We start from the raw sequence: 57,671 nt of genomic DNA on the forward strand, positions 1-57,671 counted from the left end.
CTTTCAATGACACTCTCGGCTCGACTGCTGCGGGTGGCCAGTTGCTTGCTGGCGGCGCCGGCAATGACACCTACGTCGTCACGACCCAGAACGTGACCATCTCCGAAGCGGCCGGCGCGGGCGACGATGAGATCCGCACCAACGCAAATACCTATTCGATGGCATCCTTCGCCAACGTCGAGCGACTGACCTTTACCGGCACAGGTGCTGCGGGTCTGACCGGCAATGCCAACGACAACATCATCACCGCTGGAGCGAGCGACGACTTCCTCACCGGCGGTGCGGGGGCCGACCAGCTGATTGGCGGCGCCGGCAACGACACCGCAGTCTACACCGGCCAAGTCACACTCAACCTGAAGACCGGTGTCCACACCGGCGAGGCGGCCGGCGACACCTTCAACTCGATCGAGATCTTCTCGGGCTCCAACCTCAACGACATCTTCGTTGGCAATGGCACAGCCGTTACCTTCAACGGCGGCAGTGGCTTCGACACGGTCGACTACTCAGCGTCGTCCGCGGCGGTGAACGTGACCCTCGGCGCCGGTGGGGTCACGACCGTCGCGTCCGGCGGCGATGCCCAGGGAAACAGCCTGGTCAATATCGAGCAGGTGATCGGGTCGGCCTTCAATGACACGCTGTCGACGACAGCTCTGATCAGCCAGGCGCTTGCTGGCGGTGCCGGCAACGACACGTATATAGTCGGCTCGACGCTTACCACCATCACTGAGGCAGCCGGCGGCGGTGATGACGAGATTCGCACCAGCGCGACCTCGTACTCAATGGCAGGCTTCGCCAACGTCGAACGACTGACCTTCACCGGCACGGGTGCTGCTAGTCTGACCGGCAATGCCGGCGACAATATCATCACTGCAGGAGCAAGCGACGACTTCCTCACGGGCGGTGCAGGCGCCGACGAGCTGATTGGAGGTAGCGGTAACGATACTGCGGTCTATGCCGGCCAGGTCACTCTTAACCTCAAGACCGGCGCCCATACCGGCGAGGCGGCCGGCGACACCTTCAACTCGATCGAGATCTTCTCGGGCTCCAATCTCAATGATACCTTCGTCGGAAACGGCACGGCCGTCACCTTCAACGGTGGCGGTGGAACGGACACCGTCGATTACTCCGCCTCGGCGTCGGCAGTCACCGTTACCCTCGGCGCAGCCGGCGTCACCACGGTTGGATCGGGCGGCGATGCCCAGGGCAACAGCCTCCTCAACATCGAACAAGTCATTGGCTCAGCCTTAAACGACACCCTTGGATCGTCCGCCACTACCAGCCAGACGCTGCAAGGTGGGGCTGGCAATGACACCTATCTCGTCACGAGCCAGAACATCACTATTTCCGAAGCGGCTGGAAACGGCGACGACGAGATCCGTACCACCGCGAATTCGTACTCGATGGCAGCCTTCGCCAACGTCGAGCGTCTGACGTTCACCGGAACGGGTGCCGTCACTCTCACCGGCAATGCCGGTGACAACATCATAACCGCAGGCAGCGGCAATGACGTCCTTATTGGCGGCGGCGGTGCGGACCAGCTGATCGGCGGCAGCGGCACGGACACGGCAAGCTATGTAACAGCAACTTCAGGCGTGACCGTCAACCTTACCACCGGTGTTCATACCAGCGAAGCTGCGGGCGATACTTTCGACAGCATTGAGGTGTTCGTTGGATCGAACTTTAACGATACCTTCTTTGCTTCTGTCGGTATCGACAACCTGAACGGAGGGGGTGGCACGCTCGACACGATCGACTATTCGCTCTCGAATGCCGCAGTGAACGTCAATCTGACGACCAATGCGGTCAGTGGTGGCGACGCGGCAGGCGACGTCCTCAGCAATTTCGAGAGAGTTGTGGGCACATCGTTTGCCGATACGCTTGCTTCTTCGACCGCTGGCCATTCCCTGGCCGGAGGTGTCGGCGATGACATCTATATTGTTGGAAACCAGGGGGTCGTCGTCACAGAAGCGGCAGGCGAAGGTGCGGATGAAATCCGCACAACTCTGAACGCGTACTCGATGGCGGGCTATGCCAATGTCGAAAAGCTGACATTTACAGGAACCGGCAATACATCGCTGACCGGTAACGCCGGCGACAACATTCTCACCGGCGGATCCGGCAATGATGTCCTCGTCGGTGGAGCGGGAAGCGATCAGCTGATTGGCGGTGCCGGAACCGATACCGCAAGCTACATATCTGCCGCGGCGGCGATCACGCTGAACCTGAAAACAGGCATCCATACCGGCGACGCAGCTGGTGATACATTTGACGGCGTTGAAGGCTTTGCAGGCTCCAATTTTAATGACACCTTCTTCAGCTCGACGGGAGCGGACATTCTCAACGGAGGTGCCGGAACACTCGACACGATCGACTACTCGCTGTCGAGTGGTGCGGTGGACGTCAATCTGACGACGAACGTGGTCAGCGGTGGCGACGCGGCAGGCGACGTCCTCAGTAATTTCGAACGAGTCTTGGGCACATCGTTCGCTGATACTCTTGGGTCTTCCACCTCGGGTCACGTCCTGGCCGGTGGAGCCGGCGACGACGTCTACGTTGCCGGCAACCAGAGTGTCACGATTGCAGAGGCTTCAGGCGAAGGTACCGATGAGATCCGAACCGCGCTCGCAACCTATTCGATGGCAGGCTACGCCAACGTCGAAAATCTCACCTACATCGGTACTGGCAACTCGTCGTTGACGGGTAATGCGGGCGACAACGTCATCACCGGCGGGATTGGTAACGACACACTCAACGGAGGTGACGGAAACGACCAGCTCAACGGGGGCGACGGAATAGATACTTTGAGCGGCGGTAATGGGAATGACAAGCTCTATGGGGGCAATGGGAACGACATTCTCTCCGGGGGTGCAGGCGCCGATCAGTTCTTCGGTGGAGACGGCGACGACACCGCAAGCTACGTTGACAGCTCAACCGCGATGACCTTCAACCTCGCAACCGGCGTTATCTCCGGGATCGGAGCTGGCGATACCTTCGATAGCATTGAGGTGATTGCGGGTTCGAATTACGGAGATACCTTTATTGCCAGTGCTGGCGCTGATCGCGTCAATGGCGGTGCCGGCGTAGACCTTATCAGTTATGCCGCAGGTAGTTCGGCGATAAGCGTCAATCTCCTCACCGGCAGTCACACAGGTCTCGCAACTGGGGATATTTTTACCAATGTTGAGGTTGTTGAAGGAACAAGTTTTGATGATTCGTTTATTGGAGACAACGGCTCTAACATCTTTATCGGTGGAGCCGGTGCAGATTCGTTCGATGGCGGGCTTGGTGTTGACAGCATTTGGTATCTCACAAGTGCCTCTGCCGTGAACTTAGATCTGGCGAACGGTGTGCTGAGCGGGGGCGACGCAGCCGGCGATACGTACTCCAACATTGAGCGTTTCATTGGTTCGAACTTCAATGACACGCTGACCGCCGGCGCGAACGGCACTCGGCTCGAAGGCGCCGGTGGGAGCGACACAATAAATGGCGGGGCTGGCGCGGATGTCATATTCGGTGGGACGGGTTCGGATATCGGTGCGGCAGGTCCCGTCTCAGGCGGCCCGCAAGCCGACACGATTGCTGGTGGCGACGGTAATGATGAGATCTATAGTGCGGGAAATAACCAAGGTGAATCGTTCAACTATAGTGACGGAATTGATACCGGGACAATAATTAATGGGGATGATGGAAACGACACCATCGTAGTAAGTAATGGCACTGCTTACGGCGGTTTCGGCGGCGACACTATTACAGTGTGGGGTGCAGGTACGGCCGATGGTGGATTTGGAAACGATACGCTCAACGGAAGATACATCGGATTTAAGCTCTTAGGCGGCGAGGGTTCTGACGTCCTGAACATGAAACTTGGAAGAGGGTTTGCCGACGGAGGAAATGGAGGCGATATTTACCATACCGACACAGTCTTGCAGTCGACGATCCGCGATACAGGGTCGGGCGGTAGTGACACCGTCTATTTGGATCGCGTCGCGAATTTGAGCGATCTCTTCGCTGTGCGGAGTGGGAATGACTTAATGTTGGTTTCGCAGGAGGATCGGAATGGCGGCCCAACCTATGAGAATAGTCTAGTGATTTTGCAAGATTGGTACAACGGCGGCAATACGATTGAATATTTCGTGCTTGCCGATGGCACGAGCATTGCTGGAGGTAGTTTCTCATAAGAAAGCTCTGCACAAGGTGTCTTCCCTATATGGGAAGACACCCCTTTATTTTTGCCAGAAAGCTTCGGAGGCGATGCCAGATGTCAAGTCCAATTGGTCCTGCAGATTTGATGAAGTTTCATTCGGGTCCAAAAATCTCAGACTTTCAGAACTGGAGGCCCGTACCAGCTTCTGCCGTGGTTCAGCTGAGCCCTCAAATGAAAGCCGAGTTGGCTGCGCGCGAGGCCGAATCCGCGCAACTCGTGGTCGAGGCCAAGGCGCGACGAGAGGCCAATCCCGGTCTGTATTCAAACAACGTCGAAAATAACAACATGTACGAAACCAACGTGGCGACGCTGGACGAAGCTGCGGTCATATCGAGGATCAGCTACATCACAGACTTGATCCAAAGTGGAGAGGCCGAAAAATATTCGTTTCGTGCCGGAAATGGCGATCAAACCACAACCTCCATCCATCAATTTCTGTACTGGTTGCAGCTGCGAGCCAAAGATCTCAGCGACGACGGCACTTACTCTCCTGAGATGTTCAAGTAGCAGGCATTCGCCGTGTCAAACGGTAGTCATTTTGGCCCGACGCCGCCTTGTTTTCCAGTGGATAAGACCAAGAGCGGATTCGAGATTTATGCTCATCTGGCCCTGATAGAAAATCGGCGGGCAACGAACGTAAAAATAGATACGTTTTGCCGGGTAAAGGTGAGCCGTTTTTGAGAAGGGTCGACGGACGATGTTGGCTAATGGCTCGCAATCAATGTCCGTGGCCTGACGGATGAGTGCGTGCACTCAGGCCCAGCCTGAGCCGGTATCAAAGTAAGCTCGTACCGGCCCGCAAATTGGCGAGGTCGGAAACAGAATGCAAGTCGAAGCGCCAGGATGCAAAATCTTCGACGGATCGGCGTGAGATATGACGAGGCCGTCGCAAGGCGCATGGACTGAGGTGCGGCCAACGCTGCCGGTCGGCACAGGAATGAGAATTTCCCCGATTAACTGTCCCTGCTTGACCTCTTGTCGAATTGTGACCCTCGGAAGGAAAACGCCGCCGACCTCAGCGACGACTGCATGCGTGGAGCTGTAGGGAGCAAGAATGCCCGCCCAGACGGCGATAGCTTCGCCGGGCCACCTGAGGGCACCTGTATCGTGCAGATAGGCCTTCAACCCGAGAGCATCCAAATGAGCCATGCGGTCGTCCACATCCCTGTTGCTGCGCAGTTCAAGAGTGGCAACCATGCTGGGATGGGATGCTTCTCCGCGGCCGCGTGTTCCCTTGATCTGGGTGATCACATCGGTGAAGGTTCCGCTGCTTGAGGCAGGCGACGTAAACACCGCATCAAGGTTCAAGGCAGCAGCAAGAGTACGTACATTGTCGGCGCGTTGGTCGTCCACGAATGCGAAGCTAACAGCCGGCTCCATGCAGCAGTGGATGTCGAGGACGATATCCGCATCATGGGCCATGCGCAGGATCTCAAGTCTGATCTGCCCGAGTGCGGTGAGCGCGGTGGCGTTGCGTAGCTGCTGTGTAGCGGACATCTCGCTGGGGGCGGGCAGCGAAGGCCAGGAGAGGTTGAAATTCATCCCGGATGCCAATTCAAGTCGCCCTATGGGATTTCCGGAGATCGCCTGGGTCAGACCGATCGGATTGGCGAAGGGGACGAGAATGACCTCCCCCTGCCAGGCATCGGCGTCAACCCCGCCCAAAATCTGCTCGAGATGATGCAAGACGAGAGGCCCCGGCAATTCCTCGGTGTGGGTTCCTGCCTGGATGTACACCTTCGGGCGTCCACCAGGGATGCCGAAGCGAACAGTGCGCAGGGCCAAATGCCCGCCGAATCCGTTTTCGGCGGTAAGGATCTTTGTCTGAACGTTCACTGAAACTCTCGATCGCTATCGTGTTGAACTGACGCGTCAGCCCGCTGCACGCGGATGCCGCATTTAAGGCATGCGGACCTGCTCATGCCGGGTTTGCTCTGCGGCCAAGCCTCAACGATGCAGGGATGGAAATGCAGATCATCAGGGTCGCGATCACCATGGCGAACGTGAATCCCCTTGCCGGCGGCAAAAGTTCCATCATCGTGGCCGCAAACTGTCCGCCGAGTGCGGCACCAGCGATCTTGAGCACCAGAATGAAGCCGCTGACGCTTGCTACGCGGTCCGCATCGATCCAGACTGCCAAAAGGTCGAACGTCTGAGTTAGCAGAAGCCCAAGGCCCACTGAGCCAAGCACCGTCGCCGCGATGATGGACGGGATGGAGTGGGTGATGATCAGAAGGGCCGTGCCGATGGCAATCAGCGCGCTGCCCGTGACGACCACCCCACCCGCTCCTATTTTACCGCGGAGCGGTAGAGTTGCCATTGGGGCGACAAACAACACAATGCTGGACGGAATGAACACATAGGAGGAAATCGCTTCGCTCATGCCGAGACCGCCATCCGCTATGCCGGTCGTGACGATCATCGGAATTGCGACCATAACCGCTGTCGCGTTGAAGCCGGTCGCCAACTGGATAAGCGAGAACCTTGCCACGGTCGGGTCAAGCAGCTGGCGCGGATCGATCAGAGGAGACGCTGTTTGTAGCGCGCTGCGCCACCAGAAAACGGCGAGCCCAAACGAGGTAGCAAGGGGAAGGCCGACCGACACGCTCATCAGTCCGTGCCGGCCAATAAGGCTCGTGCTGTAAAGCAGCAGCGCCAACGCACCGCCGAGCAGAATGCCTCCCGCAACGTCGAGCTTGGCATCGGTCGTTCGCCGCAATTGGACCTTGCGTGAGATAACCACGGTGGCAACGGCAATGACCAGCAAGACCAGATTCAATGCAAAGACCATCCAAAACAGGGATTGGTATGGATAGTGATCGAGAAGATAGCCCCCGATCACCAATCCCGCGAGAGCGCTGACACCGGAAGAAACAAAGACCATCGCAGTGGATTTTTCTCCATCCCCGCTGTTTGCCGTGATCACGACGCCAAGGGGAAGCAGGATCGCCCCGGCGCCAAGCAGCGCCTGTCCCAAGGCCGCTGCAGCAAATGAGGTTGCCAGGGCGGCGCAAGCGGAACCCAGCAGGCTGAGGGCCAAAATGCCGATCAGAACGAGCCGCTTGTCCCAGATATCGGCAATCCTGCCCCCCAAAGGAAGAGCGATCGCAGAGCTCAGCAAGCCGCAAGTGAAGACAAAGCCAAGCTGGGAATCTGATATCCCAAGCGTGGTTCCCATGGCCGGTAAGGCCGGTGCTATCATTGTATCAAGCAGAAAGTTGGCGAAGATCGCGCCGATGCACAGCCAGGCCCAGAAACGGCTTTGGCGTGTGGAGAAAGATGTCGTTTCCACTTCGTGTCCCCTCGTGGCTATTGGCAGCCAATTCTTGATTTTGAAGGCGTTCTGGGTCCGCGCCGTTGGTTCGGGCGGGTTCACGGCGCTCCCAACGCCGTGCTGCAGGATGATGCATCCTGAACGAAATAAATGGCTTTGCAACAGTTATTATGCAGATGCATAATAATCGTGCCGGTGCGCAAGACGACGCGCAGGTTCGGCTTCCAGTGCCAATGTGCGTGCAGGTTGGACGACAGTCGATTTGACGCCGGCCGCGTCGACGTGCGTCTGGTTGGTGAGAGTGCTCGTTTGGAAGGTCAGGCGCAACTAGCCCTTGACACGCTGGGCAGATGGACGGGATCGCCGCGAGCTTGGGCCGACACTCGGCCGATCACTGTGTGGTTCAGGCGGTGCTATCGTCAGCCAAGCGGATTGCGAGAATTTTTGCCACCGCATCGAGACCAAGCTGTGCCAAGCCTCTGGTTTTGCTTCGCTCGGTCTCGAGGCACACTGCGATCCAGAAACCATCAAGCAGGGCATGCACCTCGATCGTCGCGCGCGCCACGTCAGATGCGGTAAATCGCCGGTCCTCGGCTTTGAAGACTTCCGCGATCAACTGTTCGGTAGCCTGGCGCAGTATGTCGTAGTTCTCATCGCGAACAGCCGCGATCATTGGATCGACCGGACTTTGACTGATGAAGGTCGCCCAAAGCGCGAGCAATCGATAGTCGGTTTCCTCATTGCCGAGCGTTACCCTGACGAGGCTCGCCAGCCTTTGATGAGGACTGCCCTCGCTGGAGGTGAGAACCGCCATGGCAGGGGCCATCATCATTTCGGTTGCCCTGCGATAGGCAGCGACAATCAAATTGGCCTTATTGACAAAGTGGTGCCGAATTAGTCCGTTGGTAACGCCCGCTTTGGCTGCGACGGCGCGCAGGCTCGTCGCCTGTATTCCAAGCTCGGCTATACAGTCGAGTGTCGCCTCAACCAACTCTCGGCGGCGTTCACTTTCGGGAGCGCGTTTAAACGGTTTCGGCATGCGGGCAACATTCTCCAATATGCCGTGCTTGTCGCATGATCCGGACGAAAGGCAAAGTGGCGGTCCGTCAGCGCTGGGCGGGGTACTTTCACGGGACCATCCGCGACAAAATCAGCAATGCAGCCCGTGCCGTCACGGCTGGTGGGCGGTATGGCCCCGCATTAGAGTTGAGACCGATATCGAATGGTCGGAGAGGTTACAGGCATTTCCTGACTTTGTAAGGAACACTCCTTACATATCCGCCGGATGATTGGGGGCGCTGGCAGCAAGACAAAATAGGCAACATACGCAAATTCTCTAAAATGCTGCAGACCACAATGGTGAGGGGTTCTGCCGCGCGGTATTGGCCCCTCGGTTGGTACTATCTTTCCTTCATCGCGCTCGAGGACACCTCGGCCAGCGGCGAGAACAGGTATTCGAGGATCCGACGTTGCCCGGTCTTGACCTCGATGGTAACGGCCATGCCCGGTGACAACGGGACCGCCCGGCCGTCGACGAGGATGTCGGTCTCGATCGGCTCGATGACGACGGGGTAGACGAGGTTCTGCATGCGTTGCGCATTGCTGAATGGGACCGAGGTCTGCAAGCTGGCGGAGGAGGATTCTTCCGTCTGCCTGGCATCAGGCTCCGGGATCGCGTCGGTGGCGACACGGGTGACCTTGCCGTGCAGGATGCCGTAGCGGGTGAACGGGAAAGCCTCGACCTTGATCACCGCCTCCTGGCCAGCTTCGACGAAGCCGACGTCGCGGTTCGGCAGATAGGCTTCGATCTCCAGCTTTTGGCTCGTCGGAACAATGCGCATCAGTTCCGTGCCCGGTGATAACACCTGCCCGACCGTGGTGATTGCCGATGCCTGGATGACGCCGGTCTCCGGGCTTTTGATTGTCATCGCCGAGAGCTTGCGGCTCGCCTTGGCAAGCTCCTGGGCTGCCTGATCGACTTCGCGATGTGCCTCGGTCAAGCGCTGGGTGTTGTCGGCGAGAAACAGGCCGAGCTGGCTTGCCGCTTCGCTTTTGACGACGTCAAGAGCAGTCTCCGCCTCCTTGTGCTCACCCTTTTGCGAGGCAAGGTCGCGTTCGGCTTCCTGCAGGGTTTCCTGTGCGTCGATCATTGATGCCTTCGTGCCGGCCTCGACATCGACGAGCTTGCTGCGCATCGATACCCGCTGGGCCAGCGTTGCCACGAACACCTTCTGGGCGGCGATCGTTCCGCTCAACCGCTCGATCTGTGCCTGGCCCTTGGTGAACTGCGCGTGCAGGTTGGCGATCGTTCCGGAGAGCTTTGCGACTTCGGCAGCGTAGACCTGTTGTTCTCGCTCCTTGAGCGCTCCGCTGATCTCTTCGGGAAACGCGATCGCGCGGCCGGGCGGGCCATCGGCCTTTGTCCAGATGTCGCTCGATGCCCAGGCGCTGACGACCTCGTTCAGCGCCTGTCGTCTGGCGATCTCCGCCCGGAGCGCGTGGAGACGAAGGGAGAGCGCTTGTTCCTCAGCCTTCGCAGTGGTCGGATCGAGTTCGACCAGGATGGCGCCTTTCTCGACCCGCGCGCCGTTGACCGCGTTGGCAACGATGACGCGTCCCGGTTCCTCGGACTGGACGATCTTGACGCGCCCGATCGGCTGGATCTTGCCCTGTGCCGTCGCGACGATGTCGAACTTGCCGAAATAGGCCCACAGCAGGCTTAGAGCCGCCAGCAGGCAGATCAGCCAGATCATCGCGGCGCGTATCGGCGAGGCCGGCGTCTCCAAGATTTCGATCGCGGCCGGCAGGAACTCCTGGTCGGCGCGGCTGGCCGGCTTCTTGGGGCGTGGCTGATGGACGTTCATGCCATTGTCTCCGCTATCACATCGGCCATGCCGTTCTGCAGGCGCCAGAGGTGAGCGTAAAGGCCATCCGTGCGGGCCAGAAGTTGGTCATGCGTGCCGACCTCTACGATCCGCCCCTCAGACATGCCGATGATGCGGTTGCAGGCGCGAACCGTCGCCAGCCGGTGCGCGATGATGATGACGGTGCGGCCGCGCACGATCTGGCGCATGTTGGCAAGCACGATGCGCTCGCTGTCATAGTCGAGTGCGCTGGTTGCCTCGTCGAGAATGAGGATCGGCGGGTTGGTCGAAAGCGCTCGGGCAATGGCGATCCGCTGCCTTTGACCGCCGGAGAGATTGGCGCCACGTTCCTCGATCATCGTGTCGTAGCCATTCGGCAGCTTGGCGATGAACTCGTCGGCGCCGGAAAGGCGCGCAAGCGCAATCACCGCTTCCCGCGACATCGCCGGATTGGAGAGCGCGATGTTGTCGTGGATCGGGCGGTTGAACAGCAAGTTCTCCTGCAGCACGACGCCGACATGCGAGCGCAGCCAGGCAGGATCGACCTGGGCGATATCCTGACCGTCGACGAACACCTGGCCGGAGTTGGGAATATAGAAGCGCTGCATCAGCTTGGTCAGCGTCGACTTGCCCGACCCGGATGGGCCGACAATGCCAATCACCTCACCGGGCTGGATCTCGAGGTTGATGGTCTTCAGGACCTCGGGTCCGTTCGGTGAGTAGCGGAAGATGACATTCTTGAAGCCCATGGCGCCGCGCGGCTTGGGCAGCGCCACCGGCTGCAACGGCCGCGGCTCGGCTGGCGCGTTCAAAATGTCGGCAAGGCGGGTCACCGAGATCTGCACCTGCTGGAAATCCTGCCAGAGCTGCGACAGCCGCAGGATCGGCTGCGACACCTGCCCGGCGATCATGTTGAAGGCGACCAGCGCGCCGACGCTTAAGGCTCCGTCGATCACCGCTTGGGCGCCGAGCATCAGCAGGGCGGCACTCGTCAGCTTGTTGACGTATTGGATCGCGTTCTGGCCCTTGGCCGCAAGCATTGCCGCCAGGAACGACGAACGGACATAGGCCGCCAGCCGCTCTTCCCATTGCGAGGCGACGACGGGTTCGATCGCCGACGCCTTAAGCGTCTGCATGCCGACGACGGACTCGACCAGCAACTGCTGGCTATAGGCGCCGCGGTCGAATTTCTCGTCGATGCGCTCGCGCAGGAACGGACGGATCAGGAAGCCGATCGCGACATAGAACGGGATCGAGGCGACGACCACCCAGGCAAGTGTCGTCGAATAGGCAAACAGCACCGCGATGAAGACGAAGGTGAAGATGAAATCGAGTCCACTGAAGAGCCCCTGCCCCGTCAGGAACTCGCGGATCGTCTCGAGCTCGCGCATGCGCGCGACCGTCTGGCCGGCGGCGCGTGTCTCGAAATAGCTGAGCGGCAGGTTCAGCAGATGCCGGAAGAGGCGACGTCCCAACTCGACATCAATGCGGCTCGTCGTGTGGGTGAGCGCATAGGTGCGCAGATATTGCAGGACGACATCGAAGAGGCCGATCGTCACGAGGCCGACGACGAGCACCGTCAGCGTTGAATAGCTGCGGTGCGCCAGAACCTTGTCGACCACCACCTGGAAAAACATCGGCGTCACCAGCGCGAACAGCTGGATGAACAGGCTGGCGATCAGCACATGGCCGAGCGAGCGGCGATAACGCCAGATCGACGGCAGGAACCAGCGGAACCCGAAGACCGTCGCGGACGCGCCGGCGCCAAGGAATTTGCGCTGCAGCAGGATGAAGCAACCACCCGTCAGCCGCAGCAGTTCCGCAGCATCGACCTCGCGCGTTTCCATCGTCGCGGGATCGACGAGCCGCAATTCCCCTGGCGATGTTGCTCCGGCAAAGATCGCAAAGCCACCGTCGGCAAGGCACGCAATCGCCGGTGTCGGCAGGGCCGAGAGCCGCGCCGAGGACACGGCAGAGACATGCCGCGCCTTCAGGCCGACGAGCTTGGCCGCCCGCAACAGATCGTCGGACGCAGCCGGCCCCCCAAGCGCCAGCTGCTTGGCGATGACTTCGGGTTGAGCGGCAATGCGATAGAAGCCGGCGACAAGGCAAAGGGCTTTAAGGCCCAAGTCGATGCCAGGCGTCTCGGACCCCGAAGCGACAGGATGGTGGGGGCCAGTAGGCGCGTTATCCATGATGGGCTGGCTTTTACCGAAGGTTGTTGAGTACGAAGTCGCCCGCCGATCCATAGTGTCTCGGCGGGCGGCGCGTTGAGAACCAGATATCGCGTCAGGCGGTACCCAGCTCGAAGCCGGATGGGCGAGTTGCAACTTTCACATCGCCGACGAGAGCCGTCATACCGTTGCCCTTCGTATAGCTACTCGTGCCCGTGATTGCTGAACCGTCGGCGAAGTCGCGCGCGCCGCCGGACGACGGCACAAGTCCGATCAGGCTGATGTCCGCTTCTGCAAGCGTTCGCAGCTCTCCGGCGTCAGTGGCACCGTTCTGGTTGACGTCTCGCCAAACGCGGAACTCGCTCCACCGGGCGTCACCCGCATCGAGCTGGTTGTTGCCGTTGGTGTCGAAAACCAGACGAAGCGCTTCGAGATCGGTGATGTCGGCTTGCTCTTCAGCAAGCTCGCCGTCGGTCTTCCACAGGGTGAATGCCAGCTCTTTCGCCTGGTTAATAACACCGTCAGGCCCCGCACTGCCATCGGCCGCAAGATCGATCGTCAGCCAGCCGTCGTTCGGGCCGACCCAAGCCGTGCCATCGGCAATCCCGTCTTTATCCCAATCGAAGCGCGGGCCGTTGCCAGCGTCGAACTCGGCGGGCGAAAACATCCGGAGATCGATTTGGTTGTCACCATCAAGGTCGAGGATGACGGGCGTATTCCCCATGCCAAAGCGATTGGCGACATATTGAGGATACATACCGAGAACCGTGCGGTCGTCGTACTTCCAGCCAACATTGTAGAGCGTCGCTTTCACTCCAGCCGGAGGTTTTGGTCGTGAACGGTCATTGTCTTGGTTCAGCAGATTATAAGTGCTCCTGGCGTAGGAACGCATGGCTCCAATTCGGTCGCCCTGAATCGTCGCAAACAGCGGTTCATTGAGATTGGCCAAATCCGACTGCGCCCGCCCATCGAAACGCTGATATCCGGCATGCGGCGCGCGTCCTTCGGCATAGCCATTTGCGCGCCAGTGCTCGAACGGATTGAGGCCGGCGTTTTTGACGTCTGCGTTCTGCTGCAGATAGTAGTTGCCATCGAACCAGGCGTTCGGCCTGCGCCCTTCCTTCCAACCGAACTGGTTGTAATGCTCGATTGCCGGCGCATGCCAGCCGTTGGCGATATCCGGGTTCATCGCGAGATAATAGTTCGCGTCGAAAGTCGCGATTTGCCGCGCGGTGCCTTGGCCGTTGTAGCGCGTCTCCTCGACGAAACCATCGTCTCGCTTCAAATATTGCGCGGTGAGCTGACCTGCACCGTTTACATACTGCTCAATGTAGGACCACGGCTGGCCATTGTTCTGATCCCAGAACTTCACGAACTTCGACCCGTCAGTCTGAAGCGCAGCCTCGGACGTCAACGCGCCGCCAGCATTCTTCGTCTGAACAAAACGCGCCCAGGGTCTGTTGTTCTGGACATTGAAGGTCGTCGTTTCGCTCGTCCCGTTGTCGAATTCGTTCGCCTGCCATTCAAGCGCACCGGCGGCGTTGTAGACCTGCGTGATCTTTGTCCAGGTCTGCGTATTCGCCGGGTCAAAGCTGTAGGCATGCCTGCTGCCGTCGTCGTTGTAGTTGACCTGGCTTATAACGCGGCCGCTGTTGTCGATGTACTGTTCGTACCGCGCCCACCCTTGATTGTTGGCGACATCGTAGTGGATGGTGTTGTGGCTGCCGTCGTCGTTGGTCTGATCGACCGAAAAGAGCTGACCGGCCGCGTTATAGTTTTGCTGATGCAGCGACCACGGCTGCACATTCGTCGGATCAAAGGAATAGGTAGAACGGCTACCGTCGTCGTTGAAGTTCGATTGGTTCAACACGCGATCCGCACTGTCTCTCAATTGTTCATAACGCGACCAACCCTGACTGTTCGCGACGTCATAGTTCACCGTGTTGCGTGTGCCATTGTCGTTGCGTTGATCGACGAAATAGAGCTGCCCGGCGACGTTGTGATATGAAGTGCTAGTGGACCAGCTTTGTGCGTTGGCCGCATCAAAGCTTTCGGTTCTCCTTGATCCATCATCGTTGAACGTGACCGATTGGGTGATACGCCCCTGCGTATCGATTAGATGCTCCCGCCGGCTCCAAACTTGATTAGCGAGCGCATCATATTCCGTCTTGCTCGCCAAAAATCCTGCCGCGGAGAACACTTGTGCCTCATATAACTGACCGCCAGGCGAGCGGTAATAGAGGTCCGTTCGCGTCCCGTTGTCCTGGAACTGCTTCTCCAAGGTTTTAACACCCGCCGTATCGAATGTCTGTTCGACACGCGACCAAGCATTCTGATTGGAAGGATCGTAGACGACCGCGCTCGTCTTCTTGCCGGTCGTATCGAAGAAAGTCTTCGATAGCAGGCTGCCGCTGGCCGTGTAGTTTTGGACCTCGTAGACAACCCCGCTTGGCGACCGGTAGAAGAATTCGGCGCGAGTTCCATCATCCCCGAACTGCTTCTCGATTGTCTTTACCTGACCTGCATCGAATGTCTGTTCAACGCGTGACCAACTTGCCTGGTTGCGAGGATCATAGACGACCGCACTGGTTCTCAAACCCGTGGTGTCATAGAAGGTCTTCGAATCGAGATTGCCATCGGCGCCAAAGTTCTGGGACTCGTATGGTTTGCCGCCTGGGGACCGATAAAATACGTCCACGCGCGTGCCATTGTCGTTGAACTGCTTTTCGAGGGTCTTAACGTCCGCAGCATCATATGTCTGTTCGATGCGTGACCAGCCGTTCTGGTTGAGGGGATCGTAAGCGATCGCACTTGTTCGCTTGCCAGCCGCATCGAAGAAAGTCTTCGACAACAGGCTGCCATTCACAGCGAAGTTGTGGGACTCAGAGACGGCGCCGCTTGGTGACCGGTAGAAGAACTCCGTACGTGTACCGTCGTCATTGAATTGCTTTTCAAGCGTCTTAACATTGGCGCCATCAAAGGTCTGCTCGACGCGCGACCAGGTGTTCTGGTTCAGCGGATCGTAAAGAACTGCGCTGGTCGCCTTGCCCTGCGCGTCAAAGAGCGTCTTCGACGTTAGTGCCCCATTGGCAGCAAAGGTCTGCACATCCGCGAGTTTGCCCGTCGCTGGATCGAAGCGATGCTCCTGTGTCGTCCCATTGTCGTTGAACTGTTTCTCTAAAGTCTTTGCGCCAGCCGCATCGAAGAATTGTTCGACGCGCGACCAGGTGTTCTGGTTCAACGGATCAAAAAGCACACCGCCGGTTTGAACGCCGTTCGTGCCGAACTCCGCTTTCCACAGGATGTTGCCGGTCGCGCCATCGAACCCAGTTCTTGTCGAGGATCCATCGGGCCTGAAGATATGCTCTAAGATCTTGCGCGACTGAGCATCGGCGGCAAGAATGAGCGTCGGGCTTCCAAGTGCATTGATCTCCGTGCGCGTCGTCTGCTTCACCGTGCCGTCGGCATTATACTCGATGCTCGTGTTGGTGAGGGAACCGTCGATGCGGCGAACACTGGTTTCAAACCGGTCGTCCTTGCCGTCATTGTTGGCATCCTTTTTCAAAGTTGTAATCATGCCGTCCGCGGTTACGGTCGAGACCCCCTTCGCAACGACAGTGCCACCGGCATTGCGCTCCTCGATTCTGGTTACAATCGATCCGTCAATCTGCGTTTGTGACGTCGCTGCATGCTCGAACGTGCCGTCAGCATCGTAGTCGGATCGCATGGTGCGGGACAAACCATCGCGTGCAATCGTTAGCTCGGTTTTTGCCGCGATTGCTTCGGTCCAGTAAACGTCCCCCGCACGTAGGTACTTAGAGCTCCGGGCTTCCGCATTGTTGGTTGTCGTGACGATTGTCGCGCCACTGACGTCAGAGACGGAGAATTCGTTGACATCGGTGGCGCCATCGCCATTGAGATCGCGGGTGACGGAACGGATGCGCCCATCAGCACTTGATTTGGTGTTGGTGCGGGCGGCAACCGTATTGCCGGCAACCTTGGTGTCGACCGCAATGCCTTCGTAGCTGCCGTCGGCGTTGAAGCTTTCCGTCAACACGCGGCGGCGATCGACGCTACCGTTGCCGTCCTGATCCCATTCCGTGGTCGTTGTGCGACCATCGGCACCAACCAAAATGGTTGTGGTACCAGCTTTGCTGCCGTTCGCACTGAAGTCAGTGATGATGGTTGTGCTCGCGCCATCAACAGCTTTTGAGCGGGTTTCGACCTGGTCAATGTCACCATCGCCATCGGCGTCGCGTTCGATCTTCGTCTCGCGACCGTTGCCGAACGTTGTGGTTGTTTGCCGTTCCGTCAGGCGGCTAGAAGCATCGAGGACGCTTCGGGTTTCAATAGTCGTTCCATCGGCAAGTGCATTGACAGTCGATGTGATCGTCCGAACGCCGAAGCCTTCGCGCGTGTCTTTGATCGAGACCGTTCGTCCGTCGGCACTCGTTGTCGTTCGCTGAGAGGAGAACAATACGTCATCGCGCCGGTTCTCGATTATCCTTAGTGACGTGCCGTCCTGATCGTTGAGATAGTCGAAGTCGGTTGCAGCTTGTTCATAAGCGCCGTTGCCGTCCAGGTCCCACTTTCGGGTTTTACTCAGTCCGTTGGCATTCGACGACTCCTGGTAACGCTTCTCAAGCGTTGATCCGAGCAAGGTGCTGACCGTTCGCGTCTTTGCGCCGTCGAAACTAAGCGTTGTGACGTCGTTTTCGGATCTCTCAAACGTACCGTCGGAGTTGAGATCCCATCTTCGTGTAATTGAGAAATCCCCTGCCGACGTATCGATAACAGCACGCTCGGCAGCAGTGCCATCGGCTCCGAAGCGGGTTACCGTTTCTGACTTGGTGCCATTGGCTTGCAGGGTCTTGACCATCTCGAACTTGCTATCGACTGTGCCGTCACCATTGCCGTCATATGTTGTGGTGGTCACAAGGCCGTTGGCGCTCTTCGTGATCGTCCTTGCGGCTATGGTCTGGATCCCGTCGGCGCCAAGATCTTTTGAGGTCGTTACCGATGAGCCGTTCGAAAGTACGGTCGATTGAACGCTCTGGTCGACGATGCCATCGCCGTCGATGTCGCGCGACGTCGTTGCCGTTCGTTTGTCCGCGCTTAAAGACAGCGTCACCTTGTTTTCGAGCGCGCCGTTGCCCTTGAACGTGGAGGCTGTATCAAGAATGCTGCCATCAGCATTCAGCACGCGCGTTTCCGTCGCCTTGCGGCTCAGATTGACGCCATCGGCAATCCACTGCGTGGTTTTGACGAGACCATTGGCGCTAACGTCCTTGATGATGTATGCCGTGCGGGACCCTGCCCCGTTCAGCTCGGCGAACGTCTCCGAAACAGAACCATCTGTGCGTAGCGTTTTGGCAGTCTCGGTCATCTTGTCGACCGTTCCGTTGCCGTCGATGTCCAGCGTCTGGCGCGTTGCCAGGCCATTGGCCGAGACCGTCGTCACGGTACGGGAGTTCAATACCGCCTGACCGCCCGTCGTAGCGTAGGTAGTCGCCGTGGTGGTTGTCACTCCCTTAGCATCGATCGACGCGGACTGAACGATATCGTTGATCCCATCCCCATCAAGGTCCGTCAACTTTGTGGTGGAGTTTCGGTCAGCGGATGTCGCGGATGTCGTCTTTGCCAGTAGCTTACCCGTAGGGCTTGTGACCGAGATGGTGGCTGTCACCGTGCCATCGGCATGCAGCTCCGTGTTTTCCCTACTCGTCCGCTCGAATTGGCTATTACTGTTGGCGTCGACCGCAAAGGACTTGGTAAGACCATTGGCGCTCACTGTCGTCTTGCTGGCGCTACCGCCGGGGACGGAGACGCTCCGCGTCCTCGATCCGTCCTGATTAAGAACCGTTGAGTCTGTTCCGTAGTGGTCGGGCGTACCGTCGCCGTTTCGGTCCAACCTCGTTTCACTCGTCAAGCCGTTGCCGCTCGTCTTGACCGTAGACGTCGCGATCAGCGTGTTATCCGCGGAGCGCTCGGTAATCGTGCGCGTGCGACTGCCGTCCGCATTGATAACAGTCGTGTCCGTGGTTTTGGAATCGACCGTGCCATTGCCGTCCGCGTCGATTTCAATCGTCGTGGTCAGTCCATCTGCGCTGACAGTGGTCGTCTTGCCCCCGATCGTGGAACCGTCGGCAGCGAGCGAAAAGATTGTCTCCGTCCGGCTGCCGTCGGCGGCCAGAACGGCAGAGACACGACGGTCCGTCATGCCGTCACCATCAGTGTCCTCCGTCACCACAAGCGTCTTGCGGTCGGCGCTGATGGTCGTTTCTGACGAACTGAGTAAAGTGCCATTGCCCGAACGGGCGGACACGGTCTGTACTCGACGGCCATCCGCGCCAAGAGCAGAAACGTCGGTCACTGTAAGGTCGATCGAACCGTTGGCGTCGATGTCGGTTTCTGTGGTCCTGGTCAGACTGTCGGCCGAGACAGACTTGATCACCTTGCCGAGCACCGCTCCAGAGGCGCTGGTCCTGGCAACCGTCTGTATGCGGCTGCCGTCGGCGATGGTAACCGTGGTGTCGGTCGTCACCTCATCAAAAACGCCGTCGCCGTCGATGTCGCGCTTTACAGTCTGCGTCAGACCGTCTGCCGAAACCGAGCCTAAGGTCGTTGTGATTGCTGTCCCGTCGCGGTTGAGCGTCTTGATGGTGTTTATCGTCGAACGATCGGGGCCGGCGACAATGGTTGCGACCTCATCGGCGTAGCCGTCGCCATTTTTGTCGTTTTCAATCGTCATAGTTGAGCGGTATGCGTTCTTGGCGCTGACGCGTCGGGCGAGCAAGCTACCACCGCCGCTTCGCCGTTCCGTCGTCTCTGTAAAGGTCCCGTCGCCGCCGATGGTGGTCTTGCTTGAGGTGACCTCATCAAAGAGGCCATCGCCTGTGAGGTCCGAGGACAAAGTCGTGTCGCGACCGTTCGCACTCGTGACCGCGACCGTTTTTTCCCGTAGTGAACCGTCGGCATTGCTAACGATGCTGGTCGTCGAAACAGCACCGCCGGCAGCAACCTCGATGGTCACAGAGCGCCGTTGATCGAACTGGCCAGAACCGCCATTGTCGAGATCGATGCTCTGAACCTTACCGTTGGCAGAGATCGACTCCACGGTCCTCGACAACGGCGCACCGTTGGCGCTCGTTTCGGTGATCGTTTTCGTGCGGCTACCATCGGCGCCAATCGTGGTCATTTCCATCCGAACGACATCAAACACGCCGCGGCCGGTTGGATCCGTCCTTATTGTCTTGGTCAAGCCATCCGCAGTGGACTCGATGACGACGCGTTTCAGGATCGCACCGCTGGCGCTCAATGCTTCAACCGTTGTTGAGGTCGAACCGCCTGCATTGAAGACAACCACCTGGCGTTCGTCGACAATCCCGTCGCCGTTAGCATCCACCAACGTCGTCACGTTCGACTTGTTTGCACTCGTAGTCGTCGTCGTGCGATCGGTGAGCGCCCCGTCGACCGCGAAGTTCGACACGATCTTTGTTCTCGATCCATCCGCTCCGACCGACAGCGCTACGGTCTGCCGTCTATCATAGGTCCCATTGCCGTCGTCATCAAAGCGCGTGGTTGTTGTAGTCTTGTCGAGACTGACCGTCACCAGTTCGCGAAACGCCAACGTCCCGGCCTTGTTAAACCCGGAGATCTCGGTTGTCGTTGACCCATCTGCATTCGATTTGGTTGTGCGCTTTATCGCGTAGCCGGTCGCATCCATCGCGAGCACCGCGTCCCCGACAGCGCCTTTAGAGCCGTCAGTCCGAGTGAAGGTGGTCGTTCCAGTGATTGCCGACCCGTCGCTGAAAACGCGGCCTGCACCTGTCGGGTTCAGGTCAATAGACTCTATTCCAAGCGAGCCAAGCGACACCAAATTGTCGCCGACCATTACTTTGAATTCGCCCCAACGCGCATCACCAGGATCGAGCTTGCCATTACCATTGGTGTCGAACGCACTTTTTAGGGCCGCTAGGTCTCCGCTCGCGCCAGGATCCCACTCAGCAAAGGCAAATTCCTTGTTGCTTGTGATCTTCCCGTCACCGCCAAGGTCGATCACCAACACGCCGTTGCCGTCACCGGCCCAGGCCGTTCGTCGCCCGTAGCCGTCGCCGTTGGTTTCAACGAACCTCGAGGATGAGCTCAATTCATTGATGTCGAGCCCATTTCCTGAGAGGTCGAGCAGCACCGGAAATCCGAACCCTGCCCTACCCTTGCCGGGTTCGCCCCGAGTTATGTCCGCGAGGTCCCGCGCGCGCGCCCGGGTTCCTGCCTTTGCAGTACCGCTTCCGGAAGCCGAAAAGCCGCCACTGCCGCCGCCGCCGGTGGGGCTGCGGCCTGGTCCATTCCCACTATACGAAGCGCCGCCGCCGTAACCGTTGCCCTTGGCGGTGTCCCCAGGGCTATTTCCGCGATCGGGTCTGGCACTGGGCGTCGGACCTTCCGAAGGGGTTCGGGCATATCCACCCGAAGGCGAACGCCCACTGCCTGATGATGAGCTTCCGCCGCTTGATGATGCCCCCGCGTTTCCACTGCCGCGCGAGTTACTTTCGCCCGAAGTGCCTCGGTCATAGTTTCCCGCGCCATAGCCGTTACTCGCACGGTCATTACGATCCTCTCCCCGCGAGCCACCACCGCCTAATCCGCCGCTTCCGCCGGTCAGGGGGCTCCCCGTTGTATTATCCGGTCGCACTCCCCCGGGTCGAGGCTGCGGCATTTCGGGCGTATTTACGGGGCTGATGTTCGAGGGTGCCACCGAAAGGGGTGTAGATATCCGTTCAATGGTACTTGGAGAAACCACCCCTGAAAATGTCGAAACTGGCGCTATGTACGCAGGGGAGCTTGCATCAGTCCAGGCCGACGGAGCCGAAACTTCAGGAATGGAATCCATAGGCGAACTGGTGCCAGGAAGGCTCCCGATCTCTTGAGGCGTGGACACATTTGGCAGTGAAGGTGCCGAGGTCGACCCGTGGTTCCCAACACCCGAGTAAGTCGCTGGCTGATTGCCGAGCGCGGGATTTCGAGAAAAGCCGGGCCACGTCAGTCGCTCTGTCGCGCTGATCGGCGTCAGGTCCATTCTACCGGGCATGTCGAAAGATTGGTTTTGCGTTGGCCTGCCGGATCGCGGCTCCCCTGGCAATTCGGCGCCTTGATTTCGCTCGGCCAGGCCTTTTATCGCAGCGTCAAACAGCGCCGAGAGGCCTGAGGCGGTAGAACCTAACCACGAGTCCGCAAGATTCCCGATGGGGCTGCTTCTCGCACCCAAATCGGTATGGGAGATGTTGTCAAGGGCAAGGTTTCCGTCAGCTGAAGACGATTGCCAGGATTGGTCCGAGATCTTGTCGAGGCGAGTTTGATAGCGTTGGTTGAGCTCTTGTATCTTGGCCGGGTCGGTCAAGTCGAATTCTCCGGCGGTGTTGCGGCCTCGCCAGCCGACAACTTGCTCGGCATCGTTAAACACTGGGCTATAACCGTCGATCAGGTTAGGATCGCCAGCAAACCCTTTCGTGCGAGCCTCGTCCATCCGGCCTAGTACGTCGCTCAGCGCCTTGTTCGGAAGCTGGGCCTTCAGCGCGAGCTCCGCCTGCTCTAAACTCATACCGAATTTCTGCATGACATCGACGGTCGCCAGCGCTGCCACCGCCAGAAACTTCTCGTATTCCGCTGGATTTTCCAAAATACGATTGCCTACTGTATCCCCGGGTTTCGGTGAAAGCTGAACGTTCCAGTAGTTGAACGCTCCGCCCCATCCCGCCATTGTCTGCCCGCCGTCCCCGATCGCGGCCAATGCGTCCTGCGCAATGATCTGATCAACCAAGGGCAATTTGCCATTGTCAATGACATCTTTGAGAACGGTTCTTCCGATTAGGTCTGACGTTTCCTGAATCCTGGCCGGGCCGGCGGCCTTCTGGTCCCACAGGAGGCCCGCACGCGTAATCGCTCGGATGAAGACGTTGGCCTCACTCGTCAGGTCATTACGGTTGATCTCCGCAGCTTTCCCGAGCCAAAAACGTTGCTCTTGGTAGGTTTCTGCGTCGGGGTGCGCTTCAATCAGCGACCGTAGATAGTCGTAACCATCAGCAAAGTTCCGCGTACCACGATCAGTCATCCTGTTCAGTTGGTCTCTCTGCTCTTGCGTAAGGCTGAATTCAGCGGCCATGCAAGTTTTCCCTTTGTCGGTTGGTTGCGGATGACGGAGGCGTGCTACTTCACCAGCCAGCGCTCAATAAGCGTTCGAATGCCCGCCTTAACGGAACGCCATTGCGAGAGGCCATTTTCCTCTGGCATCGACCCTTCAACGACGAGCGATAGGTCACGAAACATCAGTTTGTATTTGCAAGCTGGCTCAGCAAGGGTCGTGGTGTGACATCTGATCATCACTTCCTCCTGGCCCTCTTCCAGGTTGAAGTAAGTGGATTCTGAATCGTCTGGATAACTGAGTCGGATTAGCCCGTCATACGCGAGGGAGAGCCTATACTCGCCATGGGCAATCCCTATGAGATTTTCCAACATCTTAGATGGAGGCACGGTTGCGGACGTGACTTCCTTAACGAATGGCGCCTTCACAAGGTACTCATTCTCACTAAACCTTGAGCGACCGGGCTCCTGCGGACGCCAGTCCGGCTTGCCCCAAGAGTCCTCCTTCGGTGCACGCAAATCCGGCATCCAGAAAGCGAACTCGAAGCGATCCCGAACAGGCGCACAATTGAGGCGTTCCGGTGTTTGCCTCCCGGTCTCATAAGCATAAGGAACGGCGAATTGCCGCTGCCCCATTTGGAATTTCACAAGGTAGTTCGGATCGATCGTCAGCTTGCGATAATACGCACCAAGGTTGTCCGCAGGTTGCGGCTTGCAAGGATAGTCTTGTGCCGCTGCAGTGCCGGCGCACAACATCAATACTGCGATCAGCAAGCCCGGACCGACGTAACGCCAAGCGAACATTCGCCTGCATCTTTCCCCAGATTTGTCCAAGCTCACATGCCCCGAAAATCGAGTGCCGAACGGCAACTGCTGACCTATCTTCTACAGTTGTGGAGCTAGCAGCTGCGCGCAACTATGGCAAGAGATTCAGCCGCGTTTCAACTCATTTCTGGCTTGTTCAGATTAGAGGGGCAGAAGCAAGGAACCACACAGCTTCCAGTCGATACATTATGCGATGATTTTGGCCCAGGAGGTGGACAACCTGGCAAACGTGGCCGCCTATCACCCTTCGCAATAGCCCTCGGCTCGATGCCCGATAAGCTTCGTTTTTCCAAACTCAGCGACAGGTCGCTTTGCGAACCACCAGTCATTCTTTACCCCCTCCAATGTCCCGCTCCAGATGCCATAGCTAGAACCACATGGACCGGATGAAACCCTCAAGTCACACGCGGCTCTTCAAGTGGAAACATAAGGGGACCACACGCGCTGTTTTTATCTATGTGCGACTACGGCAACCATTGCGTGGATGTTACAGTCGAGTTGCTTTTTTTCGCCGTTCCATTTGCCAAGGCACGAGCCAAAAGCAGCGAAAAGTTCCAGACTCCGAATCTGGAGTGCCGGGAGCTGCAGTCGCGCGCTGTGCGCGCCCGGCTGAGGCCTTGTCGGGTTGCCTTCTTCGCCACTCGTCGCCTGCGCAGTTCGTGCTCGCTGGGGCAGGTCTCTTCTGGCGGTTCACGATAAGACCTTTCCTCGAGCAGAGAATATATGACGAAGATGGGTAACGCTGGGTGCGAGCGCAGTTCCGCGGATCAAATTGCCGTCTGGCAGGTCGATATCGACCAGCACCAACGCAAATGGCTGATTTGAGAGCTGATCGCGCGCTTCCAGAAAACTGCCGGCAAATGCACGGCAGTTGCAGTGTAGCCAAGACCGACAAGTATGGTGTGCAAGCGTTCGTGCATCACAGGTTCGTCTTCTACGACAAGCAAGGGGCTCGGTAAAAGCGGGGCCTAGCTTGTCGAAAGATAGATCTGGCGTCATCGTCCTACCAGTCATACGAGAATGTTGAGAGACGATAGTTCCAAAAATTGCACAGGACTGCACCTGAGATCAGATAGGTGGACGCTAGATATACTCATTGTGGATGAGGCGCATTTCTTCTCACGTTTCCTGTCTAGCGCATGTGAGCATAAGGTGGCGCCTGGCAATGATCGTCCACCACACCAAGAACCAGCGTCGGTCGGCTGCCGGCAAGTTCCGGCGCAACAGAATTCCAAGACGCGACGGGTTTCGCCTTGACGGATGCCAATTGTCCGATAACTCTAAAAATATGGAAATTGATAGGTGAACTGCAATGAACGTCCCGTCGCCGTCTGATACGTCCTGCTACATCTACCGATGCGAAAACCCTGGTCGAAATTCAGCGCAGTGCCGTATTGAATAGTTTTCCCGGATACTATGATCAAAAAATTATTGCAGCGTTCCTGTCGCTCATAAATACCTCGCGCTTTGCCATTGCGCCGGACCAACCGGACCGCCTCGTGGCAGAGTGGAATGGCCTTGCTATTGGGGATGGATCAGTGCGGCCAACCGGGAAGATTGGGGGCATTTATGTTTCCGCACGGCACCAAAGGCTCGGCATCGGCCGAAAACTATTGCAGGCCATTGAGGCCAAGTCTCGGGAAGACAGACTTGCCAGTTTAAGCCTTGAAGCGACCTTGCCGGCCGTCGAGTTCTATGTTTCGCTGGGCTTCAAGCGCCGCAAAATGGTCGAGCACTTGCTCACGATCACTCCGCTGGTGTCCATGTGTGTCGTTGAAATGGTGAAGCAACTATAGGCGATGGCCCGGACGGATTTCCTTCCGTGTGCGAGAGCCGCCGCAACCGTCGCAATAGCAATGATTGAGCAATCTGAGCAGGCCGCTACCGTCATTTGAAATGAGTGGTCACTGGACCTCCGCCTTGACGTCCAGCGTGACCTTGTGCGCCCTTCAAGGTTCGATAGGAGCCTCAGTACTTCTCGACGAGCGAGGTGCCGTGCAGCGCGTCTGCCATGGCACAGCCGGGATAAAAGCAATCGGCCGGCCATAGGCGTATCGACAGCTCACACTCGATCGTGTCTGATCCGACACGAAACCGTTCCATGAACAATACTCCCGGCTCGACTGTATATTGCAGTTCTGCTTTCTAGTGGTTCAGTGGATCAATCGATCGGTGGGAGCGGCGAAAGCTCCTATGAAGGAGTTCAATGCGTCGCCTAATCGCTTTAGCCGTCACCGCGGCTGTACTTTTCCCGCGGGCGGGCTTGCCCGCTGTCTCCGCATCCAAAGGGCCAGATACGGAGGTCGCTCAGAGTGTCGCTGACCTGACTCCAAACTCGGCTTTTCGGCTGGGGATGCCAATTGAAGACCTTGAAGCAGTCTTCGCCCAACACTTCTCAGACTGGGATCGCGCCAACAGAATGGCCAAACTCAATAGACGCAATGACCTGCGGCTGCCCGGACCCGCGAATGCGAAGTATCTCCATAGAATTGAGATTTCTAAGTTTGACGAAGAGCGCGGCATTCTCCGCTCATACTCGCTTCTGTTGACTTCGCCCCTCAGCGGCAGCCGCCTTTATCAAGTTGGATACGCGGTTAAAGCGTTTCGTCCCACATCCGATACCCTCGGGTCATTTAAGATGGTGTCGGCTGATCTCTTCAGAATGTGGGGCGCGCATCATGATCTCCTGAGCACAACGCAACGGCCGAGCTTGATTTTCTATTTCGACCGCGCCGGCAAAGTGATTGACGATGGGGCCACCCGGTGCAGGATGAGCTTCTTTGATCAAATCAATCTTGATCTGAAGTCACCGGCGGCGGTTACGAATGTACTGGCCACGCTCGAGGGAACCGGTTGCGTGGGGTCTAAAACGCTAAACTTCCGCTTGGCAGGCGATGGCAACACGATCGTCGAATCGGGATTCTACAACATCGATTTCGAAGGCAACGCTCGGGATATGCTCAAAAGAGTGGGCTTCGGGCAACCTTAGTCTCGCTCCTATCTCGAAATCTGTCCCCATTCCTCAGGTACGTGCCGATCGTCGCCACGTACTCGAGGCCGGTATTGTCAAACTGCTGAACAACATCGGCGATAGACGGCCCAGGAGGCCACCCGCCCTAGCAGCCGCGTCAACGCAGATCGGTGTGCGCTCACAACCATGGGCTGGGACGTAAGGGTTCATCCCGCTCTGGTAAGGCGATGTCGCGATGTCGAGGAGCGGATCGGGTCGAATATTCCTGCGACTGGGTGTCGGAGAACAAAGGTATGGGGCGCTAAGGTCTTGAAACCGAGTCGCCGTGGTCGTTGCGAATGGCTAGTTACTCATTCCTGCACGAGAGAGTTCGGACGCGGATCTGCGGATTCGACACACCAAGCGCCCTGCGGTTGTGTTAGGTCCCTCTCACTATTGTCGTATCGGAGCGTGTGTCGCCCTGACGCGCAAGGGTTCGACCTGCCGTCCCTGCTAGCATTGCGTGAAGTCGACGTTGATCGGTTCGCCTTCCTGGGATCGAAGCCGAAACATGGCCTGCGGCGGAGACTGTCCCATGCGATCTGCGCCTTGACCTCGCCCGGTAATGTAGGTGAACCCGACGCCCCACACTTCGTTGTCGTGAGAACTTCCAGTGTAGTCTCCATGGAGAAACTCCTTTCGTTCGTCCGTGGAAACCTGATCACGGATTGGGTCGGCGAGAGCAATGTAAGGAGGAACATCAATTGCATTGCTCGTCCCAGTCTCTATCTCTACTTCTTGAAACGAACCCCTACGCCGCCACCATTTTCAGTGATGAATTCGATCCCGGCGGTCTCAAGAGCATTTTGGATTAGCTTCAGATTGGCTGCAGTCGCTTTCGGCGGGCCATCATCTGCTTCGGCGCGCCTTACTGTTGAAAGGCCTACGCTAGCTGCTTTTGAAAGCTCTTCAGCACTCCAACGAACTAGCGCCCTTGCCGCGCGAATCTGAGCTCCTGTAATTACACGCATAAATTTCAGTTTCTCGGTTGAACTTTTTCAGTTCATGTGGCACTTAATGGTTCACTCGGCTGTGATCGGTGCTCGCAACACCAATCACAGCCTGACCACGCCAAGCTGTAGGGAGCTCGGATCATGGCTGATTCCGACAATAGCAGAACTTTGTCTACCGTCACGCGAGGAGATTTTCATTCTCCCGTGGCGACGACCTTACCCACATATCCAGAGGTTGCGCCCCTTCAGAATCCAGGGTTTTGCGGCCGCAATTCCGATCTCGCGCTAGCGGCTTGGCATCAGTGGAGTTCCGCTTGGCAGCGCCTGGGCGAATCGACGGCACACCAGCAGCGGCTCGAAACGACCCTTTTCTCTGGCAATCTGCCCGGTTCAGGCGAGCAAGTCGGTTCAGGCGGCTACAATGAGGCGCTTGAGGAAGAGGACCGTGCAGAGCACGCGGAGGAACTCGCCGCGAAAGCCCTGTGGCAGGTCCGAGCGACGTCTGTTGCGGGCGCTTGGGCCAAGCTGGACGTGATTGTCCACCGCTCTCAGCCATCTCCCACCAGTCCCGATGAGCCGTGGCCGCAACTGCGGGCGGTGATGGACGATCTCCGCAGGATTGAGGCGGTGGTTGATCAGTCGCGTGGTCTTGCTGTCCGCGAACGCGAACCTGCGTTGCAGGGCGGCTAATCGCGCCGACCGTTCTGGTTCAAGCAATCGGTTGATTTTGTCGCGTCGGAGTTCCTCCGGCGCGAGCCTCTGACTCTGTTCAAAAAACAAGAAGGAACAACATATGAAACTGGGAGAATTTGTTCGCCGGCGCCTGCTGTCGGCGCTTCTGGTCTCGCTTTTGGTACCGGCAACTTCGTGGGAGGTTCATGCCCAGGAACAGGGAGAGCTGCGCATCGCCACCTCCTACAAGCTGATGACGCTCGATCCGCAATACGCCAACCTCAATGAGAACACCTCGTTGCTCTCCCATATCTACGAGCGGCTCGTCTATCAGGACGAAAGCCTCGATCTGAAACCTGGCCTTTCTGTTTCCTGGCGAGCCGTTTCCGAGACGAAATGGGAGTTCAAGCTCCGCGATGGTGTTCGCTTCCATGACGGTTCGGTGTTTGATGCCGACGACGTTGTCTATTCGATCGAACGGATCCGTGATTTCCTCAAACCACCGAGTGGCGGCTATCGCTCCTATGTGAGCGCCATCAAATCAGTCTCTTCGCCTGATCCCCTCACCGTCGTCATCGAGACCGACGGCCCAGTCCCCAATCTGCCGCTCACCTTCTCGTCGATTTTCATGATGAACAAGCCGTTCGGAGGCTTCGAGACGACTGAAGCACTCAATTCTGGTAATTCTGGCTCGCCGCCTGTCGGGACCGGACCTTACCGTTTTGAGAGCTGGCGGTCCGGCGAGAGCCTGAGCCTGACCCGCAACGACGCCTATTGGGGCGGAAAGCCGGCCTGGCTCAAGGTCGCCTTCCGGGTGATCGAGAACCCGGCCGCGCGCGTGGCGGCGCTCAGCACGGGTGAGGTCGATGTCGCCGACGCCATTCCGGCGCGCGATGTCGACGGCTTGAAGCAGCGTGGAGCGCGGATCGCCAGCGTCGGTGCGGCCCGCATCAACTTCGTGCAGTTCGATGTTGACCGGGAGACGCTTCCAGGTGTGACCGGCAAGTCGGGCGAGCCTATTGCAAATCCGTTCATGAGCCCACTGGTTCGTCGCGCCCTCGCACTCGCCACCGACCGTGGCATCCTTGTCGAGAAGATCCTTGCCGGCTACGGCACGTCCGCATCGCAGGTGTTTCCGACTGGCCTGCCGGGCACGTCTGCGAAACTGTTGCCTGAGGCGCCTGACTACGAACAGGCAAAGGCACTGCTTGCAAAGGCTGGATACCCTGACGGGTTCAACCTGGTGCTTGCCGGGCCGGCCGGTCGCTATCCGGGTGACGCAGAAAGCCTGCAGGCGATCGCTCAGAGTTGGGCCCGGATCGGTATCAACGCCCAGCCATCGGCGGCTCCCTTCTCGGTGTTCAACACCAAGCGGGCGGCCGGCGACTATGCGATCTGGTATGGCGGCACCTCAGGAGAGGCCGTCGACATCATCCTTCGCGCCCTGCTCGCTTCGCCGAACAAGGAACGCGGAACCGGTGCGTTGAACTTCGGCAAGTATCGGAATGCTGCCTTCGATGCGAAGCTGGCTAAGGCCGAAAGCATTCCAGTGGGCCCGGAGCGCAATGAAGCATTGGCTTCGGCGACGGAGCTTGTGATGGCCGATCAACCGATCATTCCGCTTTACCATTTTCACCACGTCGTTGGTTACGGCCCACGCATCGGCGCCTACGTCATGCATCCGCGTGGCTGGACCACGGCGATGCAGACGCTGGCCGCGACGGAGTAACGCTCATGGGCATGATCTCGGTCGCATTCGGCAGGCTGTCGCAGGCCTTCCTTCTCCTCATCGCCATGTCGCTGATCGGCTTTATCGGCATTCACAGCGTCGGCAATCCTGTCTTTAACGTCGTCAACATCGAAACCGCCACGCCTGAGGATATCCGGCTAGCGACCATTGCGCTTGGTCTCGATCAGCCGCTCTGGCGTCAGTACCTCGTCTTCATCGGCAATGTCGTCAGCGGCAACTTCGGCACTTCCTACATCTATCACCGGCCGGCCTTCGAACTGGTGATGAGCAAACTGCCGGCGACGCTGGAACTCGCCTCGATCGCCATGCTGATCGCAGCGCCGCTCGGGATCGGTTTTGGTCTCCTCGCCGGCCGCCGCAGCGGTACGCTGTTTGACCGAACCCTGTTGAAGGCCAGCGTCTCGGCGCTCAGCATCCCCTCCTTCTGGCTTGCGATGATGCTGATCCTGGTTGGCGCCATTCTCACCGGTTGGTTTCCATCCGGCGGGCGGGGTGCGACTTTGCATGTGCTCGGGGCGGAGTGGAGCTTCCTCACCGGCAACGGGCTCTGGCACCTGGTGCTACCGGCCCTGGCGTTGGCGATCCCCAACATCGCGCTGATCGCACGGCTGTCGCGCTCCGGCACGATCGAGGTCGAGAGCCAGGATTTCACCCGGTTCTGCCGTGCCAAGGGGCTTTCGTCGCGGCGGATCCTCTTGCGCCATACGCTGCCGAACATCAGCGTGCCGATCGTCACGATCATCGGCCTGCAGTTTGGCGGCATGCTCGCCTTTGCCGTGGTGGTGGAGTCGATTTTCTCGTGGCCCGGCATCGGCAAGCTTCTGATCGACTCGATCCAGCTGCTCGACCGGCCGGTGGTGATGGCGACACTCACCTTCATCGCCGTCGCCTTTGTCGCCCTCAACGCCATCGTCGATCTCTTCTACGCCGTGCTCGATCCGCGCGTGCGCCTGTCTTCCTAAAGGTGAACGTCATGAAAGCCCAAATCCTGAGCGTGCTTAAGAAACCTCGACACGGACCGGTCATGACCGCGTCCAAAGTCCTGCTCGCCAGCTACATTCTGGTTGCCATTGCTGCCCCCTTGATCGCACCGCAAAACCCTTACGACCCCCTCCAGATCTTCGGCTGGGAGGCATCCTCTCCACCCGGGACGATGGGCAGCGGTGGTTATCTCTACTTGCTTGGAACCGATGGGCTTGGCCGCGATATCGTCAGCACCATCCTCTATGGCCTGCGCATCAGCCTCGTGGTGGCGATCGTCAGCTCCGCGATCGCCGCGCTGATCGGTCTGACCGCCGGTGTCAGTGCCGCCTACTTCGGCAAATGGGTTGACGCCACGATCATGCGGTTGGTCGACCTGCAGCTCAGCCTGCCGACCATCCTGATTGCACTGATTGCCATCGTCACGCTCGGACCCGGCATCGACCGGATCATCCTGGCGCTGGTCATCGTGCAATGGGCGACCTATGCCCGGATCGCCCGTGGTGTCGCACTCAGTGAGGTGAAAAAGCCCTACATGGATGCGGCACGGCTCATGCGGCTGCCGACATCGCGGGTCATCTTCCGTCACCTGCTGCCGAACAGCATCGCGCCGGCAATCACCCTGATCCCGATCGAAGTCGGCCATGCGGTGGCGCTGGAGGCAACGCTTTCCTTCCTGGGCTTGGGCGTCCCGATCGACAAGCCGTCGCTCGGGTCCGCCGTTGCCAACGGCTTCCAGTATCTGATGACCGGCCAATACTGGATCAGTCTTTTCCCCGGCCTCGCTCTCTTCGGTCTCATCGCCTGCATCAATCTCGTCGGCGAGGACGTCCGCCGCAACCTCGATCCAAGGAGCCAGACGCGATGACAATGGAACGCGCGAACACCGCAAAGCGGCTACCATTCTTCCCTTACCCTGCGCAGTCCCCATTGCTGCGGGTCGACAAGCTTAGCCTTCGATATGTTTCGAGGACCGGTCCGACGGCGATCCTGAGCGACGTCAGCTTTGAACTCGGACGCGGCGAGATCCTTGGGGTCATCGGTGAGTCCGGCGCTGGCAAGTCGACCGTCGGCAATGCGATCCTTGGCCTGCTTGCGCCTGAGTTCGAGCAGACATCAGGAACGATCGCTTTCGACGGGAAGGTCTTGGATTCAATGAGCGTTGGCGAGTGCGAGGCGCTTCGCGGAAAACGGATCTCAGCGATCTTCCAGGATCATACGGCTTCGCTCGATCCGTTGATGAGCATCGGGGCACAAGTTGAAGAAACCTGCCTTGTGCTCGACCCATCGCTTTCGAGAGGTGCCGCACGGGCCCGGGCGATCGATCTTTTGGCGAGGGTCGGCATCCCGGAGCCTGAGCGGCGATATCGCAGTTACCCGCACCAGTTTTCCGGTGGTCAGCGCCAGCGCATCGTCATTGCCATCGCACTTGCAGGCTCCCCGGACATCATCATCGCCGACGAGCCGACCTCGGCGCTCGACGCCACGGTTCAAAAACAGGTGCTTGAGCTGTTGCGGAAACTCGTGGATGAAACCGGTGTTTCCGTAATACTCGTCACCCACGACATGGGTGTGGTCTCCGAGATCACCGACCGGGTATTGGTGATGCGAAAGGGCCACGTCGTCGAGGCGGACGATACGGCGGCCATCCTCGATCACCCACGCCACGACTACACAAAGTCGCTACTTGCCGCAGTTCCGAGGCTTCGCATTCCGGCGAAAGGGGAAAGTGGTGAAGGCGTCGCTCCAAGCAGCGGTGAAACCGCCACCGTCGAGCGCCCGCTCCTCGTTGCCGAAGCCATTTCCAAGGAGTTCATGCCACAAGGATTTGGCTTGGGATCAGTCTTGGGCATTGGGCAGAAAAGGCCAGGTTTCGGGCTACGTGATGTCGGCATCCGGCTGCCGCGCGGCACGATCACCGGCATCGTCGGCGAAAGCGGCAGTGGCAAGACCACCTTCGGCCGCATTCTTGCTGGTCTCGACACGGCGCATGAAGGCCGGATTGTCATCGGTGGTCATTCTTTCGAGGCAGCAACAAGCGGCAGGCGCAGCGGCCTTCTCGGCCGGGTGCAGATGATCTTCCAGGACCCGTCCGTGTCGCTCAACCCGCGTCTGACCATCGCCGAGACGCTTGAAGAGAGCATCCGCTTTGGCGCAAGGGTGGGTTCCGGGGATAGATCGGCAACTGAAGCGGCGGGCGCAATGATGGATCGGCTTGGGCTTGCTCGCAGCCTGCTTGCCCGCCATCCGCACCAGCTCTCCGGCGGCCAGAAGCAACGCGTCTGCATTGCCCGGGCGCTTCTCGCAAACCCCGAGATCATCGTCGCGGACGAGCCGACTTCGGCACTTGACGTTTCGGTTCAGGCCGAGATCGTCAGGCTGCTGAAGGAGACGATCAGTGAAAAGGGTATGACCATGGTGTTCATATCCCATGATCTCGCCATCGTTCAGGCGATGTGCAGCGCCGTCTACATCTTCAAGAACGGTCGGGTCGAGGATTTTGGTCCATCCGACTTCATCTTCTCGCGCTCCGACAATCCCTACACCCGCACGCTGATAGCCGCCCGACCGGAGCGCTTCACCTGCTGATTTGTCAGCCGTCTCAACGCGGCGTTCCAGCTTGCAACTTTTTTGTCGAAAAGGGTGGCGCCTATTGCCCCCAGAAAGTCCCTCCATGAAAGAACGCTTCACTCTTGCCCTGACCGGCCAATCGCTGATCAAGCACGACATCCGCAATGTCGCCGCTCCGGCGTTCAGGAGAGTTCAGTCCATGCTTCGCGAGGCCGATCTCGCCTTCACCAACTTCGAAGGTACGATCCTTGGACGTCACGGGGGCTGGCCACTCAAAGGCTCGTTCTTCGGCTGCAGCGATCCGATCGTACTCGATTGCCTTCAGGGCATCGGTTTCCAGGCACTGTCGCTGTCTAACAATCATGCTTTCGACCTTGGTCCCTCCGGCGTGCTCTCGACGCTCGAAGAAGTCGAGAAGCGCGGCTTCCTGCATGCGGGGCTGGGTCAAGATCAAGGGGAAGCCTCACGGGCGAGCCGTGCTACGATTTCCGGGCGGCCCGTTGCCATCGTCGCAATGGACGGCGGCCCAGGTCCCGACTTCATGTATGCCGCTAATGCGGATGAAGGCCGGCCGGCGCGGCCCGGCGTCAATCGCCTGGGGATCACCCAGAGGATCGAGTTGGACAGCGCTGCCTTTGGTCAGCTTAAGGCGATCCGCGATGCGGTCGGCTACACCGCAATCGATCTCGCCAACGACAGCCAGCCGGACGATCGCCCGCAGCTTAACCCGGAAACCGAGATTGCCCTTGCTCGGGCGGTGTTCCGGCGGTCTGACCGGTGCGGACGCAGCGTCAACATCAATGAGGCGGATCTTGAAAGGAACCTTGCCGCGATCGCCACTGAGGCGAAGGGCGGATCGCTGGTCGTTGCCTACCTGCATCATCACCATTGGGCGGCCGACTGGTATCAGATTCCCGATTGGGTGAGCGGTGTTGCCAAAGCCTGCATCGACGCCGGCGCTTCTATGTTCGTCAGTCATGGTGCGCCGGTTTTGCAGCCGATCGAGATATACCGGGGCCGCCCGATCTTCTACAGCCTCGGCAACTTCATCTTCCATGTCCGCTCCGAGAAGTCGACCTGGACGGCGCCGGAGGTCTGGGAGAGCGTTGTGGCTAACCCTACCTTCGATGCCGACAACCGTCTCGTCGAGATCATGCTCTATCCGGTCGTCATTGGCGGCGATGCGGCATTGCAGGACGGCGTCCTTGAGCAACGCCTGGCACCGCAACTCGCGACGGGTACAAGTGCCCAACGGATCCTGGCGAGGCTCGCGGAGCAATCGACCAGACTCGGCACCGAGATCCAGGTCTCCGATGGCGTCGGCATCATCCGCGTCTAGGCAGCGTTGTCTCGACCGATCGCCACAACAAGACGGGCCGATATGGCCCGCATCTTCTACGTGAGGAATACAATGGACATCCGCCAGGAACTCATCAGCCGCTTCTTCCGCTATGCCGCGATCGAGAGCCAAAGCAATGCTCGGGCGTTATGCCTGCCCTCGTCGCCGGGGCAGGCGACACTCGCCGCGCTTCTTGCCGACGAGATGCGGGCGCTTGGCGTGGAGAATGTTCTCGTTGACGAGCATGCCATCGTCACCGGCGTCAAACGCGGCAACCGGTATGACACTCCTCCAATCGGCTTCATCGCTCATCTCGACACCGTAGACGTGGGCCTTTCGCCCTTCATCCGGCCGCAAATCTTGCGCTTCGACGGCAAGGATCTTTGCATGAACGCCAAGGACGATATCTGGCTGCGGGTCGCGGAGCATCCGGAGCTGTGTTCCTGGATCGGCGAAGACATTATCGTCGGCGACGGCACAAGCGTACTGGGAGCAGACAACAAAGCGGCCATTGCCGTGATCATGACCTTGCTCGGCCAGCTTGATGAACAGGCGCATGGTGACGTCTTCGTCGCTTTCGTACCCGACGAAGAGATCGGCCTGCGTGGCGCCAAGGCGCTCGATCTTGCCCGCTTCCCTTGCGACTTTGCCTATACGATCGACTGCTGTGAACTCGGTGAAGTGGTGCTTGAAACCTTTAACGCTGCCTCCACCGAGATCGTCTTTACCGGCGTCAGTGCGCATCCGATGTCGGCTAAGGGTACGCTCGTCAATCCGCTCACGATGGCGATCAATTACATCTCGCACTTCGATCGTGAGGATACGCCCGAGCATACCGCCGATCGCAAGGGCTTCTTCTGGTTCAAGGACCTCGTTGCCAATGACAGCGAGGCGACATTGACCTGCCTCATCCGCGACTTCGACGCCGATGGTTTTGATCAGCGCAATCGGCGTATCGCCGAGGTCGCGGAGCGGATCCGATTGGAGTATCCCACCGGAAACGTTCGGTGCCAGGTCAACGACACCTATCGAAACATCGCCACGAGCCTTGCTCACGACAATCGCGCCGTCGCTTTGTTGTTCCAGACCATGGACGAACTCCGGATCGAGAAGAAGCTGACCCCGATGCGCGGCGGCACTGATGGTGCGGTGCTTTCGGCACGCGGCATTCCGACGCCGAACTTCTTTACCGGCGCCTACAATTTCCATTCGCGCTACGAGTTCCTGCCGATACCGGCATTCGAAAAGTCATTTGAAGTGGCAATGGGGATTTGTCGGGCAGCGACGGAGATTTGAAAGCGGCATGGTTTCATGCCTCATGTCATCTGAAGGGCCGTCCTTCATCCACCCCGCTCCAGCAGTACATGCCGGCTTCCAATGACGACGAGCATCCTCTTCAAGGCGAGTGCGCTCATGTATCCTGGTATCTGGTCGGCACCGGTCATTTACGCCTTCATCGCCAGAGTTTTTAGGCGAGGTCCGCCGCGACCAGGTCCCTCCACGCCAGCACCGACCTCGGAGGAGCTGAAGCCTTGTCTTCGCGTCAATTGTCCAATGACACGGTCTACCGCATTGTCCAAGTGTTGCCTCAGGAAGCTTTGAAGCGCCCGTTTACGAGCCTACCCCTGGTTTGCTTGCCGTTGAGAACCCTTACAATGACATCCGGGTCATCACGATCAACGTAGAACATGGGAACGTCTTTTTGCTGCTTGATGGCAACGCCGGGCTCGTTCAAGGTCTTGGCAAGACGTTCGACAGCGACCTGGCCTCTTGATACGTTTCGCTTGACGACGGCTGCCTTTACACCGGCGCGCGCAATTTCCACCTGCCCGAAAACGATGGTCTTTCCAGTCGTCGATTTTCCGGCTGTATTGGCTGCGTCTGTCCGCACAGCTGGTCTCGATTTTATCTAGATGGCTTTCTGACTTTGATCCGCCAACGTATGTACCTGATGCTCTTAATGTGATTGCTCGAAGGGTTCACCGTGTGGTTGAAATATGGCAAGCTGGGGTCCAGATCGCAACATTTCAGATGCGACGTAAGGGTGACGCTCATCGGTCAAACATGGATAAGCTGGAGTCCGGCGACAATCCGCTGGTGCTGCCGCTGTTGCGTCAGCTACCGCGGCCTTGAACATATGATGGGTGGGCGAACGGGGCGTGCCCGTCGATGATTCCACGATTTATCGGTGGATCCAGACGTACGTGCCGGAGCTTGAAAAGCGGCTACGTGCGAGCCGATGGTCAAGAGGCAACAGATGCGCTGGACGTTGCAGACGGCTTTCCCACCTATTCAACGAGCATGGCCCGAAAGTCGTTGACGTTGGTACCTGTTGGACCCGGCGAGAACAGGTCGCCAATAGCAAAAAACGCCGACCAGGAATCGTTACCATCGAGCAACGCTCGAGCATCCACCGAATTTGCCGCGAGCCGCGCAACCGTAGTCCCGTCGGCGAAAGCGCCGGCGTTATCCTGCGAGCCGTCGATGCCATCGGTGTCTGCGGCAATGGCCGAGATGTCTGGCTGACCGTCCAGATCGATCGCTAGCGAGAGAAGAAACTCACTGTTTCGGCCCCCTTTTCCGTGTCCGGTGAGGCTGACCGTTGTTTCCCCGCCCGACAGCATCACGACAGGTTTACGAAAGGGAGCATCGCGCTTGGCGACTTCGATCGCCAGGGCCGCATGCATGTGCGCAATTTCACGCGCCTCGCCTTGGATTGCGTCTGATAAGACGACCGCCTCGATGCCGCGTCGTCTCGCCTCGGCAGCCGCAGCTTCCAGTGATACCCGTGCCGATTCAATAATGTGAACTTCGTTGCCGGCAAATCGCGGATCGTCGGGGTGCGGTGCTGTGGCCTCCTCGCTTTCAAGGTGGCGCATCGCCATCGGCGGAAGCAGGAGCCGGTGGCGTTCAACTGCGCGAAGCGCATCATGGCGCGAAATGTTATCCGGCACCGTGGGACCGGAGGCCACAAGCGCGGGATCATCACCCGGTATGTCCGAGACGATGAGGGAAACCACTCTTGCGGGATAAGCGGCCGCTGCAAGCCTGCCCCCCTTGATAGTCGACAAGTGCTTGCGAACGGCATTCATTGCCGAAATAGGGGCGCCGGAAGAAAGAAGCGCCGTGTTGACCGCGATCTCGTCTGCAAGTGACATTCCTTCCGGCGGCGCAGGCAACAACGCCGAACCACCGCCGGATATGAGCGCGATCACCAGGTCGTCTGCGGTGAGGTTTGAGACGGCCTTGAAGAGCCGCCTGGATGCAAAGAGACCGGCCTCGTCGGGTACCGGGTGCGATGCCTCGAGGACCTCGATACGGCTGCACGCGACGCCGAACCCATACCGCGTGACGACAACGCCCGAAAGGGGTCCTTCCCAGTGGTTCTCCAGTGCTTTTGCCATCTGCGCCGCGCCCTTGCCCGCACCAATGACGATGGTGCGGCCTTTAGGCAGGGGCGGAAGATGAGCAGCGATCACCTTGGCCGGATCGGCAGCGGTGACCGCGGCATCAAAGAGCGAGGTCAGGAATGCACGCCGTTCGTCGGGCGGCAGCATCCCCTATTCCTCGGCAGGTCCGTAGAGCCCTAGTTTGTCCAGCAGTTCGCGTTGGCGCCCGATGTCGTCAACCAGCATTGCCGTGTAGCGCTCGGCAATCCGGCTTCGATGATTGGGATCGGACATGGCCGCAAGGGCACCTATGACGGTTGCGACCCGCTCGGAAGTCTGTTGGAGTTCCTTGAGCAGACCCGTCTTACTGCCAGCCTTGAGGATTGTCTGTTTGGTCACCTTGCCGATCCCGGCGGGGGTGCTGCTTCCGGCTGAGACGTAACCTTCCGGCAGGTCGCCCTTGAGGTTGGACACCGTCTTGAACTGGATCACGTCGAAGATCTGATCGACGGCCTGTTTTGCCCCCGCCACGCGCGAGGGATGGTCCGTGTCGGCTGCGGCATGCGGCAGCAACTCGAGCTTTCCTTTGTGGCGCTCTTCAAGCCGCAGATAGGGAAGCATGGGGCCGCTGAGACTGCCGGTTGCTGCGTCCTTGAAGAGGTCAGCGTCGATTGCAGCATGCGCAATCTTGCCGGACGACAGCGCCGCGTCGAGTGCCGCCGTATCCACAACCTCACCCCGGTCGTAGTTGACCAGTACCGCGCCGTCATTCATTGCGGCGAGCACATCGGCGTTGACCGTTCCGGCGTTGGAGTAGGTCCCGCTTGCAGCGTCGAGGCGGCCAAGACCAATATGGACGGAGAGCACGTCCGCGCCGCTTGCTGCGGCGACTGGGCTTGCCGCGTATTCGAAGCCCTCGGCTTGGATCCAGCGCTTGTGGCGTTCTCGGGCATAGATTGCCACCTTCATGCCGAAGGCCTTTGCAAGCTTTGCGACTTCGCGCCCGATATTGCCATAGCCGAGAACCGCGATCCTGCGGCCCTCAAGCTTGGCGGTCGGGAAATCCTTGAGCTGGCGGCCGGTGTCAAAATCCCCCAGTGCAACCATGCGGTGGAGCTTTTCGACAGGCAGGTCGGGGACGACCTTCAAAATCGCCTTCATCGCCATCTGAGCAATTGCCCGGCTGTTGATGCCTGGCGTGTTCATGAGCGGCGCAGTTCCGCCCTCGCCATTGCCGCCACCCCAGGAGGCCGAGCCCATATTGCCCGTGCCTGCGCCGATGCGCACGCCGCCGAGCGGGAAGACCGAAGCCTTCGGAATAAATGTCGCTGCCGCGATCAACGCGTCATACTGCCCCTCGTCGGTCTGCGGCAGGATTTCGGCCTCGGTACTGAGGTTCGGCTGGTAGAAGAAATGGATGCGACCCTTTTCGAGCGATGAGCGCTCAACAAGCGGACTGAGATGGAAGACACCACCTCTTTCCTCGACATAGGCCTTGATTTCGCTGTGATCCGGGTTGCCGGCGGCGTCAAAGCGCAAGCCAATCAGATCAGCGATCAGCACGGTATAGGCGTGTGCCGGATCGTCCTTGCGCACGGAAGCACCCGAAGGCTTGAGTGCTTCGAAGGTAACGCCCTTCTTTGCCAGCTCCTCTTCAAGAACGACGATCTTGGCTCGCAGATAGGCGTATTGCAGATTTTCCAAGAGGGCGACGACGTCTTGCGGCTCGCGGATACCACCAACCCAGGCACGATAGTCGCCGGGCGTGCCCGGGAAAGCGTTGACGTAGCGGGCTGCATCGAGACCCCGTTCGTACTCGCCGTTCGGATGGGTGATGCCCTCATAACCAAGCAGTTGCTTCGATCGGGCGATGATGCGGGCGTGGATGTCGGGATCGGAAATGCCGTCGTCTTTGACCTTGAGGAGCGTCACCGCGGCGCCGCGGCGCTCAGGTTCGGTCACCGTCAATGACAGAAGGGAGTTCGACTGGACCCATTCGTCGATCAGCTTGCGATTGGCGGCGGACCGTCGGTTCAGATCGACAACTGAGCCGACGCGGGCTTCCGACTGCAAGAGCCCGAAGGTGGTTTCGGCAAAGGCGAGCGCGCTGTAGGTGTTGATGACACCGCCAAGCATGCGGTCTTCACCGGCATCGTAAAACGGCCCGGCGTCAACGGAGCGCTTGGCTGAAAAAGGTTGTCTCGGATCGATCGGAGGGGCGATCTTGAGCTGGCGCGGGATCGCCCAGGCGGGATCTTGCTGGTTCTTTTCGATAAGTGCCAGTGCGTGCGGTGTAAACGAGGCGACGAAGTAGCCTGAGATACCGCCGATCGCCTTCTGGAACGGCATGAACAGGCAGCATTTCGCCATCACTGCAGCCACCAGTTCGGGTTCCCACGGCATTGCGCCGAGCATCGAGGTGGCATCGAACACCGCATGGCGGTGTTGCGGATCGCCATCCAACCACGTCAACAGCTCGCCAATCTCGCGGCTCGTATAGGCGTTGGCACCTGTCGTTTCGTGGCCGACACCGACAAAGATCGAAACGCCAAGGCTGGTCAGCTCTTGCGCGGTCGGAATGATCCCTTCGGTGGCGGCAAAGTGGATTCGGCTCTCGCAGCCTTTTTCTGCAAAGCGCTGCATCTCGATCAACTGGGTCGCCCATGACTGCCTGAAGAAGCCTGCGGCCTTGGATGGGTCGCTTTCCGGTCGCGGTGTGTCGACGTAGATGCGCTGCGAGCCATCATTGGCATTCATCAGATGTTGCACGCAGACAGTAAAGCCACTGTGTCCGCCACCCAGCCCGACGGCCATGCGATTGCTTTTCGGGAAGCCGAAGTAGCGATGGATCGATCGCATCATGTCGGTCAAGATTTTGTCGGCGGGATAACCGCGGTGCATGCTGCGGGAGATCTCGGCTGTGGTGAAGCCGCCAATGTCGTTCCCCCTGTCGTCGAACTTGCGATAGGTCTTCTCAATCCAGGCATCGAACGCCACGCGCCGAAGGCGGCTGTCCACCTCATCTATGGTCGCGTCGGTGATAGGTCCGACGCCGAAGAAGGGATTGGATGGCAGTCCAGGGGCTCCGGAGTTTGTCAACTCGAGTGCCTTCAATCGCTGTTCCTGCATGTGCGAATGTTCATCGTGATCTGCCTATCTGTTCTCGAGCCGAAGGATGGCAGGCATAGTGGATGGATTATTTGCCCGAACCGACTTCATATGCGTCGAACGGCGCGTTAAATGCGCCATGCTGCAACGAGGCGACCGCTACCTCGCCATGCCGGTATTTATGCCAGGAGAGCGGCTGCGCCACGGCGATCTGGCGCTAAACAGGTCCACGTCGACTTTCGGGTTTGCTCTAATTCTTGCGTCGGGCAATGATCGCGTGCCGCAGAAATGGTCGTGCGCGCTACAGTCTTCGATTTGGGCATTCCAATCCCGCTTGTCTGTGATGGCGTCCTGCCCTCTGACGAGATCGACGCAAGCGAGGACCTCAAGGTCATCCACAAGTTTCATCCCAGGGCGGCTCGTTGAGCCGTTCCTCCTTTCGGGGCGTTCCTGCTCCAGCTTGGGAGCCGGCGGCGGGAAGGGAAATCTGGGTTCGGCCGGCGCATTGCCGACATGCACCTGACGGCCTTCGTGTTCGGAGGTATGAGATACCTTGGTCGCCCAGTGTCACATACTTGTTTCACTTTGAGCCTAGTCATCGCGGACTAACCTCTTCCTATTCGTGCGAGTGTCACATGCGCTTGAGAAGCCGCATTAAGGAACACTTTTCATTCCTGCTACTTCTGTTTGTAGGCACCTTGTGCAACGCAATGATGGTACCGTTTATGAGTTTCTTCCTGGTGGAAGGCCTGGGCAACGGTCCCTGGATCATCAGCGCCTATTCTATCCTTGCGGTCAGCCTGACGCTCATCTCGAACAAGCAGTTCGCCCGCCGAATTGATAAAGGGTTTCCAGCGTTTCCATTGGTCGGCATCGCGGCGGCAGGTTATCTGTTTGCGGTGACTGGCCTTCTGTTCTCTCCGTCGCTCTGGACTGCCTTGACTATTGGAGTGCTCGGTTTCGGCCTGAGTTCCAGTGCCCTTTCCACGATGTTCAGCCTTGGGCGTAGCCTGGCCGAACGTCACCAAATCGAACGGTCACGTTTCAACGCCTACATGCGAGCAACGACGTCGACGGCATGGATGGTCGGCCCCGCTGTGACGTTTTTGGTTGCCGATCTGATCTCCGTCCGGGCTGTATTTTCAGTCGCTCTGTGCGTTGGCTTGGTCTGGCTGGCGCTTTGGTGGTGTTCGCTACCGCGAAAAATAACGGCTCAGGCCAGACCTGATATCGGTGATCAGGGCAACAAGTCAGACACGCTGCGCCAATTGTGGGTGGCGGCGGCGTTTGTTTTTTGCCTGTCCTTGGCGCATTCGCTGACGTTTTCTTCGCTACCAATCTTCTACGTTCGGGAAATCGGGCTTCCCGGCTATGCTCCGGGTGTCGCATTCAGCATCAAAACCTTTGTGGAAGTCGGCGCGATCTTCAGCACCCCGATGATGATCTCTCGATTTGGAATACACCGATCACTGGTGGCTACGTCTCTTCTCGCAGTCGCTGCGATCCAGATGTTGTCGATGATCGAGACGTTTCCACAAATGCTGATCGGAGCCGGGCTTGAGGGCCTGTACTATGGTTTTTACGCAAGCCTCGGTATCAGCTACATCCAGGCTTTCGCAGAAGATCGTCCAGCAAGTGCAACCGCTCTTTACTGGAACATACTCATGGTCACCGGGCTTATCGCTGGGCCCGTGGTAGGCCTGATCGCGACGGCGTACGATTTCAAGACAGTTGTACGCGTGGCTTCGGGCGTCGCGGCAGCGGCGGCGCTCATATTGATCGCGAGCCGCACCCGCTTGCGCGTGAACGCATGACCGGCGGCCGGCGTCCTTTGTGCGTGCATTTCCGCGGTCCCGCAGGTTGCAGGACGAACTGCTTGGAAGGGCTTCTTCGGTCGCGACGGTGATTTCAATGGCGGCTCGGTCCAGCCGCAGGCGGTTAGAGCAGCAGCGTCGCGCAGCTCAGGCCGGCGGAGATATGCGAGACACCTGCGGTGGTGCAAGGCAGGCATTCATAGCAGAGCATTCCAATCCCGCTTGTCTGTGATGGCGTCCTGCCCCGGTTCCGGATCTTCCACGATCAACCCGTGAAGGGTCCGCTAGACAAGCTGCGGCCGCTTTCGGCTGGCGCCTTTGCGGTGATCGCGCCCGGTCCCGGGCCTTTGAGGAGCCATCGAGCGGGAATTGGCCCGCTCCTCATGGAGCTTTTCAAATGTCGCACGACCTTTCTCTCGCACAGTCCCACGCCTTCCAGCTCTCCCGCGACCTGATGGTCCCGGTCACCGTCTTTGCAGTCGACGGTGAATATGGCGTCCTCCCCTCTGACGAGATCGACGCAAGCGACGACCTCGAGGTCATCCACGAGTTTCATCCCTGGGCGGCTCATTGAGCCGCCCCCTCTTTGCCCTTCTGGGCAGTAGCGGTTGCCGCTTGCGAGCCGGCGGTCGCAAGGGAGGCTTTGCCGCGCCCGATGCCTCCGACTGTAAAATCCTACAGTTGCGAGGCGCGCCCCTGCGGCCTTTGCTCTTCGCGCCCGTCCGAAGTTGGCCCGCGACAGTCGCGGGGAGAAAAGAAACGAGAGGCCGGTCGCCGCGTGCGACCTGAGGAGGGAAAATGAAGAGAAGCGAGATCGAACACCTGCGGGAAACAGTGGGCTGCCATTCCGTGTTGGAGACATTCGGCTTCGCCCTGGATGTCAAACAGAGCACCAGGCGCGCAATGAAGTATCGCCGCGGCAGCGAAATCATCATTGTCACGCACTCCGGACAGGGCTGGTTTGATCCTCTTGGTGAAGACAAAGGCGACGTTTTTGGTCTGATGGCACATCTGGAAGCGTGCCCCTTTCTTGAAGCATGCACGCGGGTTGCAGCACTCGCAGGTACCCGGCCGCCCAATTCCATTTGGGAGCACGAAGATCGCAAGCTCTCGCCCCTTACTTCCATCTGCGAAGATTGGGCCCGTCGCAGATCACCATGGCCGGGCTCTGCAACATGGCGTTATCTCCGTCGGCAGCGGTGTCTTCCGACATCCGTCATCCGCGCGGCAAATGCTCAAAATATCCTGCGTGAAGGACCGTTTGGGAGCATGTGGGCGGCGCATACTGACGACCGGGGTATAGTTTGTGGATGGGAGGGCCGCGGACCGCAATGGCGCGGCTTTGCGGCCGGCGGCAGCAAGGTCCTGTTCAGACTTGGGTGCAGCCACGCCCTTCGCCTCTGTGTGGCCGAGGCGGCAATCGATGCCATGAGCCTGGCTGCGATCGAAGGAATGCGGGACGACACACTTTATCTTAGCACTGGCGGTGGCTGGGCGCCGGCGACGGGGACAGCTCTACAGTTGCTGACGGCAAGATCGGGCGTGGAGCTCGTCGCGGCGACGGACGCCAATTCTCAAGGTGACACATATGCTGACCGGCTTCGATCACTCGCTGATGCCGCCGGGTGCGCATGGCTTCGGCTTCGGCCCTCGGCCGATGATTGGAACGAGGTTCTAAAGCAGCGGGAGCAAGATAGAGCGGAGAAGAAAAAAAGGTGAGTGGAGACGTGCGGCATGCCCGCCTTCCGCATCAAGGGAGGCTTCGCCCGGCTACGCCGGCCCTTGACCCGGTCGTTCGGGATGCCGGCGACCCGGAAGGTGTCATGAAGGACCGAAGAAAAGAGTGAGGTCGCAGAGATCCGCTGCCCTTTCGGTCCGCCAGATTTCCGAAGGAGCCGCAGATGACAAGCCTCAACCCAATCCGAAAGATCTTCCAGGGAGTAGCCGGACGTCGGCAAATGTTCACGCTATTCGATCGCCACGCGCGGCGTCCCAACCGACGGGAGGAAGGTGCATCCATACTCTATGCCGGCGAGTGGTTCGAGATCACCGAGGCAGGACACGATTATATGCTCGAGGTCCTGCCGCCACTTTGGATACGCGGCTCGATCTTTGCGATGCGCGAGTTCATGACAGGATCAGTGACATCGGTGTGCTTCGCGCTGAGGATCAATCGCGCGATCAGATATTTTCACGGCTATTGCGATCTGTCGGATGGCAATTCCGTAGAGGCGATGCGGCAGGCGATTATCGAGCGCGAATGCCGGCCAGAGAGCGCGATGACGCGCGAAGAACGCCTCGAGCATATCTGGAGCATCACCAGTGAAGCCTATCGCGGTTACGCTTGTGCCCGGTGGCCGAATTCCGTTCGGGGCCAAAGAACAGTTGTGCTCCAGGCGGGAGCCGGGGCGCTGTTTCAAAAGTTGCTGAGCGATCTGACCGACGACGAGATTTCGGCGAAACTCCCGGTTCAGCTCAGGCATCTGCCAACGCCGCTCGCGGCCTGAGCACCACAATTTCTTGCAAATCCGCGGATCTGTCCCCGCCCTGACCGGCGGGCGGTTTCGCGCATCCTGAAGGAACCTCTTTGATGGGCAACGACCCCTTTACCCTCGACATATCCGGCAGCTCTGCAATCTCGTCCGGCCTTGAGCTCGGCCTCACGTCCCTTGGTGGGTTCGACCCGGTCGCCGCAAACGATGACGATCCCGACCCGACGCCACCCTCGCCAGCTCCGCCGCACGCCATCGGCAGGGTTTCGAAATCGGAGCCGCGCAAGCAGGGGCAGCATACGAACTTCTATCTCGACGGGGAGGACCGTGGTCTAGCTTCGACCTGGAAGGCGCGCGCCAGGCTGAACGTCGCGGCCATTCTGACCGCAAATGAAATTTTGCGAAACGACGTACCGGTTATGCGGGAACACCAGAAGCGTTTGATCCGCTTCACTGGCTTTGGCGCATCCGAGCTTGCGAACGGCATGTTTCGTCGGCCTGGTGAAGCAGAGTTCCGAGATGGTTGGAACGAACTTGGCAGCTCACTGGAAACAGCGGTAAACGAAGAGGACTATGCGTCGCTTGCGCGCTGTACGCAGTATGCTCATTTCACGCCGGAGTTCATTGTTCGCGCGATTTGGGCAGGCCTTCGACGGCTTGGTTGGCGCGGCGGGCGCGTGCTTGAGCCGGGCATCGGCACGGGCCTGTTCCCGGCGATGATGCCGGCTGAGTACAGGCAGGGTTCCTATGTCACGGGCATCGAGCTCGATCCGATCACCGCGCGGATCGCTCGCCTTTTGCAACCGCGGGCCCGTATCATCAACGGCGATTTCGCTGGCACCGATCTGGCTCCGGTCTATGACCTTGCCGTTGGCAATCCCCCCTTTTCCGATCGCACGGTTCGCTCAGACAGAAACTATCGCCCGCTCGGCCTCCGGCTGCACGACTACTTCATTGCCCGCTCGATAGATCTCTTGAAGCCAGGCGCGCTTGCAGCATTCGTCACCAGCGCCGGCACAATGGACAAGGCGGACACAACGGCGCGTGAGCATATCGCAAAATCGTCCAATCTTGCGGCCGCCATCCGACTTCCGGAAGGCAGCTTTCGCCGAGATGCCGGGACCGACGCCGTGGTCGATATTCTCTTTTTTCGAAAACGGAAGATCGGCGACCCCGAAGGCGATATGACTTGGCTCGATGTGGACGAAGTGCGACCCGCGACCGAAGACGAAAGTGCGGTCCGGGTGAACCGTTGGTTCGCGCACCATCCACAGTTCGTGCTTGGTGACCATGCCCTGACAGCCGGCCCATTCGGCGAGACTTATACCTGCCGGCCGAGAGCCGGCAACGATCTCGATATGCAATTGCGAGAGGCCATCGGCCTACTTCCTGAAAACATCTATGACGGCGAACCAAGCACGATCGATCTCGAACTTGAAGACGAGCTGGCGGAGATCGTCGAACGAAGACCCGACGAAGCAAAAGCGCGGGAGGGCAGCTATTTCCTCGACGTGAAACGTGGTCTCATGCAGATCGTCGACGGTGTTGCGGTTTTAGTTCATCGGCGGTCAGACCGGACCAGCGATGGCCTTCCCGAAAAGCATATCCGGATCATCAAGAGGTTCATTCCGATCCGCGACGCGCTACGCGAGGTACTGAAGTCCCAGGAAATGGATCATCCGTGGCGCGACGCCCAGGTGCGGCTGCGGATCGCCTGGTCGAGCTTCGTGCGCGACTTTGGCCCAATCAATCACACGACCGTGTCGATCCAGGAAGATATCGCGAGTGGCGAGGTCCGCGAGACCCATCGTCAGCCAAACCTTGCACCCTTTCGCGATGACCCCGATTGCTGGCTGGTCGCGTCAATCGAGGACTACGATCTGGACACCGACACCGCAAGGCCCGGGCCGGTCTTCTCCGAGCGGGTAATCGCACCTCCTGCCTCCCCTGTCGTATCCAGTGCCGCTGACGCACTTGCCGTGGTTCTCAATGAAAGCGGCCGCGTTGATCTCGATCACATCGCCGAGCTCCTGCATTGCGACCTCAGCATCGCGGTCGAGCAACTCGGCGATACCGTCTTCCAAGACCCGGCCCATGGTTCCTGGCAGGCCGCTGACGCCTATCTCTCCGGTCAGGTCCGCAGCAAGCTTGCCGCTGCGGTCGCTGCGGCCGCCCTTGACCCTGCCTTTCAGCGCAACGTGCGCGCCCTTCAGGCCGTGCAGCCCGCCGATCTTCGACCATCCGATATCACGGTCCGCCTCGGCGCGCCCTGGATCCCGGCTGCCGATGTCGTTGCCTTCGTCAAAGAGATAATGGGGGCGGACATCCGGATCCATCATATGCCGGAGCTCGGTTCCTGGACAGTCGAAGCACGTCAGCTCGGTTACTTGGCTGCCGGCACCTCTGAGTGGGGGACAAGCCGCCGGCATGCCGGCGAGTTGCTATCGGATGCGCTCAACAGCCGCGTCCCGCAGATCTTTGACATCTTCAAGGAGGAAGGCGCAGAGCGACGCGTGCTGAACGTGGTGGATACAGAAGCCGCCCGCGAGAAGCTGCAGAAAATTCGCAGCGCGTTCGAGCGCTGGGTCTGGACCGACCCCGATCGCGCCGATCGGCTGGCCCGCGTCTATAACGACCGCTTCAACAACATCGCGCCGCGCAAGTTTGATGGGTCTCATCTGAAGCTTCCCGGCGCTTGCCGCGCGCTCGAGCTCTACACGCACCAGAAACGTGGCGTCTGGCGGATCATCTCCTCGGGGTCCACCTACCTCGCCCACGCCGTTGGTGCTGGCAAGACGATGACCATGGCGGCGGCGATCATGGAACAGCGCCGGCTTGGCCTGATCGCCAAGGCGATGCTTGTTGTGCCCGGCCATTGCCTGGCGCAGGCGGCGCGCGAGTTTCTGGCCCTCTACCCGAATGCACGCGTCCTTGTTGCCGACGAGACGAACTTTTCGAAGGACAAGCGTGCCCGGTTCTTGAGCCGTGCTGCGACCGCAAACTGGGATGCGATCATCATCACCCACTCGGCCTTCAAGTTTATCGGCGTTCCCTCGGCCTTCGAACAACAGATGATTGAGGACGAGTTGCAGCTCTATGAGGACTTGCTGGTCAAGGTCGAGAGCGAAGACCGCGTATCGCGCAAACGCCTCGAGCGTTTGAAGGAAGGTCTCAAAGAGCGACTGGAAGCGCTCAGCACGCGCAAGGATGATCTTCTGACCATCTCGGAGATCGGTGTCGACCAGATCGTGGTCGACGAGGCGCAGGAATTCCGCAAGCTCTCCTTTGCGACGAACATGTCGACGCTCAAGGGCATCGATCCGAATGGCTCGCAGCGCGCCTGGGATCTTTATGTCAAATCCCGCTTCATCGGGGCGAAAAACCCAGGTCGTGCGCTCGTGCTCGCCTCCGGAACACCGATCACCAACACGCTTGGCGAAATGTTCTCAATCCAGAGGCTTCTTGGATATGACGACCTCTACGAGCGAGGTCTGCATGAGTTTGATGCCTGGGCATCATGCTTCGGTGACACCGTGACTGAGCTCGAAATCCAGCCTTCAGGCAAATACAAGCCGGTCAGCCGGTTTGCCTCCTTTGTCAATGTTCCAGAGCTGATTTCGATGTTCCGCAGCTTTGCGGACGTGGTGATGCCGTCCGATCTTCGCGGATATGTGCGGGTGCCGGATATCACGACTGGTCGCCGGCAGATCCTGACTGCAGCGCCGACGGCTGCATTCAAATTCTACCAGCAACTTCTGGAAACCCGCATCAAGGCGATAGAAGAGCGTGAAGGGCCTGCCAAGCCCGGTGACGATATCCTGCTTTCGGTCATCACCGACGGTCGCCATGCGGCGATCGACCTTCGCCTCGTGCTGCCGGCCAATGACAACGAGCCGGACAACAAGCTCAATCTCCTGATCGAGAACGCCTATCGCATCTGGCAGGAGACCTCTGAAAACACCTATCTTCGCCCCGATGGAAGGGCCTACGATCTTTCCGGTGCGGCGCAGATGATCTTCTCCGACCTCGGCACGATCAATGTCGAGAAATCCCGAGGCTTCTCCGCCTACCGGTGGATCCGCGACGAACTTGTTCGCCTCGGCGTGCCACAATCACAAATCGCCTACATGCAGGATTTCAAGAAGACCGAGGCCAAGCAGAGACTTTTCGGCGATGTACGTGCGGGCCGGGTACGTTTCCTCATTGGATCGTCCGATACGATGGGAACCGGCGTCAATGCCCAGCTTCGCCTCAAGGCACTGCATCACCTCGACGTGCCATGGTTGCCATCGCAGATCGAGCAGCGCGAAGGCAGAATCGTCAGGCAGGGCAACCAGCACGACGTCGTCGATATCTTCGCCTACGCGACGCAAGGCTCGCTCGACGCCAGCATGTGGCAAAACAATGAGCGTAAAGCGAGGTTCATCGCAGCGGCACTGTCGGGCGACACCTCCATCCGCCGCCTGGACGATCTCGGCGAAGGTCAGGCAAACCAGTTCGCCATGGCCAAGGCCATTGCCTCCGGCGACGAACGCCTGATGAAGAAGGCTGGCCTTGAGGCCGATATCGCCCGTCTCGAGCGTCTCCGTGCTGCGCATGAAGACGACCTTTATGTCGTGCGCAGGCAGATCCGGGATATGGAGCGAGATATTGAAGTCTCGATACGCAGGATCAAAGAGATCGGCAAGGACCTCGAACGCCGCGTTCCCACCCATGGCGACGCCTTTGAAATGGTCGCGGTTGGTACTCCTTACACGGAGCGCAAGGAGGCCGGGCGCGCTGTCATGAAAGAGATCCTCACTCTCGTCCAGCGTCAGAAGCAAGGCGACGTTCATCTCGCGACCATCGGTGGCTTCGATCTCGTCTTCTTCGGGGAACGCATCGGTAAGGATGGCTATCACTATCAGACTGTCCTGAAGCGAACTGGGGCGGATCACGAAATCGATCTTGCCGTGACGGTCACACCGCTTGGCGCGGTCTCGCGGCTGGAGCACGCCCTGGACGGCTTTAAGGACGAACAGGTGCGCTATCGCAACCGGTCGGACGAAGCACGCCGGCGCCTTGCATCCTTTCGCTTGCGCGACGGCAGTAGGTTCGCTTTCGCTGAGGAGTTGGCAGAAAAGCGCCGCACGCTGAAGGATGTGGAAGCGGCGCTTGCAGGTGATGTTGGGGGTGACGCAGGCCTGGAAACGTGAGCAGCCTGAGGTTGGCCGAATGGAATCCGGAAGGGGTTCGTTTTGATGCAGTGCGGCATCTGCATGGCTGCCTTGCACAATAATTGGTATCGGCTCGATCAAAAACCGGGCATTGTGCATTTAGCTGATGCACATGGCGGCTTTCCTCCCAGTGCCGCCGCACCAGCTGTTCCCCTCTGGAGGTTAAATGACCTTCAAACCTTATGGGCCGCGGTTTTCCGTCGGCCCTTTTTTCTTGCAGGCTCATGTAAATCTAACATTCCCGCAAATACGCGCGGAATACGTCCCGTTGGCGCGGTGTCTCGTTGCGATACTGCCGCAACGTCTGATGTCATCCGGGCCAAAAAGGCGCTCCCTGTCCGGATCGAGCGCCCTTTTTTGTTGCAGAGAAAAGCAGCTGCCACGACCGGAGTTCTCATGTTGGAACGGGCGAGCGCTGTTGCGTCGGCCTTGAGGGGCGCCTGCGACCGCCGCCGTCGACGACCAGGACAGTCGAGAAAACCAGGGCAGAAAGGATGAAGAAGGGGATCGCCGAGCGAACCTCCCGATGATGCTGCGCGCAAACGCCGCCTGCGCGATCCCGGCTGACGCGTCCTTCGCAGGGCTCTCGAGCCCCGCTCGTTTCGCGCATCAGGGATGCTCGACCGCGCTTGCATCGGTCCGTCCGCTCCGCGGTTCTGGAAGTGTCTTCGCAGTGGAATGAAGACAGGAAGGAGCGGCAAACACGCCGCTCCCCGCCCGGAAAAGGAGCCTCCCATGCAAATCATCAAGATCGATCCGCGCGCACTGAACGAAAACCAGGCGGATGCTCGCCAGTCTAAGTCTTCGCCCCAGGCCGACGCTCTGCTGCTCGCCACTGTTAAAGCCGTCGGTATTATCCAGCCGCCCGTGGTTTCGCCGCAGGTGGATGGCGGCAATGGCTATACCATCCAGGCCGGTCACCGGCGCGTTAAGGCCGCCATCGCTGCGGGCCTCGAAGAAATCGAGGTGCTCGTCGCCGAAGCTGCCGACGATAACGGAGCCATGCGCTCGATGGTTGAAAACATCGCGCGAGAGCCGCTGAACCCGGTAGATCAATGGCGCGGCATCGAACGACTTGTGGCACTTGGCTGGACCGAAGAAGCGATTGCTGTTGCGCTTGCGCTGCCCGTTCGCCAGATTCGCAAACTTCGTCTGCTTGCCAATGTGCTGCCGGCGATGCTTGATCAGATGGCCAAGGGCGACATGCCGAACGAGCAGCAGCTGAGGACAATTGCGGCCGCGTCACTTGAAGAACAGAAGGAAGTCTGGAAGGCGCACAAACCAAAGAAAGGTGACACCGCATCATGGTGGCAGATCGCCAACGGCCTATCGAAAACGCGCATGTTTGCCCGCGACGCAAGCTTCGGTGAAGATCTCCGCGAGGCCTATGGTATCGAATGGGCTGACGACCTTTTCGGGCCTGCCGACCAGGACAACCGTTTCACAAGCAATGTCGAAGCCTTTCTTGGAGCACAGCAGGAGTGGATGGCGAACAATCTGCCGAAGCGGGGATCAATCGTCGACGTCAACAGCTGGGGCCAACCTGAACTGCCGAAGAAGGCGGAACGCGTTTATGGTAAGCCGGGCAAAGGCGACCACGCCGGCCTTTACCTCGACCGAGACGGCAAAGTGCAGACGGTGCACTACCGGATGCCGGAAGCGAAAGCGCCTAAGGGACAGACGGCGGCTCCGGCAGATGGTCAGGTCGAAGACGATACCGCAATCGTCAAGGCGCGCCCGGACGTGACCCAGAAGGGGCAGGACATGATCGGTGACTTCCGCACCGACGCCCTCCACGAGGCATTAGCCCGCGCACCAATTGAGGACGACATGCTGATGGCGCTTCTCGTTCTCGCTTTCGCCGGCCTCAACGTGCGTGTCGATTCCGGCGCTAACGACCACGTATTCGGCTCGAAGCGCTTCACGCGCCACGCGGCCCGTCTGTTCACCGAGGATGGACGGCTCTCTTTCGACACCGATACGGTGCGTGTAGCTGCGCGTGCGGCCTTGATCGATGTGCTCTCCTGCCGGCGCGGTATGTCGAACAGCGGCGTGGTCTCGCGTATTGCCGGCCATGCGATCGGCGCGGATGGCTATCTTGCGAACATGGGGATGGAAGACTTCCTCGTATGCCTGTCGCGCCAGGCGCTCGAAACCGCGGCGAAAGACGTCAACATCCAGCCGCGCGCGCGTGTTCGCGAAACCCGGGCTGCGCTTGTCGAACACTTCAAGGACGATGCGACATTGGTCCATGCGTCCGCGTTATTTGCACCCGACCCGAAGGACGTTGCCGATCTCGTCCGGCATGCTGACGGGATCGGTGGCTCAGTCGAGGAACCTGCTGATGTCACTGATAGCGTGCAGATGAAGGACGAGGCCGATCACGGTGTAGCTGGGTGTGACGACGACGGCCACGAGAACGGCGCCGGTACGCTCGACGATCGTGCAACTGCCTACGGGATTGCCGCCGAATAGTTTCGATGCTTCATCAACCTTTCCCGAAGCGCCGCCGATGACACCGGCGGCGCTATATGTTTCTTCCAAATTCAAGGGCCGGAGAACTCAGTGCGCTAACGCTCTCTAGCTCAGATTGCGCAACGCAAGGGTGCCTGCCAATGCGACGGCACGCTGGCGAAATTTGAAGATGGCAGCGGTCAGGACGAAGGGTGGTGCTGCGTGCATGCACACATTCCTTTTCATGGGCGATTGCCGGCCTCGTGCCGGCTTGCCCTTCGTTTTGCTGCGGTCTGAACCCGCGGCCGTCCGCTTCAAGGCCGCTGTCGCGCCGCGGGGCGGCCTGCACCCGTCGTCCTGCGCAAAGCAGATCCGCGTGATCGTCGCAGGGCGTTTGCCCCGCTTGCTCGCAGATCGGCTCCGCTTGTCTTGCCGTTTCCGGACCTTGAAGCGCCCGTCTTCCGCCGGTTCGAAGCGACCGCACCGAAGGGCAAGCCGGCACGGGGCCGGAACCGCTTCGGGCTGAAAGGAACAAACTTGGCCAAGCCCGCAACAAACCCTAGCCAATCTGCCCGCGTCGCTCAACTTCGCAAGGGTGTCACTGTCGAAATGGTCCGGCTGACATGCCCGGACAGCGCTCAAGCGCTAAAGATCGCCGAGAGCTTCGGGACCACTGTCATCGACAGCGACGGGATCCAAAATCTCCACGAGCGTCTTATCTGCGAGACCGCAGATGCCTTGAGCGAAGGCCTCGGCGAGAGGGCCATGCAGATCCATCTCCAACGGATCGTCGGTGCTTATGTCGGATCCGCGCATGGTGCCGGACAATTCTACAGCAAAGCTGTCACCGAGGCGCGTGACGCCACGGCGAAATCCGCAAACGATGCCCGTGACGAAGACATCGATGGTCCGGTCGGTTACGACAGTGCAGCTCACCGCAAGCGGGAGTTCGCCGCAGACATGGGTATCCAGGCCCACGCGCTCCGGATGGCTGCCGAAGGTGCCGTTTCAGCCTACAAGCACATTGTCGGTGAGAGCTGGAAGCCATTCGATCGCCCCATCGAGAACCCTGGCCAGTCCGTCGACCGGAAAGCGGCCGAGGCGCAGATGTCAGCATTCGATTGATTGCATTCAGGCGGGGTTCGCCCCGCCGCATTCAACTGAACTGGCCCGGTGCTCAAAGACTGACCCCCTTTTGATACGGCAAACCCATGTTGCAAGGAAAAGAGGTGACGTCCGGCCGGCGCGGCCCGCCTTGCGCTTCGGGCCTGCAGGTGCCGGTAACAAGATGCAACGGCTTCGCCGTCCTCCACGCTGTTTCGGCCGTTGCGGTGCATCCCGTTACCTCGTGAGCTCCTGCCTTCCGCCTCCGCGACGGGACCGCGATTGGCGCGGTTCTGATTAAGTGGAGACAGTAAGATGAGTAGGAAAATCGAAAGCCAACGCTCCGATATCTATTCCCGGATCACTGACAAAATTATCGGTGAGCTTGCAAACGGTGTCCGCCCGTGGATTAAGCAGTGGAACGCGCTTAACACAAATGGCCGCATCACTCGACCCTTACGACATAACGGGCAGCCTTATTCGGGCATGAACGTGCTCCTTCTCTGGTCAGAGCAAATGTCTCAGGGTTTCACGTCCTCGATGTGGATGACTTTCAAACAGGCGCTTGAGCTTGGTGCGGCCGTCCGAAAGGGTGAGACCGGATCAACGGTGGTGTTTGCCAGTCGGTTTACGAAATCTCAAGCCGACGGCAAGGGCGGCGAGATCGATCGGGAAATTCCGTTTCTCAAGGCCTATTCCGTCTTTAATGTCGAGCAGATCGATGGGCTGCCAGACTACTATTATTGTCGACCCGAGCCGGCCCTCGATCCCGTCGAACGGATTGAGCAAGTGGACCGGTTTTTTCGCAATACCGGTGCGATCATCCGGCACGGTGGTGATCAGGCATTTTATGCCCCAGGTCCCGACCTGATCCAGATGCCGCCGTTCGAAGCATTCAAGGATCCAGAGAGTTACTACGCGACGCTCAGCCACGAGGCGACCCATTGGACGGCGGCGACCAATAGGGTTGGACGCGATCTGTCGCGTTACAGCAAGGACAAAAGCGAACGCGCCCGCGAAGAACTCGTTGCAGAGCTCGGTAGCTGCTTCCTTTGCGCTGATCTCGGCATTACGCCCGAGCTCGAGCCGCGGCCAGATCATGCATCCTATCTACGGTCCTGGCTGAAAGTTCTCATTGATGATAAGCGGGCAATCTTTCAGGCAGCAGCGCATGCGCAGCGCGCACTTTCGTTCCTCCACGGGCTTCAGCCTGAGGAGGTGGAAATGCTAGACGTAGCCTGACGTTTTCTTAGTCGAATGCCGCTTTAAGGTTGGCTGCCGCTTTCGGCGGTGGCCGTCTCTGCTGCCGGGTTCACTTGGTCCATGGGGTCATCCGCCACGCTCAAATCCAGTTTCCCCCAGATCGACGGTTTCTGCGGCCCGCTTGTGAGCTTTCGGGACTGCTTGATTTCAACAATGAACGGCTTTGTCTGTTGACGCATTTTTCCTCCAGGCGACGAATCGCCGCGTTAACTTATCGCTCCAAGTTGGTCTCTCAAGCGGGCCTTGGCCGAGGATGGTGCGAGAAGCATGTCTCGACTGCTGCCCTGGCTGAAGTTCGCGCGGAGAAGTCATCCGATTGGGATCGTGCGATGTAGGTTGCCACGGTCATATCGCTTTTTAATGACCACAGGCACCATCCGCGGGCTCGATGGGGCATGTCTGACCGGGTAACGGCTTTGCCTCGCTCGTGTTCCCGCAACGGCTCTTTCGAAACTTTCATCCCCTGACGCAGACCACCCCACTTTGAACAAGTCGAGTGGGGACCCCGGATCACCGCCATTCCTCGCGAAACAAGAAAGCCTCGTCGTTCCGCCCTCCACTCGTGTTCCGGCCCTTTCGGGTGCAGTCCGATCGTCCCCGGCCTTAGCGACTGCCATCGAGGCCGCAATGGAGCGGCCCGAAACAGCAAAAAAGGAATACGACAATGGCGACCATCGGCACTTTCACCGCAAACGAAAATGGCTTCACCGGCTCGATCCGCACCCTCGCTTTCAACGTCAAGGCCCGCATCGCTCGCATCGATAACCCCTCGGACAAGGGCCCGCAGTTCCGCATCTTTGCGGGTGCCGTCGAACTCGGCGCCGCCTGGCAGAAGCGGTCCGAACAGGACCGCGACTACCTCTCGGTCAAACTTGATGACCCGAGCTTCCCGGCTCCGATCTATGCGACGCTGACGGAGGTGGAAGGAGGCGATGGCTACCAGCTCATCTGGTCTCGCCCGGCCCGGGACTAAAGGAGCTAACGGCCCCGCTCAGGAAGCGGGGCCGATTTGCCACGGCGCACAGCAATTACGGCAATTACAGCAATGCTGTAATTGCCGTGTTATGGCCTGTCGCCGATACAATGGAGATAAACATGACGCATCACCGGCGGTTCATATTCAACAAGCGATCTTTCCCGCAAATTCGGCGATATTATCGCCGAGGCTTTTCGGCATCCTGTAACGATCACACATCGTAACAAGCCTCGCCTGGTCTTCTCAACATCGATGACTATGAGCGGCTGCGATGTTTTGCCATGGTCTCCACTTTCGGAAACTCGACAAGCCCGATCAACTCATCAAGCCTATCGGTCCGCCCTCCGGCCAGCAAACTGACCCGTTTGGCCGACACCGACTTATGGTAACCCCTGAGTACTCGATTTAATGATCCGGCGAGAGTCACGTCGTCCCAACAGAGCGACAAGACAAGCACCTTGGTTGGTGATGTTTCTGCTAATGCACTATTTAACTACGCTCTGTGATGAATTTAGTGACCATGTGATCTGCAACGCCTTCAATTCCTCCCTCGTGACCCAAGCCGCTGGATTTAACGCCGCACACTGGCGTCTCGGCCAAGCCATAGGCCACCTCATTTACTCCGACCATTCCTACCTCCAACCGCTCAGACACGTAGCGGGTAGTCTTGAGATCATTGGAAAACACCGAAGAAGCCAGCCCGAATTCCAGCGAATTAGCGCGAGCCACGAACTCGTCGATCTCGGAAAAGCGCATAATCGTGGCGACTGGTCCGAACGGTTCTTCAGTCAGAACAGATGCATTGTCTGGGACGTCCACCAGCACAGTAGGCTCGTGGAAATAGCCCACGTTACCGACACGCTTGCCGCCCGCCACTACCGTAGCTCCCTTCTGGACCGCGTCGGCTATCATTCGTTCCACCGATTCAAGTCGACGGGAGTTGGCTAGCGGGCCCATCTGGCTCTCAGGCAAGAGCCCATTTCCAATCCTCAAATCATTGGCAAAGCGTGCGAAGTTATCGACGAACTCCTCGTAGATTGCGTTCTGCACGAAGAAGCGTGTTGGCGAAACGCAAACCTGCCCGCTGTTACGGTATTT

General features: G+C 59.0%; 34 protein-coding genes and 2 pseudogenes (1 of these 36 running past the window's edge). 22 read left to right on the top strand and 14 right to left on the bottom strand.

The genetic code is table 11. The features are described from left to right. The first annotated feature begins 41 nt into the window (after window positions 1-41). Together VGO04_RS11685 and VGO04_RS11690 are read left to right on the top strand one after the other, a co-directional pair. Window positions 42-4,178: a calcium-binding protein gene (locus tag VGO04_RS11685; RefSeq protein WP_327496122.1), complete on the top strand. Its 4,137-nt coding sequence runs from the start codon at window positions 42-44 to the stop codon at window positions 4,176-4,178. A gap of 197 nt (window positions 4,179-4,375) precedes the next feature. Next, entirely contained in the window at window positions 4,376-4,711 is a 336-nt protein-coding gene (locus tag VGO04_RS11690; RefSeq protein ID WP_327496123.1) for a hypothetical protein, read from the top strand. A 246-nt stretch (window positions 4,712-4,957) separates the two neighbouring features. On the opposite strand, the gene VGO04_RS11695 is transcribed toward VGO04_RS11690, so the two are convergent. The 7 genes from VGO04_RS11695 to VGO04_RS11725 form a co-directional block, all read right to left on the bottom strand. Next, window positions 4,958-6,040, bottom strand: a complete 1,083-nt coding sequence (locus VGO04_RS11695) for a succinylglutamate desuccinylase/aspartoacylase domain-containing protein (protein WP_327496125.1) — start codon at window positions 6,038-6,040, stop codon at window positions 4,958-4,960. 82 nt (window positions 6,041-6,122) lie between these two features. Next, the gene (locus tag VGO04_RS11700) at window positions 6,123-7,496 is read right to left on the bottom strand and encodes an MFS transporter (RefSeq protein ID WP_327496126.1); all 1,374 of its coding nucleotides are present in this window, start codon (window positions 7,494-7,496) and stop codon (window positions 6,123-6,125) included. 385 nt (window positions 7,497-7,881) lie between these two features. Beyond that, window positions 7,882-8,517, bottom strand: coding sequence for a TetR/AcrR family transcriptional regulator (locus VGO04_RS11705; protein ID WP_327496127.1), 636 nt, complete (start codon window positions 8,515-8,517; stop codon window positions 7,882-7,884). A 361-nt stretch (window positions 8,518-8,878) separates the two neighbouring features. Then, window positions 8,879-10,342 carry an HlyD family type I secretion periplasmic adaptor subunit gene (locus tag VGO04_RS11710; protein WP_327496128.1) on the bottom strand — a complete coding sequence of 488 codons (1,464 nt, stop codon included), beginning with the start codon at window positions 10,340-10,342 and terminating at the stop codon, window positions 8,879-8,881. Further along, window positions 10,339-12,537, bottom strand: a complete 2,199-nt coding sequence (locus tag VGO04_RS11715) for a type I secretion system permease/ATPase (protein WP_327496129.1) — start codon at window positions 12,535-12,537, stop codon at window positions 10,339-10,341. Before VGO04_RS11715 ends, VGO04_RS11710 begins: the two co-directional genes overlap by 4 nt. 94 nt (window positions 12,538-12,631) lie before the next feature. Then, window positions 12,632-22,678 (bottom strand): hypothetical protein, encoded by a 10,047-nt coding sequence (locus VGO04_RS11720; RefSeq protein ID WP_327496130.1) that lies wholly within the window; start codon window positions 22,676-22,678, stop codon window positions 12,632-12,634. 44 nt (window positions 22,679-22,722) lie between these two features. Beyond that, entirely contained in the window at window positions 22,723-23,460 is a 738-nt protein-coding gene (locus tag VGO04_RS11725) for a hypothetical protein (RefSeq protein WP_327496131.1), read from the bottom strand. A gap of 1,415 nt (window positions 23,461-24,875) precedes the next feature. Between VGO04_RS11725 and VGO04_RS11730 the strand changes: the two genes are divergently transcribed. Beyond that, window positions 24,876-25,277 (top strand): GNAT family N-acetyltransferase, encoded by a 402-nt coding sequence (locus VGO04_RS11730; RefSeq protein ID WP_327496132.1) that lies wholly within the window; start codon window positions 24,876-24,878, stop codon window positions 25,275-25,277. A gap of 172 nt (window positions 25,278-25,449) precedes the next feature. Here the strand turns inward: VGO04_RS11730 and VGO04_RS11735 are convergent, their stop codons facing one another. Further along, window positions 25,450-25,584, bottom strand: a complete 135-nt coding sequence (locus VGO04_RS11735; protein ID WP_327496133.1) for a hypothetical protein — start codon at window positions 25,582-25,584, stop codon at window positions 25,450-25,452. A 103-nt stretch (window positions 25,585-25,687) separates the two neighbouring features. Here VGO04_RS11735 and VGO04_RS11740 point away from each other — a divergent pair, with 103 nt between their 5' ends. Next, a complete protein-coding gene (locus VGO04_RS11740; RefSeq protein WP_327496134.1) occupies window positions 25,688-26,470 on the top strand; it encodes a hypothetical protein in 783 nt (260 codons plus the stop codon). Window positions 26,471-27,222: 752 nt separating this feature from the next. Here VGO04_RS11740 and VGO04_RS11745 read toward each other — a convergent pair. After that, window positions 27,223-27,462 carry a transcriptional regulator gene (locus VGO04_RS11745; RefSeq protein ID WP_327496135.1) on the bottom strand — a complete coding sequence of 80 codons (240 nt, stop codon included), beginning with the start codon at window positions 27,460-27,462 and terminating at the stop codon, window positions 27,223-27,225. 123 nt (window positions 27,463-27,585) lie between these two features. Here VGO04_RS11745 and VGO04_RS11750 point away from each other — a divergent pair, with 123 nt between their 5' ends. The 7 genes from VGO04_RS11750 to pepT all read left to right on the top strand — a co-directional run bounded on the left by VGO04_RS11750 (window position 27,586) and on the right by pepT (window position 36,053). After that, window positions 27,586-28,134: a hypothetical protein gene (locus VGO04_RS11750; RefSeq protein ID WP_327496136.1), complete on the top strand. Its 549-nt coding sequence runs from the start codon at window positions 27,586-27,588 to the stop codon at window positions 28,132-28,134. Between the two features lie 103 nt (window positions 28,135-28,237). Continuing rightward, window positions 28,238-29,845: an ABC transporter substrate-binding protein gene (locus VGO04_RS11755; protein WP_327496137.1), complete on the top strand. Its 1,608-nt coding sequence runs from the start codon at window positions 28,238-28,240 to the stop codon at window positions 29,843-29,845. 5 nt (window positions 29,846-29,850) lie between these two features. After that, a complete protein-coding gene (locus tag VGO04_RS11760) occupies window positions 29,851-30,828 on the top strand; it encodes an ABC transporter permease (RefSeq protein ID WP_327496138.1) in 978 nt (325 codons plus the stop codon). Window positions 30,829-30,839: 11 nt separating this feature from the next. Beyond that, window positions 30,840-31,715: an ABC transporter permease gene (locus VGO04_RS11765; RefSeq protein ID WP_327496139.1), complete on the top strand. Its 876-nt coding sequence runs from the start codon at window positions 30,840-30,842 to the stop codon at window positions 31,713-31,715. Between the two features lie 2 nt (window positions 31,716-31,717). Continuing rightward, window positions 31,718-33,436: an ABC transporter ATP-binding protein gene (locus VGO04_RS11770; RefSeq protein WP_327496157.1), complete on the top strand. Its 1,719-nt coding sequence runs from the start codon at window positions 31,718-31,720 to the stop codon at window positions 33,434-33,436. 85 nt (window positions 33,437-33,521) lie between these two features. After that, complete coding sequence (locus VGO04_RS11775) at window positions 33,522-34,757, top strand: CapA family protein (RefSeq protein ID WP_327496140.1); 1,236 nt, start codon at window positions 33,522-33,524, stop codon at window positions 34,755-34,757. 72 nt (window positions 34,758-34,829) lie between these two features. Further along, window positions 34,830-36,053, top strand: a complete 1,224-nt coding sequence (pepT, locus tag VGO04_RS11780; RefSeq protein ID WP_327496141.1) for a peptidase T — start codon at window positions 34,830-34,832, stop codon at window positions 36,051-36,053. 292 nt (window positions 36,054-36,345) lie between these two features. On the opposite strand, the gene VGO04_RS11785 is transcribed toward pepT, so the two are convergent. Then, complete coding sequence (locus VGO04_RS11785) at window positions 36,346-36,648, bottom strand: hypothetical protein (protein ID WP_327496142.1); 303 nt, start codon at window positions 36,646-36,648, stop codon at window positions 36,346-36,348. Window positions 36,649-36,801: 153 nt separating this feature from the next. Between VGO04_RS11785 and VGO04_RS11790 the strand changes: the two are divergent. Beyond that, window positions 36,802-37,006 (top strand): annotated as a pseudogene (locus VGO04_RS11790) (hypothetical protein); the annotation flags it as partial. 39 nt (window positions 37,007-37,045) lie between these two features. Here the strand turns inward: VGO04_RS11790 and VGO04_RS11795 are convergent. After that, complete coding sequence (locus tag VGO04_RS11795; protein WP_327496143.1) at window positions 37,046-38,314, bottom strand: glycerate kinase; 1,269 nt, start codon at window positions 38,312-38,314, stop codon at window positions 37,046-37,048. Between the two features lie 3 nt (window positions 38,315-38,317). After that, window positions 38,318-41,275, bottom strand: a complete 2,958-nt coding sequence (locus VGO04_RS11800) for an NAD(P)-dependent oxidoreductase (RefSeq protein WP_327496144.1) — start codon at window positions 41,273-41,275, stop codon at window positions 38,318-38,320. Window positions 41,276-41,889: 614 nt separating this feature from the next. On the opposite strand from VGO04_RS11800, the gene VGO04_RS11805 reads away from it, so the two are divergent. The 8 genes from VGO04_RS11805 (at window position 41,890) to VGO04_RS11840 (ending at window position 55,576) form a co-directional block, all read left to right on the top strand. Beyond that, window positions 41,890-43,068: an MFS transporter gene (locus VGO04_RS11805; RefSeq protein ID WP_327496145.1), complete on the top strand. Its 1,179-nt coding sequence runs from the start codon at window positions 41,890-41,892 to the stop codon at window positions 43,066-43,068. 397 nt (window positions 43,069-43,465) lie between these two features. Next, window positions 43,466-43,642, top strand: a complete 177-nt coding sequence (locus VGO04_RS11810) for a hypothetical protein (protein ID WP_327496146.1) — start codon at window positions 43,466-43,468, stop codon at window positions 43,640-43,642. Window positions 43,643-43,866: 224 nt separating this feature from the next. After that, window positions 43,867-44,787 (top strand): DUF3991 and toprim domain-containing protein, encoded by a 921-nt coding sequence (locus tag VGO04_RS11815; protein ID WP_414650534.1) that lies wholly within the window; start codon window positions 43,867-43,869, stop codon window positions 44,785-44,787. Between the two features lie 182 nt (window positions 44,788-44,969). After that, window positions 44,970-45,575, top strand: a complete 606-nt coding sequence (locus VGO04_RS11820; RefSeq protein WP_327496147.1) for a DUF1419 domain-containing protein — start codon at window positions 44,970-44,972, stop codon at window positions 45,573-45,575. 83 nt (window positions 45,576-45,658) lie between these two features. Further along, entirely contained in the window at window positions 45,659-50,755 is a 5,097-nt protein-coding gene (locus tag VGO04_RS11825) for a DEAD/DEAH box helicase family protein (protein WP_327496148.1), read from the top strand. A 756-nt stretch (window positions 50,756-51,511) separates the two neighbouring features. Then, window positions 51,512-53,251, top strand: coding sequence for a ParB/RepB/Spo0J family partition protein (locus tag VGO04_RS11830; RefSeq protein WP_327496149.1), 1,740 nt, complete (start codon window positions 51,512-51,514; stop codon window positions 53,249-53,251). 516 nt (window positions 53,252-53,767) lie between these two features. Next, window positions 53,768-54,355, top strand: coding sequence for a hypothetical protein (locus VGO04_RS11835; RefSeq protein WP_327496150.1), 588 nt, complete (start codon window positions 53,768-53,770; stop codon window positions 54,353-54,355). A gap of 294 nt (window positions 54,356-54,649) precedes the next feature. Next, window positions 54,650-55,576 (top strand): ArdC family protein, encoded by a 927-nt coding sequence (locus tag VGO04_RS11840; protein WP_327496151.1) that lies wholly within the window; start codon window positions 54,650-54,652, stop codon window positions 55,574-55,576. 23 nt (window positions 55,577-55,599) lie between these two features. Here the strand turns inward: VGO04_RS11840 and VGO04_RS11845 are convergent, their stop codons facing one another. After that, on the bottom strand, window positions 55,600-55,776 hold the full coding sequence (locus VGO04_RS11845) for a hypothetical protein (RefSeq protein WP_327496152.1): 177 nt from the start codon (window positions 55,774-55,776) through the stop codon (window positions 55,600-55,602). A gap of 485 nt (window positions 55,777-56,261) precedes the next feature. Between VGO04_RS11845 and VGO04_RS11850 the strand changes: the two genes are divergently transcribed. Together VGO04_RS11850 and VGO04_RS11855 are read left to right on the top strand one after the other, a co-directional pair. Then, the gene (locus VGO04_RS11850; protein WP_327496153.1) at window positions 56,262-56,570 is read left to right on the top strand and encodes a DUF736 domain-containing protein; all 309 of its coding nucleotides are present in this window, start codon (window positions 56,262-56,264) and stop codon (window positions 56,568-56,570) included. A gap of 129 nt (window positions 56,571-56,699) precedes the next feature. Continuing rightward, window positions 56,700-56,842, top strand: a pseudogene (locus VGO04_RS11855) (type II toxin-antitoxin system prevent-host-death family antitoxin); the annotation flags it as partial. A gap of 220 nt (window positions 56,843-57,062) precedes the next feature. Here the strand turns inward: VGO04_RS11855 and VGO04_RS11860 are convergent. Continuing rightward, window positions 57,063-57,671, bottom strand: partial view of an NAD-dependent succinate-semialdehyde dehydrogenase gene (locus tag VGO04_RS11860; RefSeq protein WP_414650535.1) — the 3' portion only. Its footprint extends 825 nt past the window's final position; the window shows 609 of its 1,434 coding nt (coding positions 826-1,434); the start codon falls outside the window, past its right edge — the gene reads right to left on this strand; it ends in the stop codon at window positions 57,063-57,065.

Source organism: Ensifer sp. (genome assembly GCF_035999185.1).
Classification (GTDB): domain Bacteria; phylum Pseudomonadota; class Alphaproteobacteria; order Rhizobiales; family Rhizobiaceae; genus Ensifer.

What these genes read in the sequence shown, in the direction of transcription:
- VGO04_RS11830 (WP_327496149.1), top strand. Translation starts at nt 51,512, where the DNA reads ATGCAAATCATCAAGATCGATCCGCGCGCACTGAACGAAAACCAGGCG.
- VGO04_RS11755 (WP_327496137.1), top strand. Translation starts at nt 28,238, where the DNA reads ATGAAACTGGGAGAATTTGTTCGCCGGCGCCTGCTGTCGGCGCTTCTG.
- VGO04_RS11740 (WP_327496134.1), top strand. Translation starts at nt 25,688, where the DNA reads ATGCGTCGCCTAATCGCTTTAGCCGTCACCGCGGCTGTACTTTTCCCG.
- VGO04_RS11805 (WP_327496145.1), top strand. Translation starts at nt 41,890, where the DNA reads ATGCGCTTGAGAAGCCGCATTAAGGAACACTTTTCATTCCTGCTACTT.
- VGO04_RS11715 (WP_327496129.1), bottom strand. Translation starts at nt 12,537, where the DNA reads ATGGATAACGCGCCTACTGGCCCCCACCATCCTGTCGCTTCGGGGTCC.
- VGO04_RS11745 (WP_327496135.1), bottom strand. Translation starts at nt 27,462, where the DNA reads ATGCGTGTAATTACAGGAGCTCAGATTCGCGCGGCAAGGGCGCTAGTT.
- VGO04_RS11720 (WP_327496130.1), bottom strand. Translation starts at nt 22,678, where the DNA reads ATGGCCGCTGAATTCAGCCTTACGCAAGAGCAGAGAGACCAACTGAAC.
- VGO04_RS11840 (WP_327496151.1), top strand. Translation starts at nt 54,650, where the DNA reads ATGAGTAGGAAAATCGAAAGCCAACGCTCCGATATCTATTCCCGGATC.
- VGO04_RS11735 (WP_327496133.1), bottom strand. Translation starts at nt 25,584, where the DNA reads ATGGAACGGTTTCGTGTCGGATCAGACACGATCGAGTGTGAGCTGTCG.
- VGO04_RS11690 (WP_327496123.1), top strand. Translation starts at nt 4,376, where the DNA reads ATGAAAGCCGAGTTGGCTGCGCGCGAGGCCGAATCCGCGCAACTCGTG.
- VGO04_RS11800 (WP_327496144.1), bottom strand. Translation starts at nt 41,275, where the DNA reads ATGCAGGAACAGCGATTGAAGGCACTCGAGTTGACAAACTCCGGAGCC.
- VGO04_RS11825 (WP_327496148.1), top strand. Translation starts at nt 45,659, where the DNA reads ATGGGCAACGACCCCTTTACCCTCGACATATCCGGCAGCTCTGCAATC.
- VGO04_RS11765 (WP_327496139.1), top strand. Translation starts at nt 30,840, where the DNA reads ATGAAAGCCCAAATCCTGAGCGTGCTTAAGAAACCTCGACACGGACCG.
- VGO04_RS11850 (WP_327496153.1), top strand. Translation starts at nt 56,262, where the DNA reads ATGGCGACCATCGGCACTTTCACCGCAAACGAAAATGGCTTCACCGGC.
- VGO04_RS11725 (WP_327496131.1), bottom strand. Translation starts at nt 23,460, where the DNA reads ATGTTCGCTTGGCGTTACGTCGGTCCGGGCTTGCTGATCGCAGTATTG.
- pepT (WP_327496141.1), top strand. Translation starts at nt 34,830, where the DNA reads ATGGACATCCGCCAGGAACTCATCAGCCGCTTCTTCCGCTATGCCGCG.
- VGO04_RS11845 (WP_327496152.1), bottom strand. Translation starts at nt 55,776, where the DNA reads ATGCGTCAACAGACAAAGCCGTTCATTGTTGAAATCAAGCAGTCCCGA.
- VGO04_RS11760 (WP_327496138.1), top strand. Translation starts at nt 29,851, where the DNA reads ATGGGCATGATCTCGGTCGCATTCGGCAGGCTGTCGCAGGCCTTCCTT.
- VGO04_RS11815 (WP_414650534.1), top strand. Translation starts at nt 43,867, where the DNA reads ATGAAGAGAAGCGAGATCGAACACCTGCGGGAAACAGTGGGCTGCCAT.
- VGO04_RS11820 (WP_327496147.1), top strand. Translation starts at nt 44,970, where the DNA reads ATGACAAGCCTCAACCCAATCCGAAAGATCTTCCAGGGAGTAGCCGGA.
- VGO04_RS11810 (WP_327496146.1), top strand. Translation starts at nt 43,466, where the DNA reads ATGTCGCACGACCTTTCTCTCGCACAGTCCCACGCCTTCCAGCTCTCC.
- VGO04_RS11710 (WP_327496128.1), bottom strand. Translation starts at nt 10,342, where the DNA reads ATGAACGTCCATCAGCCACGCCCCAAGAAGCCGGCCAGCCGCGCCGAC.
- VGO04_RS11770 (WP_327496157.1), top strand. Translation starts at nt 31,718, where the DNA reads ATGGAACGCGCGAACACCGCAAAGCGGCTACCATTCTTCCCTTACCCT.
- VGO04_RS11705 (WP_327496127.1), bottom strand. Translation starts at nt 8,517, where the DNA reads ATGCCGAAACCGTTTAAACGCGCTCCCGAAAGTGAACGCCGCCGAGAG.
- VGO04_RS11775 (WP_327496140.1), top strand. Translation starts at nt 33,522, where the DNA reads ATGAAAGAACGCTTCACTCTTGCCCTGACCGGCCAATCGCTGATCAAG.
- VGO04_RS11750 (WP_327496136.1), top strand. Translation starts at nt 27,586, where the DNA reads ATGGCTGATTCCGACAATAGCAGAACTTTGTCTACCGTCACGCGAGGA.
- VGO04_RS11795 (WP_327496143.1), bottom strand. Translation starts at nt 38,314, where the DNA reads ATGCTGCCGCCCGACGAACGGCGTGCATTCCTGACCTCGCTCTTTGAT.